Origin of the sequence: Pseudoalteromonas sp. TAE79 (assembly GCF_000498015.1) — a bacterium.
GTDB lineage: Bacteria > Pseudomonadota > Gammaproteobacteria > Enterobacterales > Alteromonadaceae > Pseudoalteromonas.
Genome location: NZ_AUTL01000099.1, coordinates 1 through 42,821, shown reverse-complemented (window position 1 = coordinate 42,821; position 42,821 = coordinate 1). Strand labels below are relative to the sequence as shown.

At 38.4% G+C, this 42,821-nt stretch carries 32 protein-coding genes and 3 pseudogenes; 16 read left to right on the top strand and 19 right to left on the bottom strand.

Annotated features, from left to right (window positions below; translation table 11 throughout):
- Together L655_RS0105320 and L655_RS0105315 are read left to right on the top strand one after the other, a co-directional pair.
- The coding region (locus tag L655_RS0105320; RefSeq protein WP_024603875.1) for an IS5 family transposase at positions 1-587 on the top strand (587 nt) is incomplete at its 5' end.
- Between the two features lie 127 nt (positions 588-714).
- On the top strand, positions 715-2,034 hold the full coding sequence (locus L655_RS0105315) for a DASH family cryptochrome (RefSeq protein WP_024604343.1): 1,320 nt from the start codon (positions 715-717) through the stop codon (positions 2,032-2,034).
- 26 nt (positions 2,035-2,060) lie between these two features.
- Here L655_RS0105315 and L655_RS01000000125140 read toward each other — a convergent pair.
- Positions 2,061-3,126 (bottom strand): annotated as a pseudogene (locus L655_RS01000000125140) (YeiH family protein).
- 121 nt (positions 3,127-3,247) lie between these two features.
- Here L655_RS01000000125140 and L655_RS0105305 point away from each other — a divergent pair.
- The gene (locus L655_RS0105305) at positions 3,248-4,126 is read left to right on the top strand and encodes a LysR family transcriptional regulator (RefSeq protein ID WP_024604342.1); all 879 of its coding nucleotides are present in this window, start codon (positions 3,248-3,250) and stop codon (positions 4,124-4,126) included.
- 834 nt (positions 4,127-4,960) lie between these two features.
- On the opposite strand, the gene L655_RS0105295 is transcribed toward L655_RS0105305, so the two are convergent.
- Both L655_RS0105295 and L655_RS1000000128475 read right to left on the bottom strand, forming a co-directional pair.
- Positions 4,961-5,419: a thioredoxin family protein gene (locus L655_RS0105295; protein ID WP_024604340.1), complete on the bottom strand. Its 459-nt coding sequence runs from the start codon at positions 5,417-5,419 to the stop codon at positions 4,961-4,963.
- A 95-nt stretch (positions 5,420-5,514) separates the two neighbouring features.
- A pseudogene (locus L655_RS1000000128475) lies at positions 5,515-7,477 on the bottom strand (hypothetical protein).
- A gap of 277 nt (positions 7,478-7,754) precedes the next feature.
- Between L655_RS1000000128475 and L655_RS0105285 the strand changes: the two are divergent.
- The gene (locus L655_RS0105285) at positions 7,755-8,111 is read left to right on the top strand and encodes an antibiotic biosynthesis monooxygenase (protein WP_024604339.1); all 357 of its coding nucleotides are present in this window, start codon (positions 7,755-7,757) and stop codon (positions 8,109-8,111) included.
- Positions 8,112-8,569: 458 nt separating this feature from the next.
- Here L655_RS0105285 and L655_RS0105280 read toward each other — a convergent pair whose 3' ends face one another.
- Together L655_RS0105280 and L655_RS0105275 are read right to left on the bottom strand one after the other, a co-directional pair.
- A complete protein-coding gene (locus L655_RS0105280; RefSeq protein WP_024604338.1) occupies positions 8,570-8,767 on the bottom strand; it encodes a 4-oxalocrotonate tautomerase family protein in 198 nt (65 codons plus the stop codon).
- A 123-nt stretch (positions 8,768-8,890) separates the two neighbouring features.
- Positions 8,891-9,811, bottom strand: coding sequence for a LysR family transcriptional regulator (locus L655_RS0105275; RefSeq protein WP_024604337.1), 921 nt, complete (start codon positions 9,809-9,811; stop codon positions 8,891-8,893).
- A gap of 561 nt (positions 9,812-10,372) precedes the next feature.
- Between L655_RS0105275 and L655_RS0105270 the strand changes: the two genes are divergently transcribed.
- Complete coding sequence (locus L655_RS0105270) at positions 10,373-10,858, top strand: hypothetical protein (protein ID WP_010554987.1); 486 nt, start codon at positions 10,373-10,375, stop codon at positions 10,856-10,858.
- 41 nt (positions 10,859-10,899) lie between these two features.
- On the opposite strand, the gene L655_RS0105265 is transcribed toward L655_RS0105270, so the two are convergent.
- On the bottom strand, positions 10,900-12,105 hold the full coding sequence (locus L655_RS0105265) for an anhydro-N-acetylmuramic acid kinase (RefSeq protein WP_024604336.1): 1,206 nt from the start codon (positions 12,103-12,105) through the stop codon (positions 10,900-10,902).
- Between the two features lie 149 nt (positions 12,106-12,254).
- Here L655_RS0105265 and L655_RS0105260 point away from each other — a divergent pair, with 149 nt between their 5' ends.
- The 4 genes from L655_RS0105260 (at position 12,255) to L655_RS0105245 (ending at position 16,493) form a co-directional block, all read left to right on the top strand.
- Positions 12,255-12,761, top strand: a complete 507-nt coding sequence (locus tag L655_RS0105260; protein ID WP_024604335.1) for a GNAT family protein — start codon at positions 12,255-12,257, stop codon at positions 12,759-12,761.
- 179 nt (positions 12,762-12,940) lie between these two features.
- Positions 12,941-13,969, top strand: coding sequence for an NADP-dependent oxidoreductase (locus L655_RS0105255; RefSeq protein ID WP_024604334.1), 1,029 nt, complete (start codon positions 12,941-12,943; stop codon positions 13,967-13,969).
- Positions 13,970-14,019: 50 nt separating this feature from the next.
- Positions 14,020-14,637: a glutathione S-transferase gene (locus tag L655_RS0105250; RefSeq protein WP_024604333.1), complete on the top strand. Its 618-nt coding sequence runs from the start codon at positions 14,020-14,022 to the stop codon at positions 14,635-14,637.
- 236 nt (positions 14,638-14,873) lie between these two features.
- On the top strand, positions 14,874-16,493 hold the full coding sequence (locus tag L655_RS0105245) for a methyl-accepting chemotaxis protein (RefSeq protein WP_024604332.1): 1,620 nt from the start codon (positions 14,874-14,876) through the stop codon (positions 16,491-16,493).
- A gap of 74 nt (positions 16,494-16,567) precedes the next feature.
- Here L655_RS0105245 and L655_RS0105240 read toward each other — a convergent pair whose 3' ends face one another.
- Entirely contained in the window at positions 16,568-16,876 is a 309-nt protein-coding gene (locus L655_RS0105240; protein WP_010554993.1) for a YkgJ family cysteine cluster protein, read from the bottom strand.
- A 45-nt stretch (positions 16,877-16,921) separates the two neighbouring features.
- A complete protein-coding gene (locus L655_RS0105235) occupies positions 16,922-18,853 on the bottom strand; it encodes a RecQ family ATP-dependent DNA helicase (protein WP_024604331.1) in 1,932 nt (643 codons plus the stop codon).
- 247 nt (positions 18,854-19,100) lie between these two features.
- Between L655_RS0105235 and L655_RS0105230 the strand changes: the two genes are divergently transcribed.
- The 4 genes and pseudogenes from L655_RS0105230 (at position 19,101) to L655_RS0105215 (ending at position 23,031) form a co-directional block, all read left to right on the top strand.
- The gene (locus tag L655_RS0105230) at positions 19,101-20,405 is read left to right on the top strand and encodes an NAD(P)/FAD-dependent oxidoreductase (protein WP_024604330.1); all 1,305 of its coding nucleotides are present in this window, start codon (positions 19,101-19,103) and stop codon (positions 20,403-20,405) included.
- 95 nt (positions 20,406-20,500) lie between these two features.
- Positions 20,501-21,984: pseudogene (locus L655_RS01000000125130) on the top strand (DUF2235 domain-containing protein).
- 239 nt (positions 21,985-22,223) lie between these two features.
- Positions 22,224-22,613, top strand: coding sequence for a nucleotidyltransferase domain-containing protein (locus tag L655_RS0105220; RefSeq protein ID WP_024604329.1), 390 nt, complete (start codon positions 22,224-22,226; stop codon positions 22,611-22,613).
- Positions 22,606-23,031, top strand: coding sequence for a DUF86 domain-containing protein (locus tag L655_RS0105215; RefSeq protein WP_024604328.1), 426 nt, complete (start codon positions 22,606-22,608; stop codon positions 23,029-23,031). Before L655_RS0105220 ends, L655_RS0105215 begins: the two co-directional genes overlap by 8 nt.
- 880 nt (positions 23,032-23,911) lie before the next feature.
- Here L655_RS0105215 and L655_RS0105210 read toward each other — a convergent pair.
- The 3 genes from L655_RS0105210 to L655_RS0105200 all read right to left on the bottom strand — a co-directional run bounded on the left by L655_RS0105210 (position 23,912) and on the right by L655_RS0105200 (position 26,747).
- A complete protein-coding gene (locus L655_RS0105210) occupies positions 23,912-25,300 on the bottom strand; it encodes a HipA domain-containing protein (protein ID WP_024604327.1) in 1,389 nt (462 codons plus the stop codon).
- Positions 25,284-25,616, bottom strand: a complete 333-nt coding sequence (locus tag L655_RS0105205; RefSeq protein ID WP_029751611.1) for a helix-turn-helix transcriptional regulator — start codon at positions 25,614-25,616, stop codon at positions 25,284-25,286. Before L655_RS0105205 ends, L655_RS0105210 begins: the two co-directional genes overlap by 17 nt.
- Before the next feature lie 255 nt (positions 25,617-25,871).
- Positions 25,872-26,747, bottom strand: a complete 876-nt coding sequence (locus L655_RS0105200; protein ID WP_024604325.1) for a nuclease-related domain-containing protein — start codon at positions 26,745-26,747, stop codon at positions 25,872-25,874.
- 1,529 nt (positions 26,748-28,276) lie between these two features.
- Between L655_RS0105200 and L655_RS0105185 the strand changes: the two genes are divergently transcribed.
- Positions 28,277-29,803 (top strand): DNA cytosine methyltransferase, encoded by a 1,527-nt coding sequence (locus tag L655_RS0105185; RefSeq protein WP_029751610.1) that lies wholly within the window; start codon positions 28,277-28,279, stop codon positions 29,801-29,803.
- Here the strand turns inward: L655_RS0105185 and L655_RS0105180 are convergent.
- The 7 genes from L655_RS0105180 to L655_RS0105150 all read right to left on the bottom strand — a co-directional run bounded on the left by L655_RS0105180 (position 29,800) and on the right by L655_RS0105150 (position 39,872).
- A complete protein-coding gene (locus L655_RS0105180; RefSeq protein ID WP_029751609.1) occupies positions 29,800-31,914 on the bottom strand; it encodes an AIPR family protein in 2,115 nt (704 codons plus the stop codon). The two genes, L655_RS0105185 and L655_RS0105180, sit on opposite strands and share 4 nt — an antisense overlap.
- Positions 31,907-32,884, bottom strand: a complete 978-nt coding sequence (locus L655_RS0105175; protein WP_158000939.1) for a PD-(D/E)XK motif protein — start codon at positions 32,882-32,884, stop codon at positions 31,907-31,909. The genes L655_RS0105180 and L655_RS0105175 overlap by 8 nt, the downstream gene beginning before the upstream one ends.
- Positions 32,877-35,726, bottom strand: a complete 2,850-nt coding sequence (locus L655_RS1000000126225) for a Z1 domain-containing protein (protein WP_024604322.1) — start codon at positions 35,724-35,726, stop codon at positions 32,877-32,879. Before L655_RS1000000126225 ends, L655_RS0105175 begins: the two co-directional genes overlap by 8 nt.
- Complete coding sequence (locus tag L655_RS0105165) at positions 35,719-37,089, bottom strand: ATP-binding protein (RefSeq protein WP_024604321.1); 1,371 nt, start codon at positions 37,087-37,089, stop codon at positions 35,719-35,721. The genes L655_RS1000000126225 and L655_RS0105165 overlap by 8 nt, the downstream gene beginning before the upstream one ends.
- Positions 37,086-37,415 carry a hypothetical protein gene (locus L655_RS0105160; RefSeq protein ID WP_024604320.1) on the bottom strand — a complete coding sequence of 110 codons (330 nt, stop codon included), beginning with the start codon at positions 37,413-37,415 and terminating at the stop codon, positions 37,086-37,088. The genes L655_RS0105165 and L655_RS0105160 overlap by 4 nt, the downstream gene beginning before the upstream one ends.
- A gap of 763 nt (positions 37,416-38,178) precedes the next feature.
- Complete coding sequence (locus L655_RS0105155; protein WP_024604319.1) at positions 38,179-39,279, bottom strand: HNH endonuclease; 1,101 nt, start codon at positions 39,277-39,279, stop codon at positions 38,179-38,181.
- Positions 39,276-39,872: a class I SAM-dependent methyltransferase gene (locus L655_RS0105150; RefSeq protein WP_024604318.1), complete on the bottom strand. Its 597-nt coding sequence runs from the start codon at positions 39,870-39,872 to the stop codon at positions 39,276-39,278. Before L655_RS0105150 ends, L655_RS0105155 begins: the two co-directional genes overlap by 4 nt.
- Before the next feature lie 542 nt (positions 39,873-40,414).
- Between L655_RS0105150 and L655_RS0105145 the strand changes: the two genes are divergently transcribed.
- A complete protein-coding gene (locus L655_RS0105145; protein ID WP_024604317.1) occupies positions 40,415-40,714 on the top strand; it encodes a helix-turn-helix transcriptional regulator in 300 nt (99 codons plus the stop codon).
- Positions 40,715-40,909: 195 nt separating this feature from the next.
- On the opposite strand, the gene L655_RS0105135 is transcribed toward L655_RS0105145, so the two are convergent.
- A complete protein-coding gene (locus L655_RS0105135; RefSeq protein WP_024604316.1) occupies positions 40,910-41,458 on the bottom strand; it encodes a hypothetical protein in 549 nt (182 codons plus the stop codon).
- A gap of 121 nt (positions 41,459-41,579) precedes the next feature.
- Here L655_RS0105135 and L655_RS0105130 point away from each other — a divergent pair, with 121 nt between their 5' ends.
- On the top strand, positions 41,580-42,797 hold the full coding sequence (locus L655_RS0105130) for an IS4 family transposase (RefSeq protein WP_125825536.1): 1,218 nt from the start codon (positions 41,580-41,582) through the stop codon (positions 42,795-42,797).
- Positions 42,798-42,821: the final 24 nt, after the last annotated feature.

Sequence of the window (42,821 nt, the reverse complement as noted above, 5' to 3'; positions counted from 1 at the left end):
CTATCTACAGACGGTTTAATTTATGGTCCAAAAAAGGGATTTTGAATGAACTGTTTCGCGCATTATCTCGTGATGCGGACATGGATTGGGTCTTCATTGATGGCAGTATTGTCAGGGCTCATCAACATAGTTGCGGTGCAAGAACTGCTGACAATGAATCAATTGGAAAGAGCCGAGGTGGAAATTCTACGAAAATTCATCTTGCAGTCGATAGCGGAGGGTTGCCTGTTTATTATGAATTATCCTGTGGAAATACGCATGATATCGTCCATGCAGAGTCACTCGTAGCTAATTGCCCAACAAGTAATATGGTTGTCGCAGATAAAGGCTACGACAGTGAAAAACTGAGAGCGTTTGTTCGTGATAATAACGCTACACCCGTTATTCCACGTAAGGGCAACAGTTTAGTAGGCAATGAAGATATTGACTGGTGCATGTACAAATATCGGCACTTGGTTGAGAATGCATTTGGCCGTATTAAGCAATATAGAGGGATAGCCACGCGGTATGAAAAGCTTGAACGAAATTATCATTCAATGCTCGCTTTAGCATTTACTATGATGTGGCTACCAATGTGGGCTGATTGATATATGTACTACAAAGATCAACAGCCCCTAGTTAAGTAAACTGCCGAGCTAATTAAAATACCTAACCATTAATCCTCACCCGCTTTTGCTTCGTACCACTTTAGAGTTTAAAAACCTGAGCAAACCTATGAGCAAACGTATTTTATATTGGCTACAAAACGATTTACGAATAGACGACAACCCTATTTTAAGCGAACTTGCTACTGGGCAATGTGCGCTCGATATTGTATTTGTAATAAACCCGCACTGGTTTAAAAATAATAACCACCAACAAAAGCCATATGGCGTGCACAAACAACAGTTTTTAATGCAAAGCTTATTTGAGCTGCAACAAGCACTTATTGAACGCGGGCAAACTCTTCACGTACTTGAGGGCGAAACTTTTAGTGTTTTAAAGCAGCGCATAGCTGAGCAACACATTGACGAAGTAGTGTGCAGTGAACATGTTGGAACCTATGAGCAGCGTCAACTCGCCCGACTAAAAGCACATTGCTCACATGTCATATTTAAAACAACTCAACAAGATACTCTATTTCAACAAAGTGATCTCCCTTTTGATTTAAACGAGCTACCTAAAAGCTTTACCCCATTTAGAAAAAAAGTAGAGGCGGTAAACATACCTATAACAACCTCAACCCTGCCTAAAGGTTTACTCCCTCAACCTATAACATTATGTGCGGCCAAACCAATTGAGCTTAGTGAATATACTGATGACAACAACGCGATAATGCACGGCGGATTTAAAAGTGTGCAAGCTCATTTAGCGCAGTACTTTTCGGGCTTACTGCCAAGTACCTATAAAACAACTCGAAACGAGCTTGATGGCTTTAATAACACCACAAAATTTAGCACCTGGCTTGCCTTTGGCTGTGTAAGTGCACGGCAAGTTTATAAAGCGGTTGAAGAGTACGAACATAAACATATTGCAAACGAATCTACTTATTGGATTAAGTTTGAATTGCTATGGCGAGAGTATTTTAAATGGCATGCACTCAATGCGGGCAACAGCCTGTTTAGCTTTAAAGGCCAAAAACAAACCAAGCCCCTTACTACGTTTATGCCAAATCGCTTTGCAGCGTGGTGTAATGGCTCAACGCCCTACCCATTAGTCAATGCCATTATGAATGAGCTTAATGCTACTGGTTATATATCAAACCGAGCAAGACAAGTTGCAGCAAGTTGTTTAGTTAACGAACTTGGCCTTGATTGGCGCTATGGTGCGGCTTATTTTGAACAGCAATTGATTGATTACGATGTAGCGGCTAACTGGGGTAACTGGCAATATATTGCTGGCGTAGGGGTCGACCCGCGTGGCGGTAGGCATTTTAATATTGAAAAGCAAACCGCGCAGTTTGATCCACACGGAATTTACACTAATAAGTGGCAAGGTAATAAAAACACAAGTACACAACTCGATAACTTAAACGAAGTTGATTGGCCAATTTAAGCCAATCAACTTTTGCAAAACAACGTTTAAAACAGCTCAGCAATACCTATATTAATGGCAAAGCCGCCTAACGTTAAAAACAAAAATAAACACAGCGCCAGTAACAGCGGTTTAATACCCGCTTGGCGAATTGCCCCAACATGTGTGCGTAAACCCAAAGCCACCATCGCAATGGTGAGTAATATATTATCAAACCATACAATAGCGCTTGTAGCCACTTGAGGAATAATAGAGAGTGAATGCACACCACTTGCCACAATAAATAACACTGCAAACCAAGGGATGGTAATACCCGCTTTTTGCTCACCTCCATGCACGTTATTGTTTGCTTTTGCATGCTTTTTACTTTGCCAAAACGATAATCCCACTAAAAATGGCGCAAGCATCATTACGCGTAGCATTTTTTCTATAACGGCGGTATCTGCAGCATTGGCGCTTACAGCAGTGCCCGCTGCAACCACTTGCGCTACTTCATGAATAGTTGAGCCTACAAAAATACCGTAAGCGTGTTCACTCAGTCCCATAAACTCAAACATGATTGGGTAGGCAAACATGCTTAACGTGCCAAACACCACCACCGTTGCCACCNGATACTTTATGTGCCTGCGCTTTTATAACTGGCTCGGTTGCCATTACCGCTGCAGCGCCACAAATAGAGCTACCCGCACCTATTAATATAGTTGTTTGCTCATCGAGCTTAAATACGCGCTTACCTAGCTGCACTGCCAAAATAAATGTGCCTAACAGCATTACTATATCGGTTAGTAACCCACTCCAACCAACGCCAGCTACTTGCGCAAAAGTAATTCTAAACCCAAATAAAATAACGCCCGCTTTGAGTAATATACTTTTAGCGTAATCAACACCTATATCGGTTTGCGTAGCAATACGCGAAAACACACTGTTACCCACAATAATGCCAAGCACTATACCAATAGTTAAAGAGCTAAATTGCGCACTTTGCATTATAGGTAACTTACTTAATGCAACAGATGCCCCCGCCAAAACAACCACCAGCAGCATACCTAACCACCAGCGCGCATCGCCGTATTGCTTAGTATTAATACCCAAATTTTTAATAGCGCTAAACATAATATTCTCTCAATTGAACAACGTTAAACTGTTGACTTCATTTTAAGAAAGCGCAAAATATAACTCCAATACATTAAAATCATGATTCGATAACTTAAAGTTATGTGATTTGAGAGACACAATGAACTTGCATGCACTTCGGGTGTTTTATACGGTAGCAAAGCTTGGTAGTTTTTCAGGCGCAGCCGAGGCGCTTTTTATAAGCCAACCGGCTGTATCTAAAGCGCTAAAAGAGCTTGAGCATCAATTAAATATTCAACTTATAGAGCGTGCATCTAAAGGCAAAAAACTTACCTTAAGCGAGGGCGGCCAAGTCTTGTATGATCATGCACGTAGCATTTTTGCCATTGAAAAAGCCGCCATAGAAGATATTAAATCACGCACAGGGCTTAAGCGTGGCACGCTCGTTATAGGCACTAGTACAACCATTGCCAGCTATTGGCTACCGCCCTACTTAGCTAAATTTTGCGCGCAGTACCCCCATATTAAAGTAGAAGTACAAGTGGCTAATACCGCGCAAATTGAGCTTGCCCTACTAGAATGTACTATCGATTTAGCACTGGTTGAAGGCACACCTATCGAGCCGCATATTATAAGTAAGCACTGGCAAAACGATTTAATGAGTATCGTTATACCCAGTAACTTTAAGCCCGCTAAAAACTTAAATGCATGGTTAAACAAACAGTTTTGGCTACTGCGCGAGCCGGGCTCGGGCACTTTAGAAATGTCGGTTAAGTTATTAGCCCAACATGGCGTAATAGCAGAGCGCAGTATGCAATTGGGCAGCAACGAGGCAATAGCAAGGGCTGTTGCTCAAGGTATGGGGGTCGCTTTATTGCCAAACGTAGTTACTGAGGATTTAGTGCAGCTAGGTAAATTAACACGCCTGAGCCAAAAAAATAACGAGCAACTCTCTCGGCCGCTATACCAACTGCATTATAAAGACAGACCGTCTTCACATGCTGCGCAAGCATTCGAAAAAAGCTTGTTTAGTGAATAATGTTTATATTAATAAGTGTATACGCGATTTGTAAGTCGCGTATATGCGATTATTGGTAAGCTTAGCCTCTTGTTGAGTGCTTTATTGCTCGATATATTTAAATGTATTCGCACCATCAAAATATCTGATATTTACTGCTTTAATAATATCTGAGTTTACCATTCTGGCATTTATTGCAACTCTATTTGTACCATTACACTCGTTTTTGAGTGTAATGAGTGGTGCAACCACAAAACGAGCACGAGTGATACGAACGTAGTTTATTACCCCATAGATATATAGCATTATTTGATTCTTGTTTTATTACTACTTGATTCGCTGTGTAATATACCCACAAAGCTGCAATACGATAACATATGGAACAATTACAACTGGTTACTGATTTCGGTAATTTTTTTGTGGTTATTGCTATATTTCCACAATGGCAAGTTGCTTCGATCATGTAGCCTCCTTGGACAGTTAACACTTTAGTATTTACACACCACGCAGTTTATGTTGCATAATCGCTTATTGAACTAACAAAACTAGACCGCCACTAGGCAGGTTTAACTGGAGATCATCCTAATATTGTTCAGCCTCTATCTAGGGTCTTATAGGACTCCCCGTAAATGTCAAAAAGAAAAAGTTAAAATAAATTTAGATGCTAGCTTATATACGGGCTCAAATTATTTAAACAGGACAGCCACTCTAATTGAACAGAAAAAAATCTCCTAGATTCTAATTGGAAGTGCACCACCCACACATTAATTTATTAATAAACTATTTATTGCAACTCACCATCTAACTTATAAACAGATTAGCTAAACCGACAAGCTCTAATATAAATAGCTCTATTTATAAGTCCTGAGTTAAATCTTGCGCTAACGTACCCGTTGGCTTTTCAATTACACGCACTAACTCTTTACCATCGTCTTTTACTATAAACGTTGGCGTGTATTGTAAATCGTGAGCTTCTGCAATGCCTGCATCGTCTTGCTTGTTGTAACCTACGGCCACGTATTCAATGCTTGCAAGTTTTACCTTTGATGCATCAATTAACTTAATGAGTTTTGGCACTTCGCGCTCACTGTCGTGGCACCATGTGCCAAATAATACAATTAGCTCTTTGCCTTCTAGCTTTTGCATTAGGGCAATGTCTTGTGCTGTTGGCGTAAACGCTTTGTATTGTTCGTTAAACTTGTCGTAGTCGCTTAGCAGTACATCAGTGCTAATTCCGCCCGAAAACGGTGCATCAGCAGCGCAGCTTACAAGCGGCATGCTTAAAGCGCACAGTAAAATTAATTGTTTAAACATAAGGTTGCTCTTAATTTAGGTATTAATTTAGGTATTAATTTAGGTATTAAACGACTATACCCAATATTGAGTGTGGAGTGAACAACTCAAGACCGTTACTTTTTATCCATAAAAAAGTTAACTTGCGATAAGTTAGTTAAATATTCTCTCCTTACGTCTTTATTCTCGGCTAACTTATCTAAGTCACCAATTAAGGTAACAAGCTTGGTGTGTGAGTGACGGTTTGTTTCTATAAAATCATCTTGCTTGTCATCACTCTCATCGCGCTCTTTTTTATGCATTGAGTAGCTGTTTTCGTTTTCTTCAAGCCAAATATCGTCAATTAAGCGAATGTCGCTTTTACTAACTGTTTGCTCTTGCATCGCCATTTGCAGCTCGTATTGATTGGTTTGCGGATTAAACTCAAACATTTTTGTATCAACATCAACCTCGTGAGACTGATCGAGCCCCACAAGCTCTTTATTTTTAACGGCGGTGTTTACGTTATAACTCTCTTCTTTGTTGTAGTAATCAGGGCGACTATATTGATAATCAAAGTGGCTACTTACATTTTTACTTTGCGTTACACCGCTAAGCTCCCCTAATTGGCTTTGCTCTGTCGCTTGGCTTAGTTCAATGGTACTTTTAGGCTGATAGTCGCCGTTATCCAGCGCATAAGAAAATGTAGCATCAAAATCAGCGAGCTTAGAAATACCCGCTCCTAATGTATTCGGCGCTTTATTACCTAGCCCTTGGTAACGGCTATCGTTTGTAATCATGTTATCAACTAAATCGGCTANCGCGCCCGTCATTAAAGTGCTGATCTGCAAGCGACTCCAAATTGCTATAACGCTCAGCCGCTGACGACATACTCGCAAAAGCGCCTTTAAATAATGCAAAACCTTGCTGCATTGCCTCATCGCCTTTGCGCCCAAATGCCGACTCTTTATCGTCTTTGGTACTGTTTACTCGGCTATCTTCTAGGCTTTGATCTAGCGACGCTAAATACTGCTGCATTTGCTCCGTGTCTTTAGCGCCAATGGTTGACATATCAAGTGCAAAATCAATGTCGTTTTGCCCACCTGCGGCTTTAAACACAAGTGCTTGCTGGTTTGATGCTTCATCAATGGAGTAACTCAAATCAAGCGTGTTCTCTTTCGAATCAAGATCTTTATTTTGCGTTGTTGAAAACGACACATCAAAGCCTGTTAGCTGCTGACTATTAAAGCCTGCTAAAAAATCTAAACTCATGTCTGTTTGGTTTGGCACTATAAGAGGATTAAATGAGTTTTCACTCACTTTAAAAAATTCATCTGCCATTTCGCCAACACCCGCCATAACCTGCGTTAAAGCGCCATGTTCAGCCTCAGATAAATTACCATTAACTTCGTAACTTATGCCAAAGCCATCTATCGCTTCACCTGTTTCTTCGTCATAACCTTGCGATGAGTTAAAGGTAATGTTTATAACATCACCCTCTTTAGTTTTTACCGAGAGCTCAAACAGGTAGTTATCGTCATCCTCGTATTTTGCGCGATTAAGGCTTTCCATGTATGGATTAAGTGAGCGCTCAATACGTTGCTGGCTTGAGGCTAAAAACGTTTTTTGCTCATGCCCAAGCTGACCTAAACTCGATAAAATATCGCTGGTATTAGCATAAGCACCCTGAATATTTTTAACTGACGTATTTAATCGCTCAATTAATTGGGTACTGTTTTCGTTTTTTAATAACCCCTCATGCTGAGAGCTTATTACGGTGCGCAGGGCGAGTTCTTCATCGGAGAGTTTATAGTTAAGCGTGCTCGGCGTGCTTGAAATAGTAAATAACGAGGTAAGTTGCTGCTTTAACACGTCCTCTACCTTTTGATTACTGGCTAGTGCTTCATCAAGAGTTTCATTATTTAACTGGCTTAATAACCCATCGGTTATTTTTGACTCGTTAGTTTGTAAATCATTAATAGCTTGAAGGTCGCTACCGGTTAGCAGCGAAGGACTCACAGAGCTTTGGGTAGCGTTATTAACTGATTGGGCCAGCAAAGTGCTTAAATTAGCCTGGCTGCCAAATACATTATTAACCATGATTATCCCTAATCGCTAAACTCTATTAAGTAATTTATCGGTCGTTTGGTTAAAAGCTTTAGGTTATTTGAACGCTTAAATTTGAGCTCAACAATGAGCAGATTAAATCACAAGATCATATTTTTATAATTGTTGATTAAAATTCCACTCTGAGTCGAAAATGAGCCTATTTATCCACTTTAAGACTGCATTTATAATGATTTTTAAATAGTTGTACTTGAAAATAACTATTTTCTTCCTTCAGGCTGTATAAAATTTAACTCTATGGAGAGTATTTATGAAAAATGAAATAACGTGCAATTTTTTTCTTGATGTGAAAGAAGGTAAATTAATAGAGTTCAAAGAACTCATTTATAAAATTGTGGATGTTGTAAAAAAGGAGCCTGGCACTTTAACGTACACATATAATATCAGTGAAGATGGGAAAAAAATTCACATCGTTGAGAGATATAAAAATATAGCGTCAATCATCAGTCATATTGATGAAAGTTTTGCGCCATTCGCGAAAACTTTTTTATCCTTGGTTGATATTTATGCATTAAATGTTTACGGTGTTGCAGATAACAATTTACGTGAGAGACTGGACGTATTTGGCGCTAAATACAATGTATTAGTGGATGGGTTTTCTCGATAATAATACAAGAAAAGCACTAATATAAAATTATACACTTGTGAATATTACTCTTTTTATAAATAACCAGCTTATATATGAGGGCTATTTATCTACAAGAGAATTGCGCTAAAACTAGCAAAAACACGTATACATAATTGTTCTAAATAAAAATATTTAACCTGCCCCCTGGTTAAGATATTTACTAACGTATTAAATCATGGTGATATTTAAATTTATTTTCTCTAGCCAGAGATTTTCAGTGAAACAAGGCGAATTTACGCGTCAATAGCTGGCCTATTGCAAATAAATTCAACGCAGTTAGCGTTTAAAATAGCTGCTTTTAATTTACGACTCTATTAAAACAATTTCTGTGTATCTTCAACATAAGCAATAATGAAAGGCATTTGTAAAAAAGTATAGAAGAGAGAGCCATTGATTATAGTTCTAACTCCATCAATGGCTTATTTATATCTGTATACCTATGATGATTTTTTTAGCGTTTCAGCAAAAACTTCTCCTGAAATAGCCCAATCTTCTGTTTTTACATCATTAAAAATAACGTAAACATATTGCGGATCAACATCAGCGTGTTTAGCTATTGATGCTGTCACTTCTTTTGCTATCGCTTGTTTAGCATGATCACGACCTTCAAACATTTGAATATTAACTACTGGCATTAGGTATCTCCTTTAATTAGATAGGTGTTAACTCGTCAACGATATGACGAAAACAGCATAACAAAGACGTATAAGTAGATAAACATGCAAAAAGGAGACTCTAAGTAGTATTAATTTCTACAATTAATTAAAATTACCCTCATCTGATAAGCGTACAAATTCGTCAATAATAAACCTGACACTGGGCAGGAGATGTTTTGTTTTTGGCCAAATAATATGTAACTCAGTTGAAGCAGGATTTAACTCTGGCAAAATTGGTACTAGCTTACCTTCATCTAGCCAAGGCTGAAGCAAAGACTTAGGAAACTGAATGATTCCCGCGCCAGCAATACAAGCATCGACCATAGCATCACCATCACTAATTTGATGAAAGGGCTTAGGATGAAAGCGCATATCATCACCATCGGTATTTTTAATTAACCAATGTAGTGAACTACCACCTCGCCAAGCCACTATGCACTGATGGCTTGTTAACTCAGCAAGACTCGTTGGGGTACCTAAACGTGCTAAATAAGCAGGAGAAGCGGTTAAAATCAAATGTTGAGAAGTCAGTTTTCTAGCAACTAAATCACCACTATCTTTTATGGCACCAAATCGAATAGCTAAATCAAAGCCAGCATCGAGAGGATCAATAATTTTATCATTAAAAGTTACTGTTAGTTTTAATTGTGCATGTTGCTCAGCAAGCTTCAATAAAACAGGTAACACAAAAGAGCGACCAAACGCAGCTGGCACATCGATTCGTACTCGACCTGAAGGTTGGGATAATTTTGATTGTAACGCTAACTCTGCTGACTGAAGGGTATCTAATGCCAATTGACAGCTTGCTAAATACGCCTCTCCTTCAGTAGTTAAACTCAGTTTCCTAGTTGTGCGATGAAAAAGCTTGGTGTTTAAATGATTTTCTAATTTAGCAATGCTTTTACCTAATGCTGATTTGGAAATACCTAACTCTTCAGCTGCTGCGGTAAAGCTTTCATTTTTGGCCGCTGCGGTAAAATAGACAATACCTCGAAAGGAATCAGATAACACTGTTGACGACATACAATAACACCTATTTATATGGTTAAAAATAAAACACTTCTTTCTAAATAATTACCTTATATTTGGCCTTAGATCATTACGACCTCGCATGGTCACTCAACATCAAAAATCGACCGTCAAGGCTACTAAAATGTTTTGATGTAGTTACTTGGAATCATAGCCAATACTTCTCAAAAGCTCTAATTAGATGTAAGTTATCAGAGTATTCTAATTTCGAAACTATATCCAAATATTCTACTTTGTAAAAAACAGACTGTGTATCTAACTGAACTCTAGTTAAGAGGTTTACTAACACATTGAGACATGATTATATTTAAATTTATTTCTCTCTCACCAGAGACTTCCAGTGAAAACAAGGCGAATCTACACGTCAAATATTAACTTCATACCTTATAATTTCTGATTGAGAAATGATTTCAAAATCGAGTAAAAAAGGACCGATCCTTTTTGATCAAACCACTCAATAATTGTACTAATTAATGCAATTAGTCATAAATCTGTAACCTTGATCCGCGATAATCTCTATCCGATAAATGAATAGACTCAAGAAGACTAAGTAAGATGAGTACTCCCTTAGTGCAACTAACATTTGCACTGCAATCATTTGATGATTCTATGTCTGCGGCGATGAGCCACGCTATGGAATATGAAAAGCTATCGCTAAAAGCCAATGCTGCGCATAACATTACGCTGCAGTGTGTGTTGCCTGATGGCGCAAATGAGAGCGATGTTATTTCACTAAGTGCAACGCAGCCCAGTGCGCGTGGGGCGCAGTATTTTACTGAAAAAACGCTGAGCAATGCAGACCTTGAATCTGGTACTGTAAACCTAACTTTAAGTAACATTACACAAAGCCAGTGTTTTGTAGTGCAAATGATGCTGCACGGAAAAAACACGACTTTAAAAGAAAGCCAGCAACTCGATGTGTACATTAAAGCATTTGAGCAAGGCTATATTCCTGAGCAAATAAAAACTGAACATACCAAGTCACAGGGCGTTCGTAGCTACTTTGCGAGTATGGGTTCTACGTTTTTATCGCTGTTTTAGTGCTGGCTGCACTTAAATTACGCGACGCGTCTTATAAGTTATTAATCTGCAAAACTTACTTTACCCATAGTAACTCCCGCAATACCTTGTGCGGTGTTACTTAGGTGTTGCTGCTCTCCTGCTAGGCATTCGTTTGCTAAAATAGCAAATAACACAGCCTCTTTTGCATCGGGATTTATACCTAAATCGTCGGTATTTTTAAAAGCCTTAATACGTGGGCAAAGCACTGTAAGTTGCGCCATTAGTAACGGGTTATGAATACCGCCACCACTTGCATACACCACACAATTTTGTACGCGCTCTGCACACTCGTTTAATGCATTTGCTATAACGGTTGCAGTAAAGGTATTTAAGGTGGCCATTACATCTTCATGGCTTAAGTGCTGTGTATTTGTAAGCTGCTGTGCGGTGTTTAAATACGCTAAGTTAAATACCTCAGGCCCTGTGGTTTTAGGCATTGGGAGTTTAAAAAATGCGTTATTACATAATGCATTTAATAATGGTGTATTTACCTTGCCTGCTTTTGCTATTTTTGCGCCATCGTCATAATGCATACCTTTAAAATATTGCTGTACGTAGGCATCCATAATGGTATTACCTGGGCCAATGTCGGAACTAAATACGCCGTTTGCATCACCATTTTTGGGTAAAAACGTTAAGTTAGCAATGCCGCCCATATTTAGCAAAATCCGACTCTCCACAGCGCTCGAAAAATACAAATAATCGCCATACACAGCCAGTGGTGCGCCCTCGCCTCCTGCGGCTATGTGTTTTTGTCTAAAATCACCAATGGTTGTAATACCCGTAGTAACGGCTATTTGGTCACTATCGCCAATTTGTAAGGTGCCATTAGTAAAGCTTTTGTGGTTATGCTGCGACTGCGGGCAGTGGTAAATGGTTTGCCCGTGGCTCGCTATTACATCAATACTTGCCGGGTTTATTTGCCAAGTATGTAAGCACTGGTTAACCATATCGCCATGGAGTTTACCTACCCACGGGTGCAATAAAGTAACAAGTTCTAAATCGCATTCTCGCTTAGCAAATACCTGCTTTATTTTAGTTTTATAATCGTCGTTGTAATCAACAGTAGTAAAATTTAAAACCTCAATGTGTGTATTTAAGCCTGCGCCCGTTACTTTGCATAGTGCAACATCAAGCCCGTCCAACGAAGTGCCGCTCATTAAACCAATAATTAAACGGCTTGGTTTTTGGGCGCTGTTATAAAGTGCTTTAATGTGAGGGTGCATAATGGCATCTAAAATAGGTGTAATATTTTGCTTATATTAGAGGACTTTAAAACAAAGTAATAGCCGTAAACCGTTTAATTTAGGTTCTGATTGTTTAACGTTAAAATGATTGTTAAGTTAGTATGCATACTAAAAATTTATGAAAAAATATGATCACCCTCAGAGAGTTTAAAGCCCAAGACGCGCCTTTCATTATTAGCACCCTAAATGATGAACAGGTAACGCGTTATTTATCGTCAAAAATTCCGTTTCCGTATACGCAAGCCGATGCTGATTGGTGGATAAACCAAGGCTCAAAAAACGGCGTAATTGATGCAACGGCTAAGGCCATTGAGGTTAATGGGCAATTTGCCGGCTGTATTGGCATAACTCCCGGCGAATTTGAATACAGCCACAGTGGCGAAATTGGTTATTGGCTAAATAAAGCCTATTGGGGGCAAGGCATTATTACTCGCGCTATTGAACTTATATGCAATGAAGCGTTTGCAAACTCACACATAAACAGAATTTTTGGCGCTGTGTTTGCTGGTAATACCGGCTCTATGAAAGCACTTATTAAAAGTGGCTTTGAGCAAGAGGCTGTGCTTAAACAGGCCATTTATAAAAACGGGGTACTTTACAACAATCATATATTTAGTAAGCTCAAAGCAGACTAATTACTCTAATTAAATCTGCGCAAAGGTTGAATTATCAACCACCCGCCCAAAACTCCTTTATTAAGGTACGCATTGTACATATTCATACTGCTTAGCCGCGCATTATTGTTTAGCTGAACACGATTTTTAAAACGTAAACATTCGGTAAGTAGTTTATTTATATTAATAGGAGGTCTTTTATGTCTACGACTAGTCGCCAACTTACTCTTGAATCACGCCCTAATGGCGCTCCAACAGATGAAAACTTTAAATTAAAAACGGTAGAGCTTCCTGCATTAAAAGACGGCGAAGTTTTACTACGTACTATATACCTATCGCTAGACCCGTATATGCGTGGTCGTATGAGCGATGCTAAGTCGTACGCTGACCCTGTTAATATTGGCGATGTAATGGTTGGCGCAACCGTGTGCCAAGTAGAAGATTCTAAAAACGATAAGTTTAGCGAAGGCGAGTGGGTACTTGCCTACACAGGTTGGCAAGACTACGCCATTACCGGTGGCGAAGGCTTAATGCAATTAGGTAAAGAGCCTGAAAATCCTTCGTACGCGTTAGGTATTATGGGTATGCCAGGCTTTACAGCCTACATGGGTTTACTTGATATTGGCCAGCCTAAAGAAGGCGAAACCGTAGTTGTTGCAGCAGCAACAGGCCCAGTAGGCGCAACGGTTGGTCAAATAGCTAAAATTAAAGGCTGTAAAGTAGTGGGTGTTGCTGGTGGCAGTGAAAAATGTGCACATGCCGTTGAAAAACTAGGGTTTGATGCGTGTATTGATCACAAAGCCGATGACTTTGAAGAGCAACTAGAAAAAGCCTGCAACAAAGGCATAGATGTTTACTACGAAAATGTGGGCGGAAAAGTATTTGACGCCGTACTACCACTATTAAATACCGCAGCGCGCGTACCACTGTGTGGTTTAGTATCGCAATATAACGCAACTAGCTTACCAGAAGGCCCTGACCGTTTAGGTATGCTAATGGGTCAATTGCTTACTAAGCGTATTAAAATGCAAGGCTTTATCATTTTTGATGATTACGGCGACCGTTACGACGAGTTTGCACAAGACATGCAAAAATGGCTAAAAGACGGAAAAATTCAATACCGTGAGCACATGGTAGAAGGCATCGAAAATACAGTAGGCGCGTTCAACGATATGATATGCGGTAAAAACTTTGGTAAAACTGTGGTTAAAATTAATAACCCACTTTAATTTTAAACGGCTTGTAAGGCTAAGCCCTTACAAGCCACAAAAGGACTGACATGATCAAACTACACCATTTAAATAAATCCCGTTCTAAACGTGTAATTTGGCTTTTAGAAGAGCTAAATGTTGACTACGAAATCATCGCTTACCAGCGCAATAAAGACACTTTCTTAGCCCCTGACGAATTAAAGCATATTCATCAACTTGGTAAGTCACCAGTAATTGAAGACGGCGGCCTAATTATTGCTGAATCAGGCGCTATTACCGACTACCTTATTACTAAATACGGTAACGGTAAATTTGCTCCAAAAGTAGATACCGCTGAATACGTTGACTACCAACAATGGCTGCACTTTGCAGAAAGCTCAGCAATTTTACCGCTTTTACTTAAAATGTTTGTACTTAAAGACGGCGCTAAAACACAATTTTTAGAAGGCTATGCCGACGCCGAAACAGCTAAAGTAATTAGCTACTTTAACGACCGCCTAGAAGGTAAACGTTATTTAGTGGGCGATACCCTAACGGGTGCTGACTTTATGATGTCGTTTATTGTTGAAATTGTTAAAAACTCAGGTCAATTAGCACACTTTAAAAACCTCGTTAAATACGACGAACAATTACAAAGCCATGAGAAGTTTCATACAGCTAATGAACTAGAAGCAAAGTACGACTAACTACTTTTATATAATATTTTTATATAACACAAAGGGGCATTTAGCCCCTTTGTTATGCCTATAAATATGCCTGTAAAATAATCCCACCAAAGTTACGCTTGTAAACTAAATTAACAAACAATCCCTTATTGCTAATAAAACTTTAATTAATAAGGCATAATGCTGCTATTATTTTAGAATAATCACTAATAATACAAGCTGCTTTTGCGCGTATTGACTCACACTTGGGATCAACCATGACCATAAACATGCGTTTAACGACCGGTTTTGGCGTAATTTTATCAATGATGCTTATTTTAACCATTATTGGCATTTCGCGCGTTAGCCTTATTAATAATAACATTACCCACATGACCGACGTAAACTCGGTAAAGCAACGTTACGCAATTAACTTTAGAGGCAGCGTACACGACAGAGCAATAGCCGTGCGCGATGTAGTGCTAATCACCGATCAAAGCAGTTTAAGCACCGTGTTAAATAGCATAAAAGAGCTAAACGCATTTTACCAAACCTCAAGCCGCTCTATGGCTAAGCTAATAAGTAATATGAATAGCGAAGAACGCGCTTTAATTAATAGAATAAATCAAATAGAGCAGCGCACTCAGCCTTTTATTCAAGGTGTAATAAACGCTAAAAACGCAGGAAACCTAAACGAAGCTGAGCGCATTTTATTAACCGATGCGCGCCCTGCGTTTACCGAGTGGCTAAATGTTATAAACCAATTTATAAACCTGCAAGAACAAGCAAATCAAGCCACCACTATTGATACTCTCGATATTGCCAGTTCATTTGAAATTTGGATGATTTCGCTCACCGCGCTTGCAGTTTTAATAGGTGCAAGCGTTGCGTATGTTATTAGCCAACTAATCAGAAAGTCTGTAGGCGGCGAGCCACAAGAAGCCGCCGAAGTAATTGCCCTTATTGCCCAAGGCGACTTAAGAGGCGATGTACAGTCGTGTTGCCCAAATAGCATGATGGCTTCTGTAGGGGTGATGCAATCTAAATTAAAAACCATTGTAGATAGCATTATTAACTCATCTGAAGAGCTTTCTACCCACTCTGCAAGCGTAGCGTCTGGCTCGCAGCAAGCACTTAGTGCCGCTGACGCACAAGTTACTTATACAAACTCAGCAGTAAGCAGCCTAGAAGAAATGAGCCGCAGTATTCATGCTGTAGCCGATTCAGTTAGGCAAACAGAAGATAACTCAAAAATAACGGCGCAGTTGTCACAGCAAGGTAGTGTTGCAGTACAAAAAGTTGCCGCCGAAATTGAGCAAATTTCAGTGACCGTAAAAGCCACAGTTACCCAAGTAAACGTGTTGCAAGAACATGTAAAACACATTGGCGATATTTTAAGTGTGATCCGCAGTATTTCCGATCAAACAAACTTACTTGCACTAAATGCGGCAATAGAAGCCGCTAGAGCAGGCGAAACAGGCCGAGGTTTTGCTGTTGTTGCTGACGAAGTAAGGCAACTTGCCCAGCGTACTGGTGATGCAACAGGCGATATTGAGAAGATGATTTTGCAAGTACAAGAAAACACGCAAGCGTCGGTAACTGCTATGGAAACCACAGTACCGCAAGTAGAAAATGGCTTAACGCTTACTCACGAAGCAAACGAGCTACTGCATCAAATACAGCAACAAGCTAATGACTCATTAAGTAACGTGCTTGAAATTGTTGAATCAACATCAAACCAAGTAGCCACCGTGGCGCAAATTAGTACCGGCGTAGAAGAAATTGCCAGTATGTCAAAAGAAACCAGCATGTCGCTTAACAGTAACGCACAAGAAGCCGTTGCATTAGCTGACCTTTCAAACACGCTTAAAAAGTATATTAGCTACTTTAAAGTTTAATTGTTTAGCGTTTTACAGTAATTAAAAAGGGGCTTTAAGCCCTTTTGTTGTTTATGTACTTTAATAATAGCGGACTATATACCCGCTAAATCACGCTCGGTAATGCACTCACCCGACGCCATTTCAAACTCGCGACATACTAATGGGCGGTTTTCGTAAATAGAGCACATAAGCGTATTACGGTCGAGTGCTTGGCACCAACCGTCGTCAGCGCGTTTCATTACTTCGCTGCCCCATTTATCGTATTCTATATAGTTAAAAGGCACGCCGGTGTCGGTTACTATGCGCACTTCTAATTGGCAACAACAGGCTTGGCAGTTAGCACAGGTAACTGGCTCTGGGGTAGTAGAAATATTTTCAACGGGAATAACAATATGAGGCATAGTGGCTTACTTTTTTGAATAAGCCACTAGGATACAGTAACTAATTTAACGCGCTAGTAGTTTTGCTTTTATATCGCTGTAACGCATCTGCTCGCACAGCGCAAAACCACTCAATTGGCGCACTTTATTACGCGCAAATAACGGCACACTCATCCCCGCTAAAAAGCGGCATTGGGTTTCAATACCCACATTATGATTACCTTTGCCCGCCATATGCGCTAAAAACTCATCTACCTTTTGATAAATAAGTTGCTCGTCAATATATGCAGGCTCTATAGAGTACTCAAGCTTAACCGCATGCCCTCTGCATACACTACAATGCCCGCATTGCGCTGGCGCATTTTGATCGTCAAAATAGCGCGCTAAGTTATAGCTTAAGCAACTTTGTAGCTCAAAAAAGCGAACCAATGCAGCAATACGTTTAATTTCGGCTTGTTCTTTATCACTAAAGTAGTCGTGAAGTTGCTGGGCAAGTTCAGGGGTATTTATAACCTCTGCATGCACTTTGTATACTTGGGTAATACGTTTGGTTTCGAGCGTTATTAGGTTTTTTTCGGCTAGATAGTCAAGAGCANCAGCCACTACACGTTTTCGATCAACCTGCGCGGCTTGCGTAAGGGAATCAAAATTTAGCGTACCCCATATTTTTTTAAAATCTGTATGGCTAAATATTTGCGTTAAAAATGCTTGGCGTTGCTCGTCAAATTGGCTTAGTAGCTCGTTTTTATCAACCAAAAATTTGTATTTAAAATCGGCGTAGTAGGCATATTGCGGCGTTATAGCGCCTTGCATTTCAAGCTGTACGAGTAAGGTTTTAAGTGCCAGTTGCCTAATATTACTTTCGCTCGATAAGCTATATTCTTGCATTTCCCATTGCTGGTGGCTTTGGCGAATATCGTTAATTACGTATTCAATACCGCTAAGCTCAGGGGTGTCGCCATATACAAAGTTTTCAACCGTATTTAGCCCATCTAAATTGGCAAGGGTGTAGCAATTTGATGGATTGCCATCGCGCCCTGCTCGGCCAATTTCTTGGCTGTAGTTTTCAATCGATTTGGGTAAATCGTAATGTATAACAAAACGAATATCCGATTTATCAACGCCCATACCAAAGGCAATGGTAGCCACCACTACGTTAATTTTACCCGCCATAAAGTCATCTTGAATTTGCCAGCGTAGCGTATCTTCAAGCCCCGCATGATACGCCACCGCATGCACACCTTGTGCACTTAGCACATTAGCGACTTGTTCTGCGCTTTGCTGCAATGTTACATACACAATACCAGGGCCATTTTGCGCGCGCACAATGTTGGTAAGCTCGGTATTTTTATCGGCGGTTTTAACGCTCAACACACTTAAATCTAAATTGGCGCGGTAAAAGCCCGTTTGCACAATACACTCAGGCGATATAGCAAATCGCTCTGCCATATCGCGTTTAACTTTTTTAGTCGCCGTTGCCGTAAGCAGCAATACTAAAGGAATATTAAGCTCTTCGCGGTAACGTGGCAGTTTAAGGTAGTCGGGTCTAAAGTTATGGCCCCATTCTGATATACAGTGCGCTTCGTCTACCACTAACATCGAAAGCGCCACCTGGCTTATAAACTCTCTAAAACGCTCGTTTTTAAAGCGCTCAACCGACACCATTAGTACTTTAATTTTACCATTTCGCACATCATTCATTACGGTGCTGCTTTGCATTTGATCTTGGCTCGAATCAAGGCTAGCCGCGTAAATACCTTTGCTATTTAAAAAGCTAATTTGATCTTTCATCAATGCAAGCAAAGGCGAAACCACTAACGTTAAATTTGGTAAATGCAACGCAGTTAATTGATAGCACAACGATTTACCCGAGCCGGTCGGAAATATAGCCAACGACGATTGACCATTTAAAAGCTGCTCTATAGTTTGTTGTTGCCCTGTTCTAAATTGGCTAAAACCAAAGTGCTGCTCAAGTGATTGAATTAGTGGCGTGGTCATAAATGTCCTTTTCGGTGTTTTTAACAGCAATTTAACTGCACAGCTAAACTATAAGAAAGTGAGTATAACTTATATGCCTTTATTCAGCATTTTTTGCTGACATCACCTTTATTTAAGCGCAAACTAGAGCACTATAAAATGAGTAGTAACTGCTTGTTGCCAAAATAATTTATTGATACCCAAGTCATCTTAAAAAACTAAAAATAATACAGATTATTTGGGTATATTATTTTTTGAGGGCAACGTTATGAGTATTACTAAACCTAAAATCGTCGTTATTGGCGGTGGCGCTGGTGGATTAGAGCTAGCAACACAATTAGGGCATAAACTAGGAAAGAAAAAACAAGCAGAAATTCTACTAATAGACAAAAACCGTACCCACATATGGAAGCCGTTACTGCACGAAGTAGCGACAGGCTCTATTGACCCCGATTTAGATGGGGTTGTGTATTCAGCCCATGCTGCAAAACACCACTATAACTTTCAACTTGGTACTTTTTGCAATATAGATCAAAGCAATAAAACAGTTACCCTTGCACCACTTTTAGATGAGCTAGGCCACACAATTTTACCCGAGCGCACCGTGCGCTACGACCACCTAGTCATTGCCATTGGCAGCGTAAGTAACGACTTTAATACCCCAGGTATAAAAGATCACTGCTACTTTTTAGATTCAAACCAACAAGCAGAACGCTTTCAGCATTCATTACTAGATAGCTTTACACGCCTTCACCAAGACGACAACCAACAGCAATCACTTAATATTGCCATTGTAGGCGGCGGTGCTACCGGTGTTGAACTCTCAGCTGAGCTTTATCATGTGTCTGAACTATTAAAGCTTTATGGCTTAACAAATATGTCGTCTAAGCGTTTGCATATTCATTTAATAGAAGCCGGACCACGAATTTTACCAGCACTACCAGAGCGTATTGCCGTAAGTGCCAAACGCGAGCTATTAAAGCTTGGCGTAAACGTGCGCGAGCAAACACAAGTAAAAGAAGGCACCGCACAAGGCTTTATCACCAAAGATGAAGAACACATTGATGCCGATATTATGGTGTGGGCAGCAGGCGTAAAAGCACCTGATTTTATAAAAGACTTAGGTATTTTTGAGCTGACGCGTAGCAACCAAATTCAAGTAAACGAGTTCTTACAAAGCACCGTAGACGAAAGCATTTTTGTATTAGGTGATTGCTGCGCATTTACCCAAGCCGATGGCAAGCAAGTACCACCTCGTGCACAATCGGCGCATCAAATGGCGCAGTGCGTCGAAAAAAATCTAATCGCAACGCTAAAACAGCAACCTCTACGCGGCTTTAAATACAGCGACCATGGCTCACTTGTTAACTTATCAAGCTACAGCACTGTAGGTAACTTAATGGGCAATCTAACCAGCAATACCTTTTTTATTGAAGGTAAAATTGCCCGCTTTATGTATATATCTTTATACCGTATGCACCAACGCGCCATACACGGTAGCGCAAAAACCTTTGCATTATGGATAAGCGAAAAAGTGCTGCGTGTAGTGCGCCCTAAAATGAAGTTGCATTAAAGGCGATTTAAATTAAAGGCAGTGAGCGTTATCACTGTCTTTAATTTTTAACATTGTCTGTGTAGAGTATTTAAAACAACTAAGGAAATTGGGTTATGACGGGTAAAACGCTAATTTTTAACTTTGACGGCACAGGAAACGAACCCCGTGACGCAGAACAATTTAGCTCTGATCATTTTAAAGAAGACTCTAATATTACCAACATTCTAAAACTGCATTTACTACTTGGCGGTAAATTAGAAGACTCCCCAATTACTCCATTTGCTAACCAACTCAGTTTTTATTATCAAGGTATTGGTACCAAAGGCAGCCGCCTTAAACGCATTTTAAACCAAACCCTTGCACCTCGTGGTGACGACGTAGCCAGTATTTTAAATCAAGCGTTAAGCGACTTTAAAGCTCACTACCTAATAGGCGATACCATACTGCTAACGGGTTTTAGCAGAGGCGGTGCACTTGCTAGGCGTTTTGCCAAAATCCTAGAGCCTTTAATTGCTGATAATGTTTACGTATGTGTGTTTGATACCGTCGCCTCAATTGGCTTGTCAAAAGTAAGTAAAGCCACACGCGGCGCAGAGCACGTTATTTTTGAAAACCACACCATTGCCAACAACATTACTCACGCGCTGCACTGCGTAGCCCTTGACGAAAAACGCCGCGCATTTGAACCCACACTCATGAACCATCAAAGCAACATTACCGAGCTATGGTTTGCAGGTGCGCATTCAGACATTGGCGGCGGNTAGCCGATATTAGCTTGCGCTATGCACTTGAATGGCTAATAGAACAACCGCTTAATATATCGTTACTCACTAGCCACGATATAGACTACGAAACCCTACTCCCCGATAGCAACTTAGTAGCACAAGATGACGTAACAGTAACGCCCGATCCGCTCGCATTAAGTCATCAACAAAATTACTTTTGGTTTAACCCGTTTTTTAAATTAGTAGATAGGCAGTGCTATATATTAATTGATGACGAAGCCAGCAACCTTGAGCCTTTAGTGCACTACAGCGTAGCCGAACGTATTAATAAACTAACCAGTTACCGCCCAGAATCGCTTAAAAAGCTGCATTACAAAATTAGCTACAACGACAACACCACACTTAGCTTTATTGGTTTAAGCCAACATATAGAACTCGCTAATCAAAACATGAGTGTGCTGAGCATTACCCAAAGCCAAGATGTAATGGTATTTGCCTCTGAGCAATACAACGCAACCGGCCTCATGCTAGAGCAAGGCGCTACGTATCGCTTTACCCCATACCCAAATCAATGTTGGTTTGACGATGGCATAAAGTGCACGCCATTAGGCTGGAACCGCGACAACGTTCAACTTGGCGTAAAAGAAATCCCGATGGCCGTGCTTGAACCATTTAGACGATTTCCTCGCGCACAATGGTTTTCACTCATTGGTGCTATAAATAAAAACGACGACCACCTTTTTGAAATAGCCAATGGCGCCGACATTAAAGTGGATAAATCAGGCGAGTTTTGCCCATTTGCAAACGACTTAAGCCGCTTTTACGGCGCTAATGCCGGAAAAATAAAAGTAAAAGTAACGCGGTTGGAGTAATAGGTACCCGAAGCTTTTAAATTGTAGGTGCGATTTTACATCACACTTAGCTCTTTAGTAACGGCTCATAACTCCCAATCAACACTACAAAGCCCGCCTAAACACCTGTAGATACAAGGCGCACAGCTTGCTCGCGCGAAAAGCGAAGCTTTTAAATTAAATAAAACAAATATCAGTTTTAATGTTCACTATAAAACTGATAGGTTATTATTACTGTTTTTATCAATGGTTACTTTTTCGTGGCAAATGAAGTTATACAAAAAATAATTGAGTATTTACATCAAAACACCGACATTGATGTAGTTTGGCTATATGGCTCCCACGCAAAAGGGACAGCCCAGCCCCATAGTGACATTGACTTAGCCATAGCATTTAAAAACTTTGATCTGGAATCGTTCGATAAGCGCCTTAGGCCAAAAGAGCTTGAGCTTGAAATAAGTAATGCACTTAATCTTAACGAACAACTTATTTCGATTGTTGATATAAATATTATTCCAAGTAATTTAGCTTTCAACGTTATAGAATATGGAAAAGTAATTATAAGCAATAATAGTGTTAGAGCGATGAAAGAGCAGCAGCGTATATATAGCCAGTTCGAATTTGAAACCATAGCGAGTAAACATGACTGATACCGGAATTACACTTTATTTAAGTGAAGTAACACGCCATGTTGACGAATATATGCAAGAACTCGACGAGCTCAGTCAAATCGATTCACTTAATAGCAGAGACTACCGAGCTGCAGAGCGATTACTACAGTTAATGACCGCGGTGTGTATTGGTTTATCAAAGCATTGGCTAAAGCAGCACAAAAGTAGTACCAGTAGCAACGCCTATCAAACATTTAGCGAACTTACTAATTTAGGCTTTTTGAGCGAGGCAGAACTACTTTCATGGCGTAAAATTATAGGCTTACGAAATGCTCTTGTTCACGATTACTTAAATATTGACCAAAGTATCGTTAAAACAATCATTAAAAAGCAACACTACACAACTATGCACGCATTTAGTATTAAAGCGATTACAGAGCTAAACAAAGATTCATAGATAAAACCTCACCTACAATAATTAAACCACTGCACTGAACAAAACCGTAGGTGCGATTTTACATCGCGCTTTGTCCTCTAGTAACTCTGGTTCATAACTCCCAATCAACGCTACAAAGCTCACCTAAACACCTATTCGCCTCACTTAATGAGGCGAATAGCAGAGTTAATTGCCTCATTACTTTTAAGCGCTACATAGAACAATAATTCACTTTTCTGTGGTAAAAAATGTATTTGTAAGCGAGGTATAAAACTTCACCTGCAATAATTTAAACACCACTCTCAAAAAAACCGTAGGTGCGATTGCATATCGCGCTTTGGCTTTTAAATAAGGCCAAGCTAAACACCTGTGGGCGCTCAGCTTGCTCGCGCGAAAAGCGAAGCTTTTAAATTGTAGGCGCGATTTTACATCGCGCTTTGCCCTCTAGTAACTAGATCATTACCCCAATCAACTCTACAAAGCTCACCTAAACACCTATTCGCCTCACATGGTGAGGCGAATAACAATTTATTTGCCTCATGCAATGAGGCGAATAGCAGAGTTAATTGCCTCAATACTTTTAAGCGCTACACAGAACAGAAATTCATTTTTCAATGGTAAAAAATGTATTTTTAAGCGAGGTATAAAACCTCACCTACATTAATGTAAACACCACTCTTAACAAAAGCGTAGGTGCGATTGCATATCGCGCTTTGGCTTTTAAATAAGGCCAAGCTCAACACCTGTAGGCGCGGAGCTTGCTCGCGCGAAAAGCGTAGCTTTTAAATTGTAAGCCGGAATTTATCTCGCGCTTTTAATTTTAATTTGCAAATATCGCGTTGATGCTGGCAACCAAAATATGAATTACTTATTCAAAATGCATGTATTTATTTTCTAATATTTAAATAAATGCATCCATATTTGGTAGTTGTATTATTTGCTCCCTCAGCTTATTTGCAGCTTTATTAATTATTTTTATGCACAAATCAATGTGTGCTAATTCAGCAGTAGACAAGTTATTTTTAACAGCAGAAACTTTAGCCGTATCAATTGCGGCTAATACAGAGTCAACAGTTTGACTCATAAGTAGTTGCATCCGTGGTAGTGAAATAGCAAATTCATCAGCAAAATCAGCTAACATATAAGCTGTAATCTCATTAGTAAAATTGCCTGCACTTTGCGAATTATGCTCACCCACTGACATAGCATAACACCTTGATATTTTGGGCTGTAGATAGCCCATATCACGGTCAATGCTTCCCTGCTCAATAATAGCCTCTATATTTACCAAGTCGTAAAACGGCGTAAGCTCTAAACCATTTTTACCAACAAAAAAACTAATGTTTTTGCCATGAGCATCGTAATTACGTACTAAAATATTAAATGTCATCCAACGAATAAGCTGAGCCTCATACGCTTGTACATTCGTTGTTTTAACATTAAAGAGTTTTGCAAAAGAAACGCCATCTCGAATATAAATACCATCCCCATCATCACCATGCTGACGCTCATATTTATAAGAAGGAGGTAAATTAGTGGCTTGGCAACCATCAATAATATGACGACGTAATACACGGCTTTGATCTTGTGTAACGCGCCTATCAAAGCGATCTATTACAAATACTCTTATATCTGCGTAAGTGCGCAACTCAACATGGGGAACATTGAGCCCCGACTCTTTTGCCAAAAGCATGGTAAAAAGTTCATTTACTGCAATGAAAGGCGCGGTACCTGTTTCAAATTTAAAAATTTTATTAGAACATAGCTCCCCTTCACCAAATCCTAATTTACTATCGATTTCGAGTAGGTTTAGTTTGTCTTGAACGCCAGCAACAGAGAGCCGAGTTCGGCCATCCCAATGAGTAATTGGCTCTCCAACTTGTACAAAGCGTTTAAGTTTTTGGCTTAGCTCGTCACTAGTTACTTCACGAAAAGATGTTTGCTTTAAAGTACTGTTACTTGCTCTAAACGACAAAGCGCCTGACGTTTCCTCGCCAATTACTTTAATCAAACCAAACGTATTATTTTTAGAGATAGTAGTACTACTTATAATCTCATCAAGACCTTTGCCCTCGGGTAATAAGTTTTGTAAATAATTACGCACAGCACGCGAGTCAAAATCACCATTGAGCGGTAAGTGTGGTGAAATAGCAAACCCCTTATTAATCCACTCAGGCTCATAGGTAAATGCAATTTCATTTTCAGAGCCTATATCAAGGGCTATCGCACCTATCTTCTGCGTATGCCCAATAAATACATCTAAGCTATTTTTTTTAATACCACTGCTCATCGCTCACCTCATCCTTATTATTGTTATTGTGGTGCGACTCGTCATCACTGACAAGGCTAAACGACAGCCCCAAGTATTCCATCACTTTGAGTACATTAAAAAACTGCACATTCACATCACCTTTTTCTATTTTTATCAGCGTAGGCTTTGAAATATTAAGTGCTTGCGATACATCAACCAGCGTAAGCTTCATGCCAGTTCGCTTTGAAGTAATCGCTTTAGCGAGCCGCACCGACGAAAACGGCTTTGATAGATCAGGCATTTCAGTGCGTTTAACAACTCTTCCAAGTGTTTTTTTTGCTGGTAATTCACTCATTAAAGGTCAACTATAGTTTACTTATACAATTTATTTTAGGGTAGCCTACCCAAAAGTCAAATATAACTTACTTTTAAGTTTGAACGTATATTTACTGCCTATAAGTAAACCGTAATTTACTTATAGGCAGTAAAATAAAACCCAGCCCCATAAGTAAAACTTAAGTTACTTATGGGAAGTTAATGACATTTTGAGCTTAATAGCCAAGCTAAACACCTGTAGGCGCCCAGCTTGCTCGCGCTAAAAGCGTAGCTTTTAAATTGCCTTACTATCGTTTAAGGCTCGCTGCACCACTTGATAGCAAATAGCACGCTGCTGCTCTTGCTCTAAGCTAACTTGTCGTATTGAAAGGATAGTTTTAACTATTTGTTTATGAGAAACGATTGGAAAGATTGGTCTCTGCTTTAGCTCAACAAACCAACCAGGAAAGCATAAAACAGGCAAAACTTGGGTGTTAAAACCCGTTGCCTCTCGTAGCCATTTATTCACCCAATTAGCTTGATTTTGGGCTTGCTCTAGCGGCTTACTTTCAAACCAAGAAGGAAATGCTAAATGGTTATTCTCAAATTTAACTCTGTAATTTGTATCGTCTTTTATTCGTTTATGTCTGCCTTTGGTTTCAATAGCAAATATCCCATTTGGCCCAACAACCAAATGATCAATATTAAAACCATCTGCTTGTATATCATGAAATACTTGGTATCCGTGTGACTGTAATTCTATAAGCTCAGAGGCAACGGCTAGTTCTGCATCACGCCCAAGTTTTAACTTTATTAAGTGATTAGATTTAACCCAAAGCTTTCGTGCTACATAGATTAAACCCAGTGCAATCGCAATAATTAAGAAGTAATTAAACTTGCCGCTGGCAAACATTTCAGCAATGCCTTTAATAGCAAAAGGCATTGTGACTATCAAAGCAGACAAGAAGACTAAGCCAATTACATCTAAAACTTTATCATTAACTTGTTCATTAAGTGTCTGCGCTGCAACACGTTTAAGCTTTTTACGATCTACAGGTAATTTAGCATTCTTCTGATGAAGCCATATTTTGAAAAACAAAACACCTAATAGCGAATAAACACTACCAATAACAAATAAAAGGCTTAAACCTTGGTTTAATAAATCATCCATGATGAGTTCCTATAATCACAATGTTTACTTTATACCTTAAAAACAGGTACATGTCGCATCATTCAAACCCACATTACAAAGCCCACCTAAACACCTGTAGGCGCTCAGCTTGCTCGCGCGAAAAGCGTAGCTTTTAAAATAATTTACTTATATCGCGTTGGCGATGGCAACCAAGGGGCGGTCTTCTTCAAATAAGCTCTGCTGCTAATAATTCATCCCTGAAGCCGGGTTCCTGTCAGCATCCATGCTTCCACTTCCTCAAGCTGCAAAGCTACGCTTTGGTCATTCGTCACCCACGGCACCCCGAGGATCACATTATTTCCTCAATTCAAATTAAAGATATGAACGTAAACGCGATGAAAGCACATCCATGTGCAAGCATCGCTTTCCTCGCATTGCCTAAAGGGATTTAGGTACTTGGAATTTGTCGGGAACAAAATTCCGCCATGCGAGGTAATTACTCATTAATTATGTGTTCTAAGGTGAAGTTGAAGGAGGAAATTCCTTAGCAGCGGCCTTAAAATTGGCTGTAGGCGCTCAGCTTGCTCGCGCGAAAAGCGTAGCTTTAAAGTAATTTACTTATATCGCGTTGGCGATGGCAACCAAAGAGAAGTAACCGCCGACTTCTCTTTGGAATCTCTCGGCGCCCCTCAATTTCACTTATCTTTAAACACTAAATTAATATGAACGTAAACGCGATGAACGCACATCCATGTGCAAGCATCGCTTTCCTCGAATCCATGCGAGGTAATTACTTATTAATTATGTGTTTGCAGGTGAAGTTGAAGGGGAAATTGCCTTAGCAGCGGCTTTAAAATTTACTGTAGGCGCTCAACTTGCTCGCGCGAAAAGCGTAGCTTTTAAAATAATTTACAAATATCGCATTGGCGATGGCAACCAAAGAGAAGTAACCGCCGACTTCTCTTTGGAATCTCTCGGCGCCCCGAGGATCACATTATCGCCTCAATTTAAATTAATGGTATGAACGTAACCAGCGTAGATAGGCCATCCATGGCCAAGCTACGCTTTTAACAGCATCCATGCTGTTAATTACCCATCATTAATTAAATTTCGGGTGTGATCACGGGAGAACTTTCTTAGCAGCGTTCTTAAAATTTGCTGTAGGCGCTCAGCTTGCTCGCGCGAAAAGCGAAGCTTTTAAATTGAATTTACAAATATCGCATTGGCGATGGCAACCAAAGAGAAGTAACCGCCGACTTCTCTTTGGAATCTCTCGGCGCCCCGAGGATCACACTAATTCCTCAATTTAAATTAATGATATGAACGTAACCAGCTTAGATAGGCCATCCTTGGCCAAGCTACGCTTTTAACTGCATCCATGCTGTTAATTACTCATCATTAATTTAATTTCGGGTGTGATCACGGGGAGAATACCTTGGCTAATACCTTTAAATTTAGATTAGTGCTGCTAATTTGTTCTATTAGTAGTAGTGCTACTATTTAAAACTTTAAGACCATGTATAAGCCTGGTATCATCCTATGTCATTAAATTATTTAGTAGTAAAGTTATGGAAAACGGTGAAATTCTTGTTATAGATTTATTCGCAGGCCCGGGTGGTCTTGGCGAAGGGATTTCAGCAGCCCAAACCTCAGATGGTAAATCGCCTTTTCAAATAGGTATTTCTGTTGAAAAAGATTTCCATGCCCATAAAACTCTTACTACTCGTGCTTTCTTTCGCTCACTCAAAGCAAAGTCTCAGCCATTAAATAATTATTATAATTATCTGCATGGAAAAATTACACGTGATGAGTTGTTTGAACTTCACCCCGATATTGCAACAGAAGCCAATCAAGAAACTCTCAATGGTGCTAAAGAACTAGGCAAAGATAATAAGCTTATTCATAAGCGTATTAAAGAGCTTGTAAAAGAGCATAAAGGACCAAAAGTACTAATTGGTGGACCTCCATGCCAAGCTTATTCACTTGCAGGACGCTCTCGAAATGCTGGGAACAAAAGTTACATTGCAGAAGAGGATACTCGCCACTTTTTATATAAAGAATACTTAGAAGTAATTTGCCTAGCGAAGCCTGATATTTTTGTAATGGAAAATGTAAGAGGAATACTTACGGCAAAAGTAAATGGCCAAGTAATGTTTCCACAAATATTAGAAGATTTGCGCAGCCCTGGCTCAGTAACCAAGCATAAAAAGATTCCAAAATATAAAATCTACTCATTAGTAGTTGATGCGGAGAAACCAGAAGACCCACAATACAAAGACTCTGCCGATTTCTTAATCCGCTGTGAACAATACGGTATACCTCAAGCAAGGCATCGTGTGATTTTACTTGGTGTACGTGAGGATATTAAAGCAACTCCAGAAACATTAAAACTATGCGAACATCAAGTTACTGTAGAACAGGCTATTAGTGACTTACCAAATTTACGCAGTGGTTTTTCTAAACAAAAAGACAATGCAAAAGATTGGGAAACAGCTGTTACTAAAAATGCAGCTAAGTTAAAGCGGATTCTGAAAAAACAATTTGACCCAGAATCAGCAAATAGCTTAAATCTCAAACCAAAAATCGGTTTGTCTAGAATAGAAACGGCATTAAGCGACAAAACTCCAGCTATGCCAGAGTCATTAAAAGCTTGGTATATAGACCCTAATTTAAACGTAGTGCTAAACCATGAAACCAGAGGGCATATGGTCGATGATTTACTTCGCTACGCATACTGTGCGGCTTATGCACAGATAGAGGGTTCATCGCCTAAATCACGTCACTTCCCTAAAGAATTAGCTCCAGCCCATGCAAATTGGGATACAGGAACACACGCTGACCGTTTTAGAGTTCAAGTTGCCAATAAATATGCGACTACCGTTACGAGTCATATTTCAAAGGATGGTCACTACTTCGTACATTACGATCCGCAACAATGTAGAAGTTTAAGCGTACGTGAAGCCGCTCGCTTACAAACGTTTCCTGATAATTATATTTTTGAAGGGACTAGAACTAACCAGTATATACAGGTAGGAAATGCTGTGCCGCCATATTTGGCACAGCAAATTGGTGAAATAATTATTAAATTAATTTAAACAAAATCGAAACCTGATATATAAGCAGCTTTTCTAACTTCAACCGCCATTTTCATCTGTTTATCAGAAGGTACTTTGTTGTATAAGTGAAGGGCTACACACTTTAAAGGAATCCCTACATTTTTATGCGTAGCTGGGTAAGTTGCTGAGTAATAATCAGATATACTTTGCCATTCTGCACTTGTAACTCCCATAACATATTCAAAGTCTGAAATTGATTTTGAAGTATCTTTAACTTCATTATTTTCTTTTAGAATATCATTTAACTGTTTTTCATCTAATAAATCACTTGGATCGATTAAACTACAGTCAATTTCTAATTCTTGGAATTTCAACCAACCCTTCTCTGACTTACAAAACTCAGATGGATTAACAACACCATTTCTAAAATTAGGATCAGTAATACAATTTCTAACTTTATAAGCTAAATCAACTATAAAACTTAATAAACTAGGGCTAACAACTTGATTATTGTATATTCTTTTTAAACTAATATCTTTCCCTTGTTTTCTTAAGTTATACCTTAATAGAGCTAAGGTATAAGTTACAACTTCTGCTTTTAGTCCCTTCTCCTCTTTGTACCAATCTGATCTTGGAATTGCATAGTCAGCATTTCTAAAAAGAATCATTTTAGAAACCAAATCATTAAAAAACACAGCACCAAAGTCATCTTCATTATTCTCAAATTCTTTAAGAATTGCCTGCCCTAATAATTTCAAGTTAGCCTGCGCTCCACGCTTCACTTCATAGGGCTTCATTCTCCAAGTATTTTCATATTTAGCCATATCGGTTTTCGTAAAGACTTGATCCTTCGGATATTCTGCAATGAACTTGTTACTACGACTAGTACTCATAGCACGCAACTGAGTTGAATATTGCCCTCTGGCTCTTTCATAAAACCATTTAGTAGGAAAACCAGTTTTACCAGCTGGCATTAGCTGTTTACGTGAGCGATTCTCAAGATTTATATGGAAAGGATGATTTGAAACTAAATCAGATTGTTGAATTGAGTTTTGTGAATTAGCAAACGTAGCAATATTACTTTTTAGAATATCGGCTGTTTCTTTTTCTCCTACAACTGTTAACTTCATTTGGACAAAAACTTTAGATAAATCTATGTCACCATAAGAATACTCTCGATCTACACCCTTTAGCTTTCCTTTATCCTTAGGTGAAAAATATATAGAAGCTGTTGTTTGCCCGCCATTAACTATTTGCATATTCTCCAGCTCAGTGACTACCGTTTGACCATCAACAATTTCGGTTTTAATACTTGTAGCTGTTACTGTTAGGCCATTATTATATGCAAAAAACCTTTCTGGCTCTGTTAAAAGCGACTTTCTCATACCTTTGTTAGTACCAGCTCTAAAATCAAGAAAGGTTCTTACGTTACTTTCTAGTAACCTTTGTCCGAACTCATCATATATATCACTTAATAAAGTTCCCGGCATAATACCTAAATATGTGCTTACACCATTTTCTAAATTATTAGCAGGCAATACTTTTAACTCTCCACCTAGAGCTTTAATATCAACAGTAAACTCTTCAGAGTCGGTATCTGAATATGAGAGCTCTTTTAATCGCTCAATATCCCAAATCTCTATCGAAGTTTCCTTGCCTAATATTTCACCAATTGATAGCTTTTTTACTCTGTCACTAAGCTTTTGATCTGTAAAAATAACTACTCTAATTTTGAGAGCATCTTCAATATAATGACCTATTTCTTGCGCAGCGTATCGCCCCGGATCTGTCACTTCCATACTTTCTATAAAATCTTTATTAATACTCCCTTCAAAGAATTTTGTTACTTTCTTACTTATATCTTTAATTTGAGAGTTAATAAGCGTTTCTATGTAATCTTTTTCATTTGTAAAATTAACGATTATCCCACATATAGTTTTTTCTAATGCGTTCCAACTATATCCATCTAATCGCATACCTTTACGTGTATTCCGGTATGGACAATATTCTACATCATCCATTATACCCGCCTCAGAAAGCATTTCGCTTACATGCTCAAAAAAGCTTTCTTCTGGAAAAATTGAATTTTTATCGGCGTCTATATTTGAAATGCTATATAACTCATTTTTGTATTCTAAAATATCATCCATTTTTTATTACCTCCTTGATAGATTGCTCTGAAACAAATTTTTTCAACTCAGCAATAGACAATTCATAACTCGCACTGATGACACCATCAGAAGTATTGTCGCTAGTTAACTTAGGAAAACCGTCATTAATCGTATATAACGTTTCGGATGTTATAGAGACAGTTGAATCAAGCTGCTCTTCACTTGCTTGCCCATATAACGAAGATACTTTACTTAAGAATGCAATCTCATTACCAACATCACCTTTTACCAACTCTAAACAACTTTCGTATAAAGTCTTTAAGGAGAATCCAAACTCGATTGATGTCGGAATTGCTATTAAATGTAGTAAAAATAATGAAGAGGTTACTTTTTCTAGCTGCTGTAAAGAACTTATATGAATAGTCCTCGCATCTCCTACTAATGAGGTTTTAATTTCTATTGCTGTACCATTCAATGTTATATCTTGTTTTTTTCCTTCAGGGCCTATCCAAAACCTTATCGCATCAGTAAACGTAAATTGGTTTAATAAATATTGTTTGAAAAAATATAGCTCACCAATAAATCCTGTATATTCGGCAGTTGTTAAGCCTTGTCTTGTTGCTTTTAAAAAACTAGACCAGCCTTTTATTTTTGACTGAACTTTCAAAAACAGCTCAGTGCCAAAATAATTACTAGTACTAAACGCTATATTTTTAGCTATTATTGAAAACTTTTTTTCTGATTCTTTATCACTTTCAAGTAATGTGCACAAAAGCCTAGATGCATCACCATAACTATCATCTACTTCTATTCTCAGTGATGCTAATTTATCGAATACTTTGCAACTTATTTTTACATCTTCATGAATGAAAAATAAGCGACGTCCACGATCGTCAATTGAAACCCAAAATCGGTTGTCATTTAGATATAACCTCCTCCCAGAAGGGTAACTACCAATCTCTATTCCTTTCCAAGGATCATCATTAAAAAAATGGCTATAATTATTCATAATCATAATCTTCGTAGTCTGCGATTTCTCTAAGTTTTCCTTTTATTTTATTTATTTTATATTCATGCTTCGTCGATTTATTTAGCGCTTTTATCTCCTTCTCAGTTAAATTTTTTAATTTTTCGATTCTTGGAATCGATAGAGTAAAACCTAAAGTTGCAGAATGTCCATGGGCTAATTTCACTTTAGCTTTCTTATCTTTCTTAAATGGATACGGACTTACACTTGTAACAGCAAATAAATAAATAATTAATCCAGGGAAATCTCTTTCATCTGCACAAAGATAATCAAAATTAACGGCCTTTTTACTATTTAAATTGGCTACTATTTCAGGTTTTTCTAAAAAATATTTTTCATCATCTGGGTTACCTAATTGAACGCTTGGAATATAATAATTACCATCTTTAAAATTCATTGCCCTTTTTGGTAAAGTTATGCTATTTCCTGCAAATAAATATTCATTATTAATAAATTCTTTGTCTGACTCATCAAGTAAATTTTCCCATGGGGGTGTACGTCTACTACTTTGATTAAATATGCAAACCTTTGGTAGTTTTAAACCTTTATCTTTCATATTTTTCAAATGAGATATAATTGCTGCGTTACCAATATCATCTTCTGGTAAATCTACATTTATTATAAAATTGATTACATCTTCATATTCAACATCAGAGAATATAATAGGTTTATTTTCACCAGATAAACTTAAATCTAATTTATTATTGATACTAAGTTTATTAATCAAGCTTTCTGCATAGTGGATGTTCTTTTTATTCACTTCTTTACTTTCTTTGAACTTGAAACGCCTCTGAATTTGCCCCCATAAATCTTGCTTAATTATTTCTGATTTACCAAAACCTATTTTATTTTTGGCAGTTATAATCATAGCCCCTGGGTGTTCTCTAACTTTTAAACCAAAATCACTTGGTCTTTCACCTCTGCGACTCATTAAATCTAATTCTTGATAAAGCTCTCTTATCGATGCCCCTATAAATGTGTACCAATTTTGAGACTCTTGCGGTAAATATACTTTACAAAGATCTTTATAGGTCGGCCTGTAGCCAAACCATCTACACATTTGCATTAGCGTATCGTACGCCTTAGAGTTTCGGCAAAAGTAGGAAATAGATAATCCTTCAAGGGTTAGTCCTCTTGATAATTTATGCCCGCCTATAACTATTACAGACAAACCATTCTCTTTATGTTTTGAATAATCTAGCTCTCTGTTATCTGATTTTTTATTACTTTGATTTATCGCCCAAGTATTTATTTTCCCAGTCGCTTCAATTAATTTGGGGAAAACTGCGTCATATGTTTCTTCAATATTGAAAACGTTATTAAATGTATCCTCAAGATCAGAAAAAATAGTGTTCTTGCCGCAAGCGAGCTTTCCATGTCGAGCATATACATCTAAATTTTGAAAAATCTCTTTTCTATAATCTTCAATTAAGTCCTCTAGATCATTCTGATGGTCTTTTAAGTGGGAAACATTTACAAGCATCGTATTGTGTGAAGTACTTTCCCCTCGGATACTTCTAATAGCAACATTTAAAATAAAAGCCCTTACAGCCTCTTTCAAACTTTTTGGTAAAAATGAAATATCTTGATTGCTTTTCAGTTCGAATATTGGCTGGTGATCTTTAATAATAACAACTGGGGAATAGATATTATCTTCAGCCAATTCATTCTCTATGTCCTGAAAACTCTCATTTTTAAAAAAGAAATCTTGACCTAAGTAATTATCCGGTACAGGTATTTTTATCATGAAATCTCTAGGAAATAGATCATCCTGCTCCATATGAAAAGTATCATCAGGATCAATAAAAATATTTGCAAATGGCGTAGCAGTATAACCAACATAGGTATTTCTATTAAACAATGATAGTAATTTACGTATGCAAGCATTAGTCTTTGTTACTTCTTCTTTATGATGCTTTGTATTTATAGAAGCATAATCAGCTTCATCATCGATTAATAAGATTGGACCATCCAACATAACACCCGATTCAGGGTCTAGCATGTGCTCATCTTTAATATAGTTATATAATCCTTCAAGAACTCCGGTATGCTTTTTAATTGTAAAAATCACAGGATCTGAGCCATTTAATTTTATGCCAAAACTTTCTGCAGAAGATTTATTGAAATCTTTCATTGTTGAAGTTCCTGTATGGATTGTATTTTTTGTATTAAAAATACCAACACCAATAGGAGCAGCCACAGCTCTGTTCTCTAAAATTAAGTGCTTAGATTCTCGACCTAACACACCTTCATCAATTCTTTCTTGTGTCTGCTTCCTTAAATCGTTTAAGTGTCCACCTAAGACGATAATTGTTTTATATCCACAATCTATTGCCTTATTTATTAGACCTAAAAAGTTCTGGGTTTTTCCTGATTGTACATTTCCCATCACAAGCCCCTTACTTGACCATTTGCCAGGGGTTGTAGGATCGCCTGAATAATCCAATATTGAGTCAATTACTTTTTCATTTTCATCAATGACTTCAATAGCTCTAGCCTGGGATAAAAGCATATCTCTATAGGCCTCCCAGTGAGACCATTCAATTTGAGATTTCTTACTATCAAACCATAACGGTAAGTCTGGCCTAGATAGTTTAATAGTTCCTTCACCTATTTTTATATTAAACATACTTTCCAGATTAAATTTGAGTAACTTCAAATCATCTTCAGTATATTTAAAATTTGGAATTTCTTTAAATTGCAATATTACTTCGTCTACTTTCATATCAATATAGGATGGAGTTATGGTAATACCAAGCTCTTCAACCATTTTTAAATTAGATGAAATTTGGGCTATTAATTTATTAAAAAAAGATTTATTCATTAAAGTTGGCCTTAAATACTTTATCCATTATTGATTCTAATAAGTAGTCAGTTACATTTTCTTGGACTATATCTTTAGGAGATTCTGACATTTTTTGGTAAATATGATTAAGAGGCAAATTCTCTGCAAGTAGGCCTAGATAATTAATAAATAGTGACTTTTGGCTTTTATCTAAATTACCGAGTATTTCCATTAAAATTTCATTCTCGGGTGAAATCTGATAACTGATGACTTTGTTTGTTTCGTTTTCTTGAATATCCCAATATTTATTAGCTTGGTCTTGTTTTCCACGATATGTATATACTCGCTTAGATCTTTTTATTGGATCTGAAAGAAACTTCCTTAGCTCTTTTTTAATTCTAGGAGGGAGCTGCAAACTTGCTTTTTTTACATCTGTTGACCATTCCTGATCTAAAGAAGAAGGTACATTTACCTCAACTCTTGCTAAAGCCCCTAATTGACTGGTTTTTGCCAAACCAAGCCATCCGCCTGCGTTAATTAATCTATTTTCACGATAAATATAAAGGCCTTGATTTTGTACAATTCCATTAGCCCCTCCTAACCTTTCAAGTGGCTTAGTCTCCATTCTTTTAAAGTGTGGTAGTACGTGAGTATTAATTTCAATATATCCACCTTTGCACCTTAGCTTTTCTGAGCGCCCTTCTTGATAGCCTGGAGATTTCGTCATAAATGGATCTATTGGATGTAACCCTTTACTATTTATAAAGAAGTTACGCTTTTGTTTGCCTTCCATAAACTTGTGAAAATGCAAAGAAATATAAGAATCTAATTCGCTTAATGCTGCAGCTAAAACTGTATCTGTATCCAATGAATGACTTGTTTTATTTAGACATGCTAATTTTTCCCAGACAATCTGAGTTCCCTGAATCATTTTTTTATTAAGCAATAATAGAGGATGTTGCAAAATTTCATTTTCATCCAAAATTTCTAAACACCAAGTATTTTCTTTCTCTATTTGATCAATATCCCAAACAGCCGCGCACATAGGATAACCTTGACGCTTAGAAAATACAGTTAGCCTTCTTGCTTGTGAAAAACTAGCTGTTTTCATACCAGAACCAAATCGCCCTAAGTCCCCTCTCAGTCTTTCATCACTAGGATCTTTACAACCTATTTTCATATTATGAATTAATTCTTGTGGAGACATTCCATCTCCATCATCTAGAATAGATATATTAGGTTCAGTAAGGCTTGGTAATGAGTAAATACTTATATTGGATGCATTGGCTGTGAGAGAGTTGTCAATAATATCTGATATTGCAGAGGGCATTGTGTAACCAATACGCATAAGTGTTTTAATATGTGACCTAGGATCTGGAGAAGCATCAGCAAAATAGCTCATAGTCCCTCACTTAAAACGATTTTAACTTTTTCTAATGCAATATTTTCTTTGATATCGAGACCATCAGAACCCGCACTAAATTCACACAAGTTAATAATAAAATCCTTAAAATTTATATCTGTTATGTAATTTAAATACATCTCAATTTGATGGCTCTCATCAAAAAATTCATCCAAAGTATCGTTAAACCTTTCTTGCGAATATTCAACATACCTCGTATTCACATATTCATAGATAGCGAGTTCTTCAGTATGGGAAATGACTCCATCTTTACCACAAACACAGGCTGCAATCTTAACTGCACAGTCAATTAACTTTGTATCCATAATCGCACCATAAATAAATTAATAAAAATAGAGTTTTAAAAATATGATTTAGTGACTTTCACTTAAATATATGGGGATCGGAGGTTTATATGAACCGATCCATGGCTTTAAAACAATTAGTAAAATTTGTCCCTAAAATAAATTTAACATGAATCTTTGGCTAAAAGACAGTCTGAATGAGATAAATATTAATACATTTGCATTAGGTCTATAAACTTTAAGCAATCTACAAAAAATTAAACACCAATCCATCAACACACGCCAATTCCCCGTGATCACACCTGAAACTTAGTTAATGATGAGTAATTTACAGCACGGATGCTGTACAAAGCGTAGCTTGGCCATGGATGGCCTATCTACGCTGGTTACGTTCACATCATTAACGTAAGTTGAAGATAAAGTGTGATCCTCGGGTGCGCCGTGGGTGACGAGTGACCGAAGCGAAGCTTCGCAGCACGAGGAAGTGGAAGCATGGATGATGACAGGAACCCAGCTTCATGGACGAATTACCTCGTACAATGTCAAATATATCTCAAATGCCGCCCTTTGGTTGCCATCGCCAACGCGATATAACCTCGAATAGAGGTTTTTAATCCCTTGAATTCAAGGCAAAAAAATAATTTATAAGCGCGATATAAAATCGCACCTACACATTAATTACACCGAAATTTAAAAGCTTCGCTTTTCGCGCGAGCAAGCTCTGCGCCTACAAGTTAAAGCGCGAGATAAACTCACGCCTTCAGCACAAACTACAAATTCTGTATTAAACGTCATACCTTGGCTTTTCTTCCGCTACTAAATCCAGCCCTGTACTTGGCTGCTGATATTTAAAACTAGCCGCTTCTTCAAAATAACCTTTCTTTACCCATAACTTTGCACTGTTAACCTGCGCTACCTGATATGCCCAATTACTTACTGCAAGTGACTTATCTGAATCACAATTAAAGTAATCACTAAGTTCAGTTGTTAAATGCTGGCTATTAATCACTAAATTTTGTTCTTGCCAGCGTTCGCGGTGAAGTTGCGCAGCTAAAAAGTCACTTTTACTGTTATTACAGGTGCTATGTGCTGCCACAAAGTTATGTCCTAAATCATTTGCGTAGCGAGCAAACGGAATAAAGTGATCAACCTCGGTTTTACTGTTCAACGGCTTTTTGCAATAAAAACAATTGCCGCGCTGAAGCTCTATCAACACAGGCTTGGCCTTACTCAGTGCATTGCGATCAAAGCCGAATAAAAATTCGTGTAATTGGCTTTGTGGGCCAATTAAGGCTTGGTTATGCTTAATACTTTGAATTTTTTGCAGCCATGCGTTTTTTGCTAAATAAACAACTAAGTCGTAAAAACGCCTAAAGCAGCCTGCAATGCCTTCATTTAAGGTGATGTATGATTGGCCTTTAATATGGGGATACAAGAAACACTCTTCTTTGCCATTTAATTTTTGTAATAGCCACAGCGGGCCGTCTTTAATGGTTTTTAGTGTTGAACTGCGTATATTATTCCAATCTTGGCTCTTTTTTAATTGGCTAATAGAATTAATATTATTTAATTTTGCATCATGAAGCGTAGTTATAATCTTGGCTTGTTTATTAGAGTTGGTATTTTGTAAAAGTAGTTGCTCTCTATTATTACCAATTGCGCCAAATGGCGATGCTTGGTGCCAATATAAAGTAATAAATTTATCGACTAATTCATCAAATTTTATTTGTAACTGTGCTTGCGGATCGGCGTGATGTTTTTCGATACTAATATCAGCAATGGCATGTAAAAGCGCAAACTTATAAGTAGCGCTAAAGTCACCTTCAACTAATAAACGCTGAATATACGCAATAAAGTCGAGCTGTTGCTGCATTGCTCCAATCATAAAACGTGCACTACTTTAATAAGCGCATTTAGCCACACTTCACTTTCGCGCTCTGGTCGCTTGTCAACACTTTGCCATTGTTTAATGGCTTTTAACTGCGTATGGCTAAGTAAATGCGTTAAAGAATTTTCGTTTAAATCGGTAAATTCGCGACCATTATGCACACGCTCTGTGTCGCCATATTTAAACGATACATACAAAACACCGTTTGGTTTTAGTGCATTTTGTAGGTTTAAAAATACCTGTGGTAATTCAGCTTTTGGCACGTGTAATAAACTGGCGCAGCACCAAATGGCATCGTATTTATTAACACAATCTAGCTGCTGGAAGGTTTTAACGTCGACGGGTTGCTGTAAGTAACTGCTTGCTATTGCGGCAAGTTCTGGGCTTGCATCAAACGCGCTAACAGTAAAACCCTGTTGTTTAAAGTAAGCAGCATCGCGGGCACTGCCGCACCCGGCATCTAAAATATGGCCGTGTTCGGTAACGTGTGGCAAAAACTCAGCATACAGCACTGACATATCAACATTTAAGGTTGAATCACTAAAGCTTTGTGCGTTTTGATTGTAGTAACTAAGTGTGGAGTTTGACACGAGACACACCGCTCCTTGGCTTATCTGTTAATAACTAACGTATTATTAAGTTAGTATTCATTTAAAACAATTTACCTGATTGGTAAAAATAAATATAGGCTTATTAGTTATATAACCAATAAAAACTACGCCGTTATCATTAATACGCGCCTGCTTTTACAATTATGTAAATTTAGCCTTAACTTTTAAACAATTAAGTACAAGCTTTTGTTATTACTAAATTTAAAAAAATACACAACACGTTTAAATTAATCCGAGTGCATAATCGTGCCTACACATTAAAAGCTGCGTTTTTCGCGTCAGCAAGTTCAAGTCAAACCAAGCTCGGTGTTTAGGTTATGCGTAGGCGGGGCTTTATGCCGCGCTGGTTAAAATTAAAAAATTGCGCGAGGTAAACTCTCGCCTTCATTCATAAACACTAACATTGAGTATTTTTCACCTAAAACCTGCCCTGTGCTTTTGTGCCTAGAAACAAACTTGCAAAAAACAAAATACCGCTAAGCTAATCATTTAGTGGTTAATGATTTAATTGGTAGTCATTTATGAGATCTGAACAAGTATTAAAAATCGCTCAGCGAATGGGGGATTTAATTCGCCAACACCGAACACTCCATTACACTCAAAGTACCTTTGCCAAAATGATTGGTGTATCGCGTTCTACGGTACAAAAGCTAGAGCAAGATGAGGTTGTAAAAAGCGATATTTTATTTGAGGCTTTAGTGGTGCTGAAGCTTCAAGGTAGTTTACTTGATGAAATAAATGAACTTGCTTCCGATGTGGGTGGCTATAATGCACGCCAGCGTAAAACAAACAAAACACAGGTGATTAACGATGACTTCTGAATGCTATGTGTTTATTGACGGGCTTTAAATTTATTATTTCAAGCACTGCGCTTTGTAAGCACAAGCGACATTGATATTGCACGTTTAACAAGCGTAATTTCTACTATTGAATAAAAACTTAAAAAGCGGTTATGCACTTCAAATTGAATCTGCGTTATGTTTAGCGCGATATAAATCACGCTAAACGTTTTTCACCTACTTTTTTCTTAACCAAAAAAGACTCGCCGGAACCGAAATCCATGCCTGCTTACCTAATGAATCAAGGTAAACACCTACCTCTTCTTTGCTGCCTGGGCTGTAATATGGCGGCTGTTCTTTAAGTTTTTCTTGCCCGGTGAGTATTTTTACAAAATGTTTACTCTGTTGTTTAAGCATTTTTTTGTAATCGTTAGCTGGTTTTGAATCGCCATGCTTTACAAAAGCACTTAGCGCTAGGCTTGCTGTTGTGTGTAGTTCTTGAAAATCAAAGTCGGCTAATAGAGCGTCTAACTTCTCCCACTCTTTGTTTATGATTAGGCAGTTCATTAATAAAAAGCGGTTTGCTTGATTATCGTTTGGGTTTAGCTTTAATAGATCTTCGAGTTCTGATTGTGCTTTTTGGGTATAACCATGCAGCGCGTTTATTTTTGCACGATGCGCACGCAGCATCATATAAGGGCGGGTTTCGTGCAAGCCCCAAAAGTGCCCGGTGTTGTCTTTAATATATTGCTTTGTTATGAGCCCTTCCATAACCTCTAAAAGCATCTGTATTGGCTCAAGTGCTGTTAGTCTAAAGTATCCCCAGAATTAGCCTTTACATATCAATGAACTAACAGTATTAAAAAATGTGGGTAGTGAGGGAACATTCATGGTGTTTTGTGATCTTATGAATCGCTTAAAAACAACAGAACTAAACACCATGAATGCGTCTACTATTTTGCACAATATGCTCCGCGCTGTCACCCCTAACTCTATTCATAAAGCCAGATTTAATACTCTAGTCGCTGCCGTTAAATCTCTTTTGCACTGTCAGCAATGCACCTTGACGTCTATCGGCCGCAATTTGGATTCAAAAACAACTGAAAAACATGATATTAAACGTATTGACCGACTACTCAGTAACAATGAGCTTTTGCGTGAATCGATATCGGTTTATGTTCGCTTAACCCGTTTTGTGGTCACTGAAAAGCATCCCGTCATTTTGGTCGATTGGAGCCATGCTGATACACAAACCAAATACTGTATTCTGCGTGCCAGCATTGTCAGTGAAGGTCGCTCTTTAACCCTGTATCAGGAAAGTGCATTCAGCTTTCAATATCATTGCCCAAAAGTGCAAAAACGGTTTTTAAAGATGCTCAAACTGATCTTGCCGAGTGATTGCCGCCCCGTGATTGTGACGGATGCGGGCTTTAAAGTCCCCTGGCTCAAAGCCGTGCGGAACAATGGCTGGCATTATATTAGTCGGGTTCGTGGTACGGCACATTTGAAAACGCAGGACAGCGATGAGTTTATTCCATGCCAGTCACTATTCAAGAACAATCAGCGTAAGAGCCAGTATCTTGGCGCGACCGAGCTGACCAAAAGTGCAAAATATCAAACTCATGCAGTGTTGGTTGGCAAGGGACATAAGTTATTAAAAAGAGATAAAAAACGCGGTTATAAGGAGCCTTGGCTACTCGTTTCTTCTCTTCCAAAAAGACACCACTTTCTCGAAAAGGTGCTCAAGCTATATGGAATGAGAATGCAGATAGAGGCAGGGTTTCGAGACCAAAAAAGTGTTAGGTTCGGCTTAGGCTCAGATCTGCACAGAACGAACAAACTCTATCGATTAGACATACTTTTACTGCTCGCAACATTGGCTCATTGGTTCTCAATGATGCTGGGTGCTGTGATAGACAAAGCAGGAAAGACAGGGGCTTTTCAAGCTAACTCAAGCAAAAACAGGCGAGTAGTGTCATGGGCATTTGTTGGGTTGCGATACTTCAAAAAACAGTCCATTAAGCTGCGGCGGCGAGATTACTTGGAAGGGCTAGCCTATTTCGTACAGGTGGTAGTGCAACTCGATTGGAAAAATATGGATGTGAGTGATGTGATTGAAATTTAATAATTATTTTTGGGGATCCCTTAG

What these genes read in the sequence shown, in the direction of transcription:
- L655_RS0105240 (WP_010554993.1), bottom strand. Translation starts at nt 16,876, where the DNA reads ATGCCTCATATTGTTATTCCCGTTGAAAATATTTCTACTACCCCAGAG.
- L655_RS0105155 (WP_024604319.1), bottom strand. Translation starts at nt 39,279, where the DNA reads ATGATTGGAGCAATGCAGCAACAGCTCGACTTTATTGCGTATATTCAG.
- L655_RS0105130 (WP_125825536.1), top strand. Translation starts at nt 41,580, where the DNA reads ATGAATCGCTTAAAAACAACAGAACTAAACACCATGAATGCGTCTACT.
- L655_RS0105180 (WP_029751609.1), bottom strand. Translation starts at nt 31,914, where the DNA reads ATGGATGATATTTTAGAATACAAAAATGAGTTATATAGCATTTCAAAT.
- L655_RS0105145 (WP_024604317.1), top strand. Translation starts at nt 40,415, where the DNA reads ATGAGATCTGAACAAGTATTAAAAATCGCTCAGCGAATGGGGGATTTA.
- L655_RS0105245 (WP_024604332.1), top strand. Translation starts at nt 14,874, where the DNA reads ATGACCATAAACATGCGTTTAACGACCGGTTTTGGCGTAATTTTATCA.
- L655_RS0105175 (WP_158000939.1), bottom strand. Translation starts at nt 32,884, where the DNA reads ATGAATAATTATAGCCATTTTTTTAATGATGATCCTTGGAAAGGAATA.
- L655_RS0105255 (WP_024604334.1), top strand. Translation starts at nt 12,941, where the DNA reads ATGTCTACGACTAGTCGCCAACTTACTCTTGAATCACGCCCTAATGGC.
- L655_RS0105160 (WP_024604320.1), bottom strand. Translation starts at nt 37,415, where the DNA reads ATGGATACAAAGTTAATTGACTGTGCAGTTAAGATTGCAGCCTGTGTT.
- L655_RS0105205 (WP_029751611.1), bottom strand. Translation starts at nt 25,616, where the DNA reads ATGAGTGAATTACCAGCAAAAAAAACACTTGGAAGAGTTGTTAAACGC.
- L655_RS0105210 (WP_024604327.1), bottom strand. Translation starts at nt 25,300, where the DNA reads ATGAGCAGTGGTATTAAAAAAAATAGCTTAGATGTATTTATTGGGCAT.
- L655_RS0105135 (WP_024604316.1), bottom strand. Translation starts at nt 41,458, where the DNA reads ATGCTTTTAGAGGTTATGGAAGGGCTCATAACAAAGCAATATATTAAA.
- L655_RS0105260 (WP_024604335.1), top strand. Translation starts at nt 12,255, where the DNA reads ATGATCACCCTCAGAGAGTTTAAAGCCCAAGACGCGCCTTTCATTATT.
- L655_RS0105165 (WP_024604321.1), bottom strand. Translation starts at nt 37,089, where the DNA reads ATGAGCTATTTTGCTGATGCTTCTCCAGATCCTAGGTCACATATTAAA.
- L655_RS0105185 (WP_029751610.1), top strand. Translation starts at nt 28,277, where the DNA reads ATGGAAAACGGTGAAATTCTTGTTATAGATTTATTCGCAGGCCCGGGT.
- L655_RS0105250 (WP_024604333.1), top strand. Translation starts at nt 14,020, where the DNA reads ATGATCAAACTACACCATTTAAATAAATCCCGTTCTAAACGTGTAATT.
- L655_RS0105315 (WP_024604343.1), top strand. Translation starts at nt 715, where the DNA reads ATGAGCAAACGTATTTTATATTGGCTACAAAACGATTTACGAATAGAC.
- L655_RS0105275 (WP_024604337.1), bottom strand. Translation starts at nt 9,811, where the DNA reads ATGTCGTCAACAGTGTTATCTGATTCCTTTCGAGGTATTGTCTATTTT.
- L655_RS1000000126225 (WP_024604322.1), bottom strand. Translation starts at nt 35,726, where the DNA reads ATGAATAAATCTTTTTTTAATAAATTAATAGCCCAAATTTCATCTAAT.
- L655_RS0105285 (WP_024604339.1), top strand. Translation starts at nt 7,755, where the DNA reads ATGAAAAATGAAATAACGTGCAATTTTTTTCTTGATGTGAAAGAAGGT.
- L655_RS0105305 (WP_024604342.1), top strand. Translation starts at nt 3,248, where the DNA reads ATGAACTTGCATGCACTTCGGGTGTTTTATACGGTAGCAAAGCTTGGT.
- L655_RS0105270 (WP_010554987.1), top strand. Translation starts at nt 10,373, where the DNA reads ATGAGTACTCCCTTAGTGCAACTAACATTTGCACTGCAATCATTTGAT.
- L655_RS0105265 (WP_024604336.1), bottom strand. Translation starts at nt 12,105, where the DNA reads ATGCACCCTCACATTAAAGCACTTTATAACAGCGCCCAAAAACCAAGC.
- L655_RS0105295 (WP_024604340.1), bottom strand. Translation starts at nt 5,419, where the DNA reads ATGTTTAAACAATTAATTTTACTGTGCGCTTTAAGCATGCCGCTTGTA.
- L655_RS0105230 (WP_024604330.1), top strand. Translation starts at nt 19,101, where the DNA reads ATGAGTATTACTAAACCTAAAATCGTCGTTATTGGCGGTGGCGCTGGT.
- L655_RS0105200 (WP_024604325.1), bottom strand. Translation starts at nt 26,747, where the DNA reads ATGGATGATTTATTAAACCAAGGTTTAAGCCTTTTATTTGTTATTGGT.
- L655_RS0105215 (WP_024604328.1), top strand. Translation starts at nt 22,606, where the DNA reads ATGACTGATACCGGAATTACACTTTATTTAAGTGAAGTAACACGCCAT.
- L655_RS0105280 (WP_024604338.1), bottom strand. Translation starts at nt 8,767, where the DNA reads ATGCCAGTAGTTAATATTCAAATGTTTGAAGGTCGTGATCATGCTAAA.